The 57,413-nt window shown below is 49.2% G+C and carries 58 protein-coding genes (1 of these 58 only partly in view); 7 read left to right on the top strand and 51 right to left on the bottom strand.

Annotated elements, in window-relative coordinates; genetic code table 11:
* The 7 genes from rplV to rpsJ form a co-directional block, all read right to left on the bottom strand.
* Positions 1-135, bottom strand: the beginning of a protein-coding gene (gene rplV / locus BN162_RS15535; RefSeq protein ID WP_020226052.1) for a 50S ribosomal protein L22. The gene continues 198 nt to the left of window position 1, outside the view; only the first 135 of its 333 coding nucleotides appear in the window; it begins with the start codon at positions 133-135; the stop codon falls past the left edge of the window.
* Between the two features lie 11 nt (positions 136-146).
* Complete coding sequence (gene rpsS / locus BN162_RS15530; protein ID WP_006058569.1) at positions 147-416, bottom strand: 30S ribosomal protein S19; 270 nt, start codon at positions 414-416, stop codon at positions 147-149.
* Between the two features lie 20 nt (positions 417-436).
* Positions 437-1,270, bottom strand: coding sequence for a 50S ribosomal protein L2 (gene rplB, locus BN162_RS15525; RefSeq protein ID WP_020226051.1), 834 nt, complete (start codon positions 1,268-1,270; stop codon positions 437-439).
* Positions 1,271-1,333: 63 nt separating this feature from the next.
* Positions 1,334-1,621: a 50S ribosomal protein L23 gene (gene rplW / locus BN162_RS15520; protein ID WP_020226050.1), complete on the bottom strand. Its 288-nt coding sequence runs from the start codon at positions 1,619-1,621 to the stop codon at positions 1,334-1,336.
* Positions 1,621-2,250 carry a 50S ribosomal protein L4 gene (rplD, locus tag BN162_RS15515; protein WP_020226049.1) on the bottom strand — a complete coding sequence of 210 codons (630 nt, stop codon included), beginning with the start codon at positions 2,248-2,250 and terminating at the stop codon, positions 1,621-1,623. The genes rplW and rplD overlap by 1 nt, the downstream gene beginning before the upstream one ends.
* Positions 2,251-2,253: 3 nt before the next feature.
* Complete coding sequence (gene rplC, locus BN162_RS15510; RefSeq protein ID WP_020226048.1) at positions 2,254-2,946, bottom strand: 50S ribosomal protein L3; 693 nt, start codon at positions 2,944-2,946, stop codon at positions 2,254-2,256.
* 19 nt (positions 2,947-2,965) lie between these two features.
* Positions 2,966-3,277, bottom strand: coding sequence for a 30S ribosomal protein S10 (rpsJ, locus tag BN162_RS15505; RefSeq protein ID WP_020226047.1), 312 nt, complete (start codon positions 3,275-3,277; stop codon positions 2,966-2,968).
* Positions 3,278-3,770: 493 nt separating this feature from the next.
* Here rpsJ and BN162_RS18460 point away from each other — a divergent pair, with 493 nt between their 5' ends.
* Positions 3,771-4,475 (top strand): alpha/beta hydrolase, encoded by a 705-nt coding sequence (locus BN162_RS18460; protein WP_020226046.1) that lies wholly within the window; start codon positions 3,771-3,773, stop codon positions 4,473-4,475.
* A 177-nt stretch (positions 4,476-4,652) separates the two neighbouring features.
* Here the strand turns inward: BN162_RS18460 and BN162_RS15495 are convergent, their stop codons facing one another.
* Positions 4,653-5,846: an MFS transporter gene (locus tag BN162_RS15495; protein WP_020226045.1), complete on the bottom strand. Its 1,194-nt coding sequence runs from the start codon at positions 5,844-5,846 to the stop codon at positions 4,653-4,655.
* A gap of 75 nt (positions 5,847-5,921) precedes the next feature.
* Here BN162_RS15495 and BN162_RS15490 point away from each other — a divergent pair, with 75 nt between their 5' ends.
* A complete protein-coding gene (locus BN162_RS15490) occupies positions 5,922-6,281 on the top strand; it encodes a MerR family transcriptional regulator (protein ID WP_020226044.1) in 360 nt (119 codons plus the stop codon).
* 34 nt (positions 6,282-6,315) lie between these two features.
* On the opposite strand, the gene BN162_RS15485 is transcribed toward BN162_RS15490, so the two are convergent.
* From BN162_RS15485 to BN162_RS15410, 16 genes are all read right to left on the bottom strand, one after another.
* Positions 6,316-6,504, bottom strand: a complete 189-nt coding sequence (locus BN162_RS15485; protein ID WP_020226043.1) for a hypothetical protein — start codon at positions 6,502-6,504, stop codon at positions 6,316-6,318.
* A 224-nt stretch (positions 6,505-6,728) separates the two neighbouring features.
* Complete coding sequence (locus BN162_RS15480; protein ID WP_020226042.1) at positions 6,729-6,956, bottom strand: FeoB-associated Cys-rich membrane protein; 228 nt, start codon at positions 6,954-6,956, stop codon at positions 6,729-6,731.
* Positions 6,957-6,980: 24 nt separating this feature from the next.
* A complete protein-coding gene (gene feoB / locus BN162_RS15475; protein WP_020226041.1) occupies positions 6,981-9,152 on the bottom strand; it encodes a ferrous iron transport protein B in 2,172 nt (723 codons plus the stop codon).
* Positions 9,153-9,218: 66 nt separating this feature from the next.
* Positions 9,219-9,440: a FeoA family protein gene (locus BN162_RS15470; RefSeq protein ID WP_020226040.1), complete on the bottom strand. Its 222-nt coding sequence runs from the start codon at positions 9,438-9,440 to the stop codon at positions 9,219-9,221.
* Between the two features lie 14 nt (positions 9,441-9,454).
* A complete protein-coding gene (locus BN162_RS15465; RefSeq protein ID WP_020226039.1) occupies positions 9,455-9,664 on the bottom strand; it encodes a FeoA family protein in 210 nt (69 codons plus the stop codon).
* Between the two features lie 294 nt (positions 9,665-9,958).
* Positions 9,959-10,621 (bottom strand): HAD family hydrolase, encoded by a 663-nt coding sequence (locus BN162_RS15460; protein ID WP_020226038.1) that lies wholly within the window; start codon positions 10,619-10,621, stop codon positions 9,959-9,961.
* A complete protein-coding gene (locus BN162_RS15455; protein WP_020226037.1) occupies positions 10,605-11,366 on the bottom strand; it encodes a DUF975 family protein in 762 nt (253 codons plus the stop codon). Before BN162_RS15455 ends, BN162_RS15460 begins: the two co-directional genes overlap by 17 nt.
* A gap of 141 nt (positions 11,367-11,507) precedes the next feature.
* Positions 11,508-12,299 (bottom strand): twin-arginine translocase subunit TatC, encoded by a 792-nt coding sequence (tatC, locus tag BN162_RS15450; protein ID WP_020226036.1) that lies wholly within the window; start codon positions 12,297-12,299, stop codon positions 11,508-11,510.
* Positions 12,300-12,304: 5 nt separating this feature from the next.
* Positions 12,305-12,475, bottom strand: a complete 171-nt coding sequence (gene tatA, locus BN162_RS15445) for a twin-arginine translocase TatA/TatE family subunit (protein ID WP_020226035.1) — start codon at positions 12,473-12,475, stop codon at positions 12,305-12,307.
* Between the two features lie 25 nt (positions 12,476-12,500).
* Positions 12,501-12,983, bottom strand: coding sequence for a Sec-independent protein translocase subunit TatA/TatB (locus tag BN162_RS15440; RefSeq protein WP_020226034.1), 483 nt, complete (start codon positions 12,981-12,983; stop codon positions 12,501-12,503).
* Positions 12,984-13,083: 100 nt separating this feature from the next.
* A complete protein-coding gene (locus tag BN162_RS18155; protein WP_020226033.1) occupies positions 13,084-14,412 on the bottom strand; it encodes a helix-turn-helix transcriptional regulator in 1,329 nt (442 codons plus the stop codon).
* Between the two features lie 100 nt (positions 14,413-14,512).
* Positions 14,513-15,697, bottom strand: coding sequence for an elongation factor Tu (tuf, locus tag BN162_RS15430; protein ID WP_020226032.1), 1,185 nt, complete (start codon positions 15,695-15,697; stop codon positions 14,513-14,515).
* A gap of 78 nt (positions 15,698-15,775) precedes the next feature.
* Positions 15,776-17,854 (bottom strand): elongation factor G, encoded by a 2,079-nt coding sequence (gene fusA, locus BN162_RS15425; protein WP_020226031.1) that lies wholly within the window; start codon positions 17,852-17,854, stop codon positions 15,776-15,778.
* Between the two features lie 39 nt (positions 17,855-17,893).
* Positions 17,894-18,364, bottom strand: a complete 471-nt coding sequence (rpsG, locus tag BN162_RS15420; RefSeq protein WP_006058545.1) for a 30S ribosomal protein S7 — start codon at positions 18,362-18,364, stop codon at positions 17,894-17,896.
* Positions 18,365-18,378: 14 nt separating this feature from the next.
* A complete protein-coding gene (gene rpsL, locus BN162_RS15415) occupies positions 18,379-18,798 on the bottom strand; it encodes a 30S ribosomal protein S12 (protein WP_040452285.1) in 420 nt (139 codons plus the stop codon).
* Between the two features lie 374 nt (positions 18,799-19,172).
* Positions 19,173-20,195, bottom strand: coding sequence for a MerR family transcriptional regulator (locus BN162_RS15410; RefSeq protein ID WP_020226029.1), 1,023 nt, complete (start codon positions 20,193-20,195; stop codon positions 19,173-19,175).
* Between the two features lie 229 nt (positions 20,196-20,424).
* On the opposite strand from BN162_RS15410, the gene BN162_RS15405 reads away from it, so the two are divergent.
* Positions 20,425-21,876 (top strand): FAD-dependent oxidoreductase, encoded by a 1,452-nt coding sequence (locus BN162_RS15405; protein WP_020226028.1) that lies wholly within the window; start codon positions 20,425-20,427, stop codon positions 21,874-21,876.
* 177 nt (positions 21,877-22,053) lie between these two features.
* On the opposite strand, the gene BN162_RS15400 is transcribed toward BN162_RS15405, so the two are convergent.
* The 12 genes from BN162_RS15400 to BN162_RS15345 form a co-directional block, all read right to left on the bottom strand.
* On the bottom strand, positions 22,054-22,452 hold the full coding sequence (locus BN162_RS15400) for a metal-dependent transcriptional regulator (protein WP_020226027.1): 399 nt from the start codon (positions 22,450-22,452) through the stop codon (positions 22,054-22,056).
* A 58-nt stretch (positions 22,453-22,510) separates the two neighbouring features.
* Positions 22,511-23,179, bottom strand: a complete 669-nt coding sequence (locus tag BN162_RS18150) for a non-canonical purine NTP pyrophosphatase (protein WP_020226026.1) — start codon at positions 23,177-23,179, stop codon at positions 22,511-22,513.
* Positions 23,180-23,276: 97 nt separating this feature from the next.
* Positions 23,277-25,271, bottom strand: coding sequence for a ferrous iron transport protein B (feoB, locus tag BN162_RS15390; RefSeq protein WP_020226025.1), 1,995 nt, complete (start codon positions 25,269-25,271; stop codon positions 23,277-23,279).
* Positions 25,268-25,498, bottom strand: coding sequence for a FeoA family protein (locus tag BN162_RS15385; RefSeq protein WP_020226024.1), 231 nt, complete (start codon positions 25,496-25,498; stop codon positions 25,268-25,270). Before BN162_RS15385 ends, feoB (BN162_RS15390) begins: the two co-directional genes overlap by 4 nt.
* Before the next feature lie 413 nt (positions 25,499-25,911).
* On the bottom strand, positions 25,912-26,916 hold the full coding sequence (locus tag BN162_RS15380; RefSeq protein WP_020226023.1) for a hypothetical protein: 1,005 nt from the start codon (positions 26,914-26,916) through the stop codon (positions 25,912-25,914).
* A gap of 295 nt (positions 26,917-27,211) precedes the next feature.
* Positions 27,212-33,499, bottom strand: coding sequence for a hypothetical protein (locus tag BN162_RS15375; RefSeq protein ID WP_020226021.1), 6,288 nt, complete (start codon positions 33,497-33,499; stop codon positions 27,212-27,214).
* A gap of 41 nt (positions 33,500-33,540) precedes the next feature.
* Positions 33,541-34,275, bottom strand: coding sequence for a hypothetical protein (locus BN162_RS15370; protein ID WP_020226020.1), 735 nt, complete (start codon positions 34,273-34,275; stop codon positions 33,541-33,543).
* Positions 34,276-34,289: 14 nt separating this feature from the next.
* Complete coding sequence (locus BN162_RS18145) at positions 34,290-34,847, bottom strand: hypothetical protein (RefSeq protein ID WP_020226019.1); 558 nt, start codon at positions 34,845-34,847, stop codon at positions 34,290-34,292.
* A 4-nt stretch (positions 34,848-34,851) separates the two neighbouring features.
* On the bottom strand, positions 34,852-35,349 hold the full coding sequence (locus BN162_RS18140; protein ID WP_020226018.1) for a signal peptidase I: 498 nt from the start codon (positions 35,347-35,349) through the stop codon (positions 34,852-34,854).
* Complete coding sequence (locus BN162_RS15355; protein ID WP_020226017.1) at positions 35,346-36,830, bottom strand: carboxypeptidase-like regulatory domain-containing protein; 1,485 nt, start codon at positions 36,828-36,830, stop codon at positions 35,346-35,348. The genes BN162_RS18140 and BN162_RS15355 overlap by 4 nt, the downstream gene beginning before the upstream one ends.
* Positions 36,831-36,962: 132 nt before the next feature.
* The gene (locus BN162_RS15350; RefSeq protein WP_020226015.1) at positions 36,963-37,589 is read right to left on the bottom strand and encodes a hypothetical protein; all 627 of its coding nucleotides are present in this window, start codon (positions 37,587-37,589) and stop codon (positions 36,963-36,965) included.
* A 137-nt stretch (positions 37,590-37,726) separates the two neighbouring features.
* On the bottom strand, positions 37,727-38,353 hold the full coding sequence (locus tag BN162_RS15345) for a signal peptidase I (protein WP_020226014.1): 627 nt from the start codon (positions 38,351-38,353) through the stop codon (positions 37,727-37,729).
* Positions 38,354-38,737: 384 nt separating this feature from the next.
* Here BN162_RS15345 and BN162_RS15340 point away from each other — a divergent pair, with 384 nt between their 5' ends.
* A complete protein-coding gene (locus BN162_RS15340) occupies positions 38,738-40,237 on the top strand; it encodes a hypothetical protein (protein ID WP_020226013.1) in 1,500 nt (499 codons plus the stop codon).
* Positions 40,238-40,316: 79 nt separating this feature from the next.
* Here BN162_RS15340 and BN162_RS15335 read toward each other — a convergent pair whose 3' ends face one another.
* The 6 genes from BN162_RS15335 to BN162_RS15310 all read right to left on the bottom strand — a co-directional run bounded on the left by BN162_RS15335 (position 40,317) and on the right by BN162_RS15310 (position 46,534).
* The gene (locus BN162_RS15335) at positions 40,317-41,171 is read right to left on the bottom strand and encodes a DMT family transporter (protein WP_020226012.1); all 855 of its coding nucleotides are present in this window, start codon (positions 41,169-41,171) and stop codon (positions 40,317-40,319) included.
* Positions 41,168-41,875 carry a YaaA family protein gene (locus tag BN162_RS15330; RefSeq protein ID WP_020226011.1) on the bottom strand — a complete coding sequence of 236 codons (708 nt, stop codon included), beginning with the start codon at positions 41,873-41,875 and terminating at the stop codon, positions 41,168-41,170. The genes BN162_RS15335 and BN162_RS15330 overlap by 4 nt, the downstream gene beginning before the upstream one ends.
* Complete coding sequence (locus BN162_RS15325; protein ID WP_020226010.1) at positions 41,872-42,219, bottom strand: arsenate reductase family protein; 348 nt, start codon at positions 42,217-42,219, stop codon at positions 41,872-41,874. Before BN162_RS15325 ends, BN162_RS15330 begins: the two co-directional genes overlap by 4 nt.
* 72 nt (positions 42,220-42,291) lie before the next feature.
* Positions 42,292-44,067 carry a flavocytochrome c gene (locus tag BN162_RS15320; RefSeq protein ID WP_020226009.1) on the bottom strand — a complete coding sequence of 592 codons (1,776 nt, stop codon included), beginning with the start codon at positions 44,065-44,067 and terminating at the stop codon, positions 42,292-42,294.
* Positions 44,064-44,816, bottom strand: coding sequence for a response regulator transcription factor (locus BN162_RS15315; RefSeq protein ID WP_020226008.1), 753 nt, complete (start codon positions 44,814-44,816; stop codon positions 44,064-44,066). The genes BN162_RS15320 and BN162_RS15315 overlap by 4 nt, the downstream gene beginning before the upstream one ends.
* Positions 44,813-46,534 (bottom strand): sensor histidine kinase, encoded by a 1,722-nt coding sequence (locus BN162_RS15310; protein ID WP_040452282.1) that lies wholly within the window; start codon positions 46,532-46,534, stop codon positions 44,813-44,815. Before BN162_RS15310 ends, BN162_RS15315 begins: the two co-directional genes overlap by 4 nt.
* A gap of 170 nt (positions 46,535-46,704) precedes the next feature.
* On the opposite strand from BN162_RS15310, the gene BN162_RS15305 reads away from it, so the two are divergent.
* On the top strand, positions 46,705-47,268 hold the full coding sequence (locus BN162_RS15305; protein WP_020226006.1) for a hypothetical protein: 564 nt from the start codon (positions 46,705-46,707) through the stop codon (positions 47,266-47,268).
* A gap of 636 nt (positions 47,269-47,904) precedes the next feature.
* On the opposite strand, the gene BN162_RS15300 is transcribed toward BN162_RS15305, so the two are convergent.
* From BN162_RS15300 to BN162_RS15280, 5 genes are all read right to left on the bottom strand, one after another.
* Positions 47,905-49,146, bottom strand: coding sequence for a M28 family metallopeptidase (locus BN162_RS15300; RefSeq protein ID WP_020226005.1), 1,242 nt, complete (start codon positions 49,144-49,146; stop codon positions 47,905-47,907).
* A complete protein-coding gene (locus BN162_RS15295; RefSeq protein WP_020226004.1) occupies positions 49,143-49,655 on the bottom strand; it encodes a GNAT family N-acetyltransferase in 513 nt (170 codons plus the stop codon). The genes BN162_RS15300 and BN162_RS15295 overlap by 4 nt, the downstream gene beginning before the upstream one ends.
* Before the next feature lie 54 nt (positions 49,656-49,709).
* On the bottom strand, positions 49,710-50,882 hold the full coding sequence (locus BN162_RS15290) for a DNA glycosylase AlkZ-like family protein (protein ID WP_167540029.1): 1,173 nt from the start codon (positions 50,880-50,882) through the stop codon (positions 49,710-49,712).
* Between the two features lie 81 nt (positions 50,883-50,963).
* Positions 50,964-51,392, bottom strand: a complete 429-nt coding sequence (locus tag BN162_RS15285; RefSeq protein ID WP_020226002.1) for a flavodoxin domain-containing protein — start codon at positions 51,390-51,392, stop codon at positions 50,964-50,966.
* A 145-nt stretch (positions 51,393-51,537) separates the two neighbouring features.
* Complete coding sequence (locus tag BN162_RS15280; RefSeq protein WP_006058515.1) at positions 51,538-51,861, bottom strand: cyclic-di-AMP receptor; 324 nt, start codon at positions 51,859-51,861, stop codon at positions 51,538-51,540.
* 214 nt (positions 51,862-52,075) lie between these two features.
* Between BN162_RS15280 and BN162_RS15275 the strand changes: the two genes are divergently transcribed.
* Together BN162_RS15275 and BN162_RS15270 are read left to right on the top strand one after the other, a co-directional pair.
* Positions 52,076-52,984, top strand: a complete 909-nt coding sequence (locus BN162_RS15275; RefSeq protein WP_167540028.1) for an AraC family transcriptional regulator — start codon at positions 52,076-52,078, stop codon at positions 52,982-52,984.
* A 58-nt stretch (positions 52,985-53,042) separates the two neighbouring features.
* Positions 53,043-53,942: an AraC family transcriptional regulator gene (locus BN162_RS15270; protein ID WP_020226000.1), complete on the top strand. Its 900-nt coding sequence runs from the start codon at positions 53,043-53,045 to the stop codon at positions 53,940-53,942.
* Positions 53,943-54,094: 152 nt separating this feature from the next.
* On the opposite strand, the gene BN162_RS15265 is transcribed toward BN162_RS15270, so the two are convergent.
* The 4 genes from BN162_RS15265 to BN162_RS15250 all read right to left on the bottom strand — a co-directional run.
* Complete coding sequence (locus BN162_RS15265; RefSeq protein ID WP_020225999.1) at positions 54,095-55,126, bottom strand: hypothetical protein; 1,032 nt, start codon at positions 55,124-55,126, stop codon at positions 54,095-54,097.
* A gap of 204 nt (positions 55,127-55,330) precedes the next feature.
* Entirely contained in the window at positions 55,331-56,431 is a 1,101-nt protein-coding gene (gene ychF, locus BN162_RS15260; RefSeq protein WP_020225998.1) for a redox-regulated ATPase YchF, read from the bottom strand.
* Positions 56,432-56,517: 86 nt separating this feature from the next.
* A complete protein-coding gene (locus tag BN162_RS15255; RefSeq protein WP_020225997.1) occupies positions 56,518-56,760 on the bottom strand; it encodes a DUF951 domain-containing protein in 243 nt (80 codons plus the stop codon).
* A gap of 3 nt (positions 56,761-56,763) precedes the next feature.
* A partial coding sequence (locus BN162_RS15250) for a bifunctional 5,10-methylenetetrahydrofolate dehydrogenase/5,10-methenyltetrahydrofolate cyclohydrolase (RefSeq protein WP_040452279.1) occupies positions 56,764-57,413 on the bottom strand: 650 nt, incomplete at its 5' end.

The following is a 57,413-nucleotide window of genomic DNA, read 5'->3' as shown; positions in this document are numbered from 1 at the left end:
ATCGGCAGCGTGGTTCGGTGTGAACTTCAGGATTGCTTCCGCTTCTTTTGCATCTTTGCCTCTGACTAAATCCAGAACAAGTCTGACTTTGCGAGGGGCGATGCGGACAGTTTTCGCTGTTGCTTTGACTTCCATTGTGGCACCTCCTACGCTTTCTTGTCGTCGCCATGACCGCCAAATTTGCGGGTTGGGACGAATTCGCCAAGTTTATGGCCGACCATATCTTCTGTGACATAGACAGGGACATGTTCCTTACCGTTGTAAACCGCGAACGTATGTTCAACGAACTGCGGGAAAATAGTGGAACGGCGAGACCATGTTTTGATGACTTCTTTCTTGCCTGACGCGTTCAGCTTTTCCACTTTTTTCATTAAATGGTCATCACAGAACGGTCCTTTTTTCAAACTACGACTCATTTTAGCTTCCTTCCTTTCGTTTACTTACCGTTGCGGCGGCGAGTGATCAATTTAGTAGACGCCTTTTTGGCTTTGCGGGTCTTGACGCCCATCGCTTTCTTGCCCCATGGAGTCATTGGTGACTTACGGCCAACCGGAGTTCTGCCTTCACCACCGCCATGCGGGTGATCATTCGGGTTCATAACAGAACCGCGGACTGTCGGACGAATGCCCAGCCAGCGGGAACGTCCAGCCTTACCTAAATTGACCAGGCTGTGATCTTCATTGCCGACTGTGCCGATGGTTGCGCGGCAGTTGCTCAGAACCTTGCGGACTTCGCCGGAAGCCAAACGCAGGATTGTGTAGCGGCCTTCAGAGCCCAGAATCTGTGCGGAAACACCCGCGGAGCGAGCCAGCTGTCCGCCCTTACCCGGCTTCAGTTCAACGTTGTGAACGAAAGTACCTTCAGGGATGTTGCGCAGTTCCATAGCGTTGCCGACTTTGATATCGACGGCTTCGCCGGAAACGATGGTCTGTCCCACCTGCAGCCCCTTCGGAGCCAGGATGTAGCGCTTTTCACCGTCTGCATAGTTCAGCAGCGCGATGTTGGCGGAACGGTTCGGATCGTACTCGATCGTTGCGACCTTAGCCGGAATGTTGTCTTTATTCCGCTTGAAGTCGATGACACGATACTGACGTTTGTGTCCGCCGCCCTGATGACGGGTTGTGATCCGACCGGTGTTGTTGCGGCCGCCCTTTTTGGACAGCGGTTCAAGCAGCGAGCGTTCTGGAGAAGTCGATGTGATTTCTTCAAAGCTCAGGCTTGACATACCACGACGGCCTGGAGTCGTCGGTTTATATTTCTTAATCGCCATTGGATTTAGTCCTCCTTACGCATTTTTCCGGAAATAGCGTGTTCTTCCGATATGTTTTTCAGCTTATTCAGAGAATAAGTTGATATCCTGTCCTTCCGGCAGCTTGACCACTGCTTTGCGGACAGCGCTCGTCTTGCCGACGTATTTGCCCATTCTCTTTGTCTTCGGCTTGCAGTTCAGGATGTTGACCTGTTCAACCTTAACACCGAAGATTTCTTCAACAGCCAGACGAACCTGTGTCTTGTTTGTGCCTTTAGCAACCTCAAACGTGATCTTGTTGTCGGTGTCCATCAGCTTCATCGTCTTTTCTGTGATGATCGGGCGGATAATGATATCTCTAGCGTTACTCATTATGCGAATACCTCCCCAGCTTTGTTGGCAGCCGCTTCCGTCATAACCAGCTTCGCAGCGTTGGCAATGTCGAAGGCGTTCAGTTCTTCAACTGTCAATAAGGCAGCGTTAGGAATATTGCGCAGCGACATGAAGGCATTGTCGAAGTCCTCGGCGATATCCGCTACAAACAGCGTCTTGCCTTCAAACTTGAATGCGTCCATCACTTTGACAAATTCCTTTGTTTTGATCGCGTCGAACTTCAGCGCATCGACGACAACCAGGTTGTTTTCAATGACCTTTTCAGAAAGCAGCGATCTCAGAGCCAGCCGGCGAACCTTGCGGTTCAGACGGTAAGCATAGCTGCGCGGTGTAGGACCGAAAGCGATGCCGCCGCCTCTCCACTGCGGAGCACGGATGGAACCCTGACGGGCACGGCCTGTGCCCTTCTGACGCCAAGGCTTCTTGCCGCCGCCGCTGACTTCGTGACGGCTCTTGGTGTCATGCGTACCCTGACGCATATTCGCGCGCTGCATGATGAGCGCGTCAAACATGACCTGCTGATTAGGTTCAATGCCGAATACAGCCTCAGCCAGTTCGATTTCACGAATCTCTTTAGCTTCCAGGTTATATACATTTAACTTTGGCATCTGTTATTCCTCCTCTTTTGCTTCTTCGGAATAGCTGATCAGATCTTTGGCCGAAACAGCAGCTGTTCCTTTGACGGATGACTTAACAACAACCAGTCCGCGCTTCGGTCCCGGAACATTGCCCTTGACCAGCATGTAGTTGTTTTCAACATCAACCTTGATGATTTCCAGATTCTGAGTCGTTGTGGTGTAGCCACCTTCCTGACCCGCTCCGGCTGTTCCTTTTTCAATCCGGCCGTTGTTTCGTCCGGTTGTTGCCAGAGAACCGATATGCCGCATATTTTTCGATCCGCCGTGTGTCTTCGGACCCATTGTCGCGTTGTTTCTGACGATCGTACCGTTGTAGCCGCGGCCCTTGCTGGTGCCGGTTACATCGACGATCTCACCCGCTGCGAACAGATCAACCTTGACTTCGTTGCCGACTTCCAGATTCATCATTTCCGCTCCGCGGATTTCGCGGACAAACCGCTTCGCTGCAGTCGATGCCTTGGCAGCATGACCCTTTTCAGCTTTGTTGGAACCCTTTTCGCTCAGATCTTCAAATCCCAGCTGAACAGCTTCGTAGCCATCGTTTTCCAGGGTTTTCTTCTGCAGCACTACGTTCGGCAGTGCTTCAACGACTGTGACAGGGATCAATACGCCATCCGTAGTGAATACCTGCGTCATGCCAAGTTTACGTCCTAAAATACCTTTCATGATGTCACCTCCACTGTCCTTACAGCTTGATCTCGATGTCGACGCCGCTCGGCAGTTCCAGACGGCTCAATGCGTCAATGGTTTCTGCAGTCGGTCCGACGATCTCGATCAAACGCTTATGTGTTCTGATTTCAAACTGTTCACGGGAATCTTTGTACTTGTGGACAGCTCTCAAAATGGTTACCACCTGCTTCTCAGTCGGCAGGGGTACAGGTCCGACGACTTTCTTTGCGCCGTGTTCCTGAGCAGCCTTAACGATCTTTTCGCTGGCTGTATCCAGGATTCTGTGTTCGTAAGCTTTTAAACGAATTCTTACGCTGTTTTTTGCCATGAAATCTTCCTCCTTCATTTCATCCGCCTTTACGGCAGATTCGCTCGGTGTGAATTCCCCGGTCTTCACGCTTAGCTGGCGCTATCGTGACAACGCCGATCAGCGTGCCGGCAACCTCCCACGTCCATGCGAATGCTTCGCTATTATAGCACTCAAAAACAGGCAATGCAACACTTTTTTCAAAAAAGTTAAAAAGTTAGAAAAACGGCTTCAGATCAAGCTCTTTTCCACTTTTGAAAATCATAGATTTCCTTGCTTTCATAGCAACGAAGATCAGCGTGCCAAAGTCCTGTCCTGTTCCGTCCGCAGACTTTATTTCTTACTTTATTGCTTCTATATTTCACTGTTTTTTGCTCATTTTCGCGACATTTCTCGTATGTCAGCGCTTACATTAAGGGGAAATTCGACATTTCATTCCGGTCAGGATCGGATTCCATTCCCCACAAGCCAAAATTTATATTATAATAAGGATACTTTCCAGGAGGATACCGGTATGTTTGAATTTCTGAAATTAAAAAAGCAGGAACAGCACCGCACCGTCGTTGTCGCGCTGCATGGATTTGGCCGGCGCCGGACCGATGAGTTTCTGCCGCTTAAAAATTTTCTTGCGGAAAAGAAGATCGAGCTGATCCTGCCGGAGCTGTTTAATCCGCGCAACCCCCAGGACGTCGATCCGCAGAAATGGATTCAGCGGGCGGAGGAAGTGGTTGACGAGCTGACAGCGCAGAATGCCGACGTCATTCTGATCGGATTTTCCATGGGCGGCGTCATCGCCGCGCATCTGGCGGCTGTCAAACCGGTGAAGAAGCTGATCCTGCTGGCGCCAGCCTTCAATTATATCAATGTCGGCAACGCTGCAGATTTGATTACCGGCTGGTTCAGCAGTCCCAATAAAAAAGAACAGCCCGATGATTATCCGCCACTGCCCTCTGATTTCACTTCTGTCTTTATGAATGTTGTCGATCTGTTGAAACAGGATGCCGTCTTGGTGGAATGTCCGGTCATGATCCTGCATGGCACGGAAGATGAAACGATTACCGTTTCTTCAAGCCGTAAGATTTATAAGAAGATCCCGGCCGCACAGAAAGGCTTAATTCTGCTGGAAGGGGTAGGCCATGCAATTCTGGATGATCCGGCCTATGCCTCCATGGCACTCCATACGATCGCGGCGTTTATTGACGGTCAGATCCATTTTTAAGCAAACCCCTCTATTCTCAGTTTTCGACACTTTCCTGCCCTTAAACGAATTTAACATTGTTTTACCCGACTTTTCATCCCGATCCTAAATAAAGAAAGACTGCAAGGAAATTGGACTTGGCTTCTGCCGGATCCCTTCGTTTCGGTCTTTCTTTTTAATTCCCTTTTTAGCCTGTCTTTAGAGCTGCGGCCGTTTGGCACTGCGCCAGTAGGCCCATGCTGCAGCAGCTGAAAGTGCGAAGGCACCCGCGCTCAGCATAAACGGAAACAACATATTCAGATCATAAACAATTCCCGCAGCCAGCGAGCCGAGAACATTGCCCATCGATTTAATCGCATTGAATAAACCGGTGATGATTCCGACTTCATTATTTTTTCGCCCTTCCACCGACAAAGCCTGCGTAATCGGCTGATATACCGCATTGGCCGTAAAGAACGCCAGATTCATGGCGATAAACAGCGTCAGATTCCCCGGAATCAGCGCTCCGGCTGCCGTCAGCGCGCACAATGCCAGAACTACGATCAGCGACTTCTTGGCATCGGTACGGCGGATAATCCACAGGTTGATTGAGAAATTGGCGATCAGTCCGATGACGCCAATGACCGCTTTGATCAAACCATTATAAATTGGCTTAAAATCCAGCTCGGCCTTTAAGAAATAGTTGAAGGCATTTTCATGACAATTGGTAGCGAAGCCGGTCAGAAACACAACGATCAAAAACAGAATCATGACCGTGCTCATCAGACTGCGGGCACTGGCGAAGGAATTGAACGGATTCACCGTTTTCAGCAGTTCACGGGGCTTGACGGTCTGCGGGTCCACAATGGAATCTTCCACAAAGAACGCTGTTCCCAGCCCCAGCAGAATCATCCAGGCCGCCTGAACATTAAACGCTAACTGAAAATGAATTGTTCCCAACACACCGCCCAACAGATAACCCACAGCCAGCGACACAGACTGCATCGCGGTGTAGACTGCCAGATTGGAGGCCTGTTTGGAAGGTTCGCTGACGTCGATCACATACGCCATGGTCGCAACGATCGCCCCGCCGGAAAAGGCCCCGGCCGCCCCGCGCGAAATCAGCACGGCCAGCTCACTCGCAGAAAAGCCCAGGCTCAGCTGCGCCAGGCCATAACACACGCAGGAAATCGTAAACACTTTGACCCGGCCGATGTGATTGCTGAATTCACCCCAAAAGACTGAAGTTAAAAATGAAAAGAAGCACATGACGGCCATGGATGTTCCGAAAATCCGCGATGGAAGTTCCATTGCCGTATACAATGTCGGCGTCACCGGATGATGAAAATTCATCCCTATCCCCAACAGCACCGTGATCACCATCATCCTGAAAACCGATTTCTTTTTTGTCATCCTTGCATCCCCCTCACGACTTCTCTATAATACAAGTTAAACCCAGGTTGAAGTCAAGATGAAAGAGGGAAAGTTATGAATTATTCGATCAAAGAAATTTCCGCACGGCTCAATATTCCAGCCTCCACGCTGCGCTATTATGAAAAACGTGGGATTATTGGCCCGTTAGCGCGCCGGACCGGTGTTCGCGTGTTTTCCGAAGAGGATCTCAAGCTGCTGCAGATCGTCCAGTGTCTGAAAAAGACCGGAATGCCGATTGAGGAAATCCGCCAGTTTGCCGAGCTGATCCGCCAGGGCGATGCAACGCTCAGTCAGCGCGCCGATTTGTTCGAGCATCACAAGGCACAGATTGAGCATCAGATTGAACAGTTGCAGGAAAACCTCGCTGTGCTGGAGAGGAAAATGAAAATATTCAGCACTCCTTCGGCAAAATAAACAAATCCCGTCTGGCATGATCTACAGGCGGGATTTATTTTTTGATGGATGAATCCGGGAGGGGATGATCTTTGCGGTAATCACACAATGCCTGTTTGGCCTGGCAGCTGCCGGCTTGATAACTGGCGCAGGCCGCGCAGCCCCGGTGTTTTTTCGAGCGCAGCCGAATCAGACAGTACACGGTCCACAAACCGATCACGCCCACGACTAGAAACGTTGCCATAAGATCCCCACCTTTCTTTTCCTTATTATATCCGGATGCGGACAAAGAATAAATAGAAATGCCTGCCAGGGATTACGACATCTGAATCAATGACACATCCGGTTAATCCACGTCTTTATTTCCATCCTCGCTTTTCCCATTCCGCTTCTTTATCCAGGCGGCAAAATCGCTTGCTTCACGAGGACAAAAAATCGAGGGAAGCAAGTCCCCTCGATGAAATGAATTTATCCGTGCCGGACCGGATGGTCCTGGCGGTATGCGCTGACCAAGGGATTCTCGACAGCATCACTATGACAAATTCCGTCCATGCCGCAGCCGCTGCAGCCGCCTTTACAGGACGAACCAGAGCTGCGGTGTTCCCGAATCAGACTGCGGATCGCAAGCAGACAAACGCCCGCGACAAGCATCAGGACCAGACTTTGTCCCAACAGACTTTGAATTTCAGGCTGCATTGTTTCTCCTTTCCGCCCTTCGACTTAGATCTTCGCGGTTTCCTTAAGCTCCACCTGCAGCGTCCTGCTTTCCTTATAGGGACGGATTAAGAGGTAAATCAGACCCGCCAGCAGGACGGCCGCGATGACCGTAAACAGGGTAAGCGGCACCTCGCCGGTGATGAAGCCGCCGATCTGGTAGACGATCATCGCCGCAGCATAAGCGAAGCCGCACATGTAGCCGATCGCTCCGACGGTCCACTTCGGATTGTTCATTTCGCGTTTGATCGCCCCCATCGCAGCGAAGCACGGCGCGCATAGCAGATTGAAAATCATAAAGCTGTACGCCGACAGCGCGGTAAAGTCCGCAGCGACGAAGGTCCAGATTTCATTGCCGGCTTCACTCAATTCACCGCTGTAATGATACAGCACCGCAAACGTATTGACGACTTCCTCCTTGGCGATCAGACCGGTCATCGTCGCCACGGTCGCTTTCCAGCCCATATCGCCGATCCAGCCCAGCGGATAGAAGATCCAGGATACCGTATTGCCGATCAGTGCCAACAAGGATTGATTGTTATCCTCTACCGCCTGAAATACGCCGTTGACAAAGCCATATCCCTGTAAGAACCACAAGACGATGGAGCTCAGCAGAATGATTGTACCTGCCCGCTTGATAAACGACCAGCCGCGCTCCCAAGTGCCCCGCAGCACATTCGACGCGGATGGAATGTGATAAGCCGGCAGTTCCATGACAAACGGTGCCGGATCGCCTGCGAAAAGCTTAAATTTTTTCAGCAGGATGCCGGACAGGATCACCGCCGCAACACCGATAAAGTAAGCGGATGTCGCTACCCAAGCGGAATTGTTGAACAGCGCGCCGGCGAACAGACCGATGATCGGCATCTTGGCCCCGCAGGGAATAAAGCCAGTCGTCATAATCGTCATCTTGCGGTCGCGGTCCTGTTCAATCGTTCGGGAAGCCATAATTCCCGGGACACCGCAGCCTGTCGCCACCAGCATTGGAATAAAGCTTTTGCCGCTGAGGCCAAAGCGCCGGAAGATCCGGTCCATGATGAACGCGATCCGAGCCATATAACCGATATCCTCAAGAATACACAGCAGGAAGAACAGCACAAGCATCTGCGGTACAAAGCCTAAGACCGCGCCGACTCCGGCGACAATGCCGTCCTGAATCAAACTGGCCAGCCATCCGCCAACCCCCATCGTATTCAAGAACGTTCCGACCATGCCAGGAACCCATTCGCCAAACAGGACATCGTTAGCCCAATCCGTTCCCAGCGTTCCGATCGAAACCGACCATCCGCCCATCGAAACCGCATAAACTAACGCCATCACCGCAATGAAAATCGGCAGTGCCAGCCAGCGGTTGGTGACGATGGAATCAATTTTATCGGAGACCGACATCCGCGATTGATTTTTCTTTGCATAACATTGATGAATAATCGAGCTGATATAGTTATAGCGTTCATTCGTAATAATACTCTCGGCATCCTCATCCAGTTTATCTTCCGCCTTTTTAATCAAAGCTTCAACATTGACCGCCGCGCTCATCATCGAAGCGATTTTATCATCGCGCTCAAACAGCTTGATCGCATAGAAACGCTGCATGGCAGAGGGAATATCGGAAGGCAGCTGTGGGATGATCTGATCCAGGACCTGTTCCACATTGGAGCTGAATCGATGCACCGGCGGCAACGCTTTTTGATTCTGCGCCAACTTGACCGCCAGCGCGGCGGCTTCCTTGATTCCGGTTTGCTTCAAGGCTGAAATCGCCACAACCTCGCAGCCCAAGGCTTCCGCCAGCGGCTGCAGGCGGATCTGATCGCCGTTTTTCTTAACGACGTCGATCATGTTGACCGCAACGACCACCGGAATTCCTAACTCCAGCAGCTGCGTAGTTAAATATAGATTGCGTTCAAGATTGGTACCGTCAACGATATTCAAAATCGCTTCCGGCCGCTCGTGAATCAGATAATTCCGGGCGACGACTTCCTCCAGCGTATAGGGAGAAAGGGAGTAAATTCCCGGCAAATCCGTAATCGTAACGTCTTTCTGATCCTTGAGCCGGCCTTCCTTCTTTTCAACCGTCACGCCCGGCCAGTTGCCCACAAACTGATTTGAACCGGTCAACGCGTTAAAAAGTGTTGTTTTTCCGCTGTTCGGATTGCCGGCCAGCGCTATTTTAATTCCCATGTTCTGTTCCTCCTCGAAATTAGTCAAAGCTAACTTTTGTTCCAAAAAAGACAGGCGTTTTCGCCTTTATTCCACTTCTATCATCTGCGCGTCTGCCTTGCGCAGTGATAATTCATAACCGCGGACATTGACCTCAATCGGATCGCCCAGCGGAGCAACCTTACGCACGTACACCTGCGTGCCTTTGGTGATTCCCATATCCATAATCCGCCGTCTGACAGCGCCCTCGCCATGCAGCTTCTTGACGGAAACCGTTTCTCTGACCGGAATGTCTTTTAACGTTTTCATTCTGTTCTCCTTTTTTATATCATGATCTTATTGGCCATTTCCCTGCTGATGGCAACCCGGGATTCTTTCACCTTAACGATGACGTTGCCCTGATTCTGGGAAACAAGCATAACTTCACTGCCTTCGATCAACCCCAATGAATTTAAGAAACGGCGCACCTCTTCCTTCCCGCCGATTCGTTTAACGGCGTTGATCTGTCCTGTCTGCGCCAATGTTAACGGCATCAACCTCACTCCTTTTCAAATGAAAGATCACAATCATTAGCCTAAGCTAACTTACGCATTAATGTTACCTCTATCTAACTGCTATGTCAATCTCTTTTTGCATAATTTTCCTTTTTTTCAGTCATTTTGCTTGACAGTTAGGATGCTGTTCCAACAATTTAGTGAAACCTGCCGGACACATCCGAATTGATTGTGCTTAACAATCCCCTCACTATGAAAAAGCAGGATTTCCGCTTTACCCTCAAGGCTTCCGGTTCCTGCTTTCGATCTTTTTTTCTATATTTCACTCATGATTTACAACAGATCAAGCAGTTCCTCAATCCGATAAATCCGCGGCAGATCCGCCTGACATTGCTGGCCAGGGTTGGAAAAAATCCAAATCGGCTGCATTCCGGCACGATACGCACCGATGATATCCGTAAAAAACGTATCTCCGACAAATGCAATTTCCCGCGGCGGCAGCTGTAACTGACGCGCGCCTTCCAGAAAGATTTCAACATCCGGCTTATGGGCCTGAAACTCACCGGAAATGACGATCACCTCAAACAGATCCGCGAGTCCGCAAAGTTCCAGCTTGCGCCGCTGCATTTTAGAGCTGCCGTTGGTCACAATCCCAACTTTATATTTCTTTTTCAGCTGTTCAATGACGGCGCGGGCCTGCGGGAAAACGACGGTATAATCGCCGAAGGTTTCTCCCCAGTCCTGACATAAGGCCTCTCTCTGTTCCTCACTTAAGCCGTATTCCTTTGCCAACATCGAATACATATGGATCTTGGGAATGGACCCATATTCATCCCAGGTCAACAGCTTCTGAACAATATTTTCAAACTCCACCGGATCCTGCACCTGCGGAAACAGCTCAGCCACCAGTTTTCTGACCTTGGCGTCCGCGGCGGCCTGCCGATCGATCAGCGTATTATCCAAGTCAAATAAAATTCCCTTAATCCCAGTTCTCATGCATTCCTCCATAGTATTGACTGCGAACCTCCAGATAGCACTCCGCATCCGTCTGATAAATATAAGGATGGATGAAATAAGTGCCGATATTGAACGTGATCGCCCCTAATACATACCATAAAAAGAAGGAAAGATCCAGCACAAACAAATCTAGCTTAATCCCCTGCGTCATTTCCTGGGAAAGCGCAAGGATCTGTTGGGGATCGAGATCCGGTTCATCTTCCGTCAAGTAGGGCACAAAACGATAGCTGTACGATTTGACAATACCCGGAATAATAAATAATAAGGAATACAGAAAAACCTTAAGATCACGCCAGAAGCCCGTCAGCGCAGCACGTTTCAGTTCTTCCCATTGATTAAAGCTGCGGAAGACATCGTTGACATTTTCCTCATCCGTTGCGGCGCGTTTAAAGTAATTCATGACGCCAAATCCCAGCGGATTGAAAACGACCAGCCGCAGTAAAACCGCGACAGCCGCACTCAGCAGCGTATACATCAAAACCAGCGGACCAAACAGCCCCCATAGCGAAGACAAGCCCACATACGTTTTGCCCAGCAGCGTAATCGTCATGGCGTCCAGCCATTGTGATGTCGGAACTCCAAAATTAAAATTCACTGAAAAAATCTTGAAGTTTGGTATTCCATCCGTCAGCCAGTACAAAATCAACGCGGCCAGAAACAATTTTAAATATTTCCGGCTCAGCACCTCTTTGGCTCGGCGCTTTAATTCAGCACGTACAAACATAACCATCCCCTCCTCTGCTTTTATTTTACACGAAGATCCCTCAAAATCCTAGGATTGCGGCAGAGTTTGTCCATTTTCGAACAAAAAAGATCAGGAATTTCACCTGATCAGAATGGAAACGGTATTGAATGACTGTTTCGGCTATTCTTTTGTTTCTTCCTCTTCATCCTCATCTTCACTGTTCGCCACTTTGCGCTTCCTGAAAATGCGGCACAGTCCAATGCTCAGCTGATACAACAGAAGCATCGGCACCGCAATCATAACCTGCGACACAACATCCGGCGGCGTGATAACAGCCGCGACAATAAAGATCACAACGATGACCACAGAGCGGCCTTTTACCATCCATTCCGGACGCATTAATCCCAGCTGTGTCAGGATGACCGTAGCGACCGGCATTTCAAACACTGTGCCAAAAGTAATGAAAATCGTCATGATGAAGCTGAGATAGCTTTCGATCGAAATGGACGCGACAATGGTAGTTGAGGCGTTGACATTAATGAAAAAATACAACATAAACGGCAGCGCAATCTTATAAGCAAAAACCGCGCCGAGAATGAAGAAAAACAAACCGGCGACCATCGCGAAGAAAAAGACAAAGTTTTCCCTGCGTTCCAGCCCGGGACGGATAAACGCCCAGATTTCATACAGAATGACCGGTGAACCAAGACATACCGCCCCGATCAGCGCAACCTTGATATACTGCATGAACAAAGCCTGCGGTGAAAGGTACACAAACTGATACCCCAGTTCTGTCCCTTGTTCCGTCAGCAGGTTAACGATAGGCCCCGCGTAATTGAAACAGATCAGTAAGCCAGCGAACAGAACCGCGATCACAATCAGAACTCGATTGCGCAGTTCCTTCAGATGACCGGTCAGCGACATGACCGCTTCTTCATTCTCTTGTTCCTGTTTCTGTTTATGCTTCGCCATAGTGCTTATTCTTCGTCGTCAGACTTGTCGGAATCCTTTTCGGACATGCCTTCCTTAAAGTTCTTAATTGTCTTGCCAAACATTTTGCTTAACTTCGGCAGCTGCTTCGGACCAAAAACGATGATAACAATGACCAAGATGACTAATAATTCAGTCGTACCAAATCTTCCAAACATAAGTTTTCCCTCCTGATTTTATTCATTACGCATTATGCGTGCGGCGTCCTGTAGTTTTTGCCGTTGGACGTGAACGGCGCGGCGCCTTGCGGCCCGTGTAGGTTTCCGCCAGCGACGGTGTTTCTGTTTCCTCTGTCTGCGCCAAAACTTCCGTTTCTGCTTCTACCGCAGCTTCACTGACTTCCGCCTCAATCACTTCCGGCTTCGGTTCTTCCTTCTTTGCCGGCTTGCCAATTGACTTAAACGACTTGGTGACGTCGTCAATCGACTTATTGACGTCCTCTTTCAGTGAAACGATTGGTTCAATCGCTTCTTTCAGCGGCGCACTGGCTTCGTCGAGCGGCTCGACGATATTCTCGCGGATGTCCTTGGACAGATCGCCCGTCACTTTTTTGACTTCTTTCAGCGATGCACCCAGCTTTTTAGCGTAGATCGGAAGCTTCTCCGGTCCCAGAACCACCAACGCGATCACACAGATCACAATGATCTCGGTAATTCCTATCTTCATACCCCGTTTCTCCTTTGTGAGATTATTATAACAAGTCATTCCGCATTTGTATAGCGAATATTTATATTTTAATCATTTTATTTTTTGATATATTGACTACTTAAGCAAGCACGCAAATCACTTTGCAGGCAGGCAGCTTCTTCCGCAGCCACCCGCATAACTTTTCCGCTTCCCTAAGCTCCTGCGGCTGGCGGCTATGCAGCTCAAATTTCCAGTTTTTCGTGACACGGGTTCCCAGACGAGCATAAACCTGAGCGATGAGTTCTTCAAATTCCTGTTGATCCTGCTCTTCCTGCAGGCAATCCATCCGAATCTGCAGCGTTACGCTCAGCTGCCGCTGACGAACCAGATTCATTAACAGATCAAAGCCGTACCAGGTTAATACTCGCTGCTGCCCCAGCATCAGCACGTTGTCCGGATGATACAAATCCAGCTTGAGTTCGAGCGAGGACGAAGCTTTTAAAGCAGGCTGATCCCGCAGCCACAGATATTGCTGATAAAGGCGGGTATCGGTTTTGACATAATCCAGCTGGCACTGCTGCGCCGCAACATAGCGCTGCCCCTCTGCCGGAGGCAGGATCCGCTCATCCGGGATGCGGGATTTTGTCCACAGACTTTTCCATTGACTCGGCGTCATCCCGAATTCCTGTTGGAAATTGCGGTAAAAGTATTTGGAATCAGAAAACCCGCAGGCCTTGCAGATTTCTCCGTTGCTGGCCGCTGTAAACAACAGCCGCCGTTCCGCTTCCCGCAGCCGGTAACGGCTGACGCATTCCAGAAAAGTCATGTTGTCATTTTGTTTCCACAGCTGGGCAAAATAGCTCTTCTGCATTTTTTCAGCCTCAGCCGCCTGCTGCAGCGTCAGCTTGGCATCCAAATGCGTCTGAATATAATCAATGATCCGATAATAGCGGACGAATTTATCCTCACTGACAGATCGGAACTGACGATTGATTTCATTCTGTACATTATACTCCATCACCAAAGTCAGTCCCAGCTTTTCTTCCATCAGCTGACGCTGACCGGCCAGTCCCTCCTGATTGAACAGCCGATAGCTTTCAAGCACGTCTTTCAAAAAGATACAGTCGCGGTAAACCAGCGAAACTTCCCGGGTTTCTTCCGGATCCACCAGGGAATCCACCAGCTGAATCCGATCCGCGTAAGGATAGCTCACCAGCGGCAGAAGCGCCGTTTCCACATCCACACACAAGGCCACGCAGCCTTCCCGCGATGTCATGGCCCACACCTCACCGGCATTGACAAAAAAAACATCGCCGGCATTCATTTCCGTCAGCCGGCTGAACCGCTTGACCTGAGCCTGCCCCTGAAGTACCGCGACAAGCGTCAGCGCTGTCCCAGAATGACGCAATGCTGTCTGATGAAACTGCAGAACATATGAGCTAATGTAATCGTGTCGGGTTGTATTCATGCCAAATTCTCCTGTTTTTTATTATACCATCGGCGTTTGACAAACGCAAAAAGAGATCCTCACGGATCTCTTTTTCAGGATTTTTAACGAATCACTCAACTTATTTAATGATTTCGATAACGTTTCCAGAACCAACTGTACGGCCGCCTTCACGAATAGAGAACTTTGTTCCCTGTTCAACAGCGATCGGAGCGATCAGTTCAACGGTCATTTCAACGTTGTCGCCAGGCATGCACATTTCAACGCCTTCCGGCAGTTTGATGACGCCCGTTACGTCCGTTGTACGGAAGTAGAACTGAGGACGGTAGTTGGAAACGAACGGTGTATGACGTCCGCCTTCTTCTTTGGTCAGAACGTAAACCTGAGCCTTGAATTCAGTATGCGGATGAACACTTCCCGGCTTCGCCAGAACCTGTCCACGCTGTACTTCATCACGGTTAACACCACGCAGCAGCGCACCGATGTTATCGCCAGCTTCAGCGAAGTCCAGCAGTTTACGGAACATTTCGATACCTGTAACAACCGTTTTCTTGGAATCGTGGATACCAACGATTTCAACTTCTTCGCCCAGCTTCAGGATACCACGTTCAACACGGCCTGTCGCAACAGTACCACGGCCTGTGATTGTGAAGACGTCTTCAACAGCCATCAGGAACGGCTTGTCAGCGTCACGTTCCGGAGTTGGAACATAGCTGTCAACTGCATCCATCAGTTCGTCGATCTTGCCTTCCCAAGCCGGATCGCCTTCCAGAGCCTTCAGAGCGGAACCGCGGATAACCGGAGCGTTTTCGCCATCAAAGCCATATTCGCTCAGCAGTTCGCGAACTTCCATTTCAACCAGGTCGATCAGTTCTTCATCATCGACCATGTCGCACTTGTTCAGGAATACAACGATTGCAGGAACGCCTACCTGGCGAGCCAGCAGGATGTGTTCACGTGTCTGAGGCATCGGTCCGTCAGTTGCCGCAACAACCAAGATCGCGCCGTCCATCTGAGCTGCACCTGTGATCATGTTCTTGATGTAGTCAGCGTGGCCCGGGCAGTCAACGTGAGCATAGTGGCGAGTTGCCGTCTGGTATTCAACGTGTGCAGTGTTGATTGTAATACCGCGCTGCTTCTCTTCCGGCGCACCATCGATCTGGTCGTAAGCCTTAGCTTCAGCCATACCGTTCTTAGCCAGGTGGTTTGTAATAGCGGCTGTCAGTGTAGTTTTACCATGGTCAACGTGACCGATGGTACCGATATTGACATGCTCTTTAGATCTGTCAAATTTTGCTTTTGCCATTTTGCAAATTCCTCCTAATTTTCCATTCAATTAGCCAAGTCTATTTTAAGATAAACGTCCGAAGAAATCAAGGTCAGATTACTCAGCGGAAGCGTTTTTCTTGGCGATTTTTTCAGCAATGCTCTTCGGAACTTCTGAATAGTGGTCCATCTGCATTACATAGTTGCCGCGGCCCTGAGTAAATGAACGCAGGTCCGTGGAATAACCGAACATTTCAGACAGCGGTACAAAAGCCCGGACAACGATAGCGTTAGCCCGTTCTTCCTGATCGCGGATCTGACCGCGGCGCTTGGTGATATCACCCATAACGCTGCCGAGATATTCGTTTGGTGCTGTGACTTCAACCGACATGATCGGTTCCAGCAGAACCGGCTTACATTTCTTAGCCGCTTCTTTTAAGGCCATCGAAGCCGCAATCTTAAACGCCATTTCAGACGAGTCGACTTCATGGTAAGAACCGTCAAACAGTGTAGCCTTGATATCGACTACCGGATAGCCGGCAACCAAACCATTGTTCAGGGCTGCTTCTAAGCCTTCCTGAGTCGGTTTGATGTATTCGCGCGGAACGGTACCGCCGACAACACCGTCGACAAATTCAAAGCCTTTGCCTTCTTCATTTGGTGCAAAGCGGATCCAAACGTGACCATACTGGCCGCGGCCGCCGGACTGACGGACAAACTTACCTTCACATTCAGCTTCCTGACGGATTGTTTCACGGTAAGCAACCTGCGGCGCGCCGACGTTGCAGTCTACCTTGAATTCACGGCGCATCCGGTCAACGATGATATCGAGGTGAAGTTCACCCATACCCGCGATGATCGTCTGGCCGGTTTCTTCATCCGTATACGTTTTGAACGTCGGATCTTCTTCCGCCAGCTTCGCTAACGCTAAGCCCATCTTGTCGGAGTCAGCCTTGGTCTTCGGTTCAACGGACATCTGAATAACCGGTTCCGGGAACACCATGGATTCCAGAATGATCGGCGCTTTTTCATCGCACAGCGTATCGCCGGTCGTCGTGGCTTTTAAGCCAACCGCCGCCGCGATATCGCCCGCATACACTTCCGTGATTTCCGCACGGTGATTGGCATGCATCTGAACGATACGGCCGAAACGTTCACGGGTATCCTTAGTTGCGTTTAAGACATAAGAACCGGCATTGGCCATCCCCGAGTAAACCCGGAAGTAAGTCAGACGGCCGACAAACGGGTCCGTCGCAACTTTGAAGGCCAGCGCTGAGAAGGGTTCTTTATCGTCAGCGTGACGAGCTTCCTGCGTTCCATCTTCCAGATGACCCTGAATCGCCGGAATATCCAGCGGAGAAGGCAGGTAATCAATAACGGCATCCAGCATCAGCTGTACGCCTTTGTTCTTGTACGCGGAACCGCACAGAACCGGGAAGAATTCCGAGGAGCAGACTCCCTTACGGATCGCTGCCTTGATTTCAGGAATCGTCGGCTCTTCGCCTTCCAATACCTTCATCATCAGTTCATCATCGTAATCAGCGGCTTTCTCGATTAATTCAGCCCGCAGCTGCTGCGCCTGATCCAGCATATCAGCCGGGATTTCCTTGATTTCCATCTTGGTTCCCAGATCATCCGCATAGAAGATCGCATGCATTTCCAGCAGGTCGATGATGCCGCGGAATGTGTTTTCCGCGCCGATCGGCAGCTGGATCGCCGCCGCTTTCGCGCCTAAACGATCGCCGATGCTGCGGACAGACATCATGAAGTCTGCGCCGGTCGCATCCATTTTATTACAGAAGACAATACGCGGAACCTTGTAGGTCGTTGCCTGACGCCAAACGGTTTCCGTCTGCGGTTCAACGCCGGCTTTCGCGTCCAGAACTGTAACCGCGCCATCCAGAACACGCAGGGAACGTTCAACTTCAACGGTGAAGTCAACGTGACCCGGAGTATCGATGATGTTGATGCGGTGACCTTTCCAAGAAGCGGTTGTAGCCGCGGAAGTGATCGTGATGCCACGTTCCTGTTCCTGCGCCATCCAGTCCATCTGAGAGGCGCCGTCATGGGTTTCTCCCAATTTATGAGTTTTTCCGGTGTAATAAAGGATACGTTCCGTTGTGGTGGTTTTGCCAGCATCAATGTGAGCCATGATTCCGATATTACGGGTATTTTCTAGCGAAAATTCACGAGCCATAAATTTCTCCTTTCGTAACTCTGCAGATTCTGCAGCCGCTTACCAGCGGTAATGAGCGAAGGCCTTGTTGGCTTCGGCCATCTTGTGGGTATCTTCCTTCTTCTTGACGGAAGCCCCAGTGCCGTTGGCCGCATCCATAATTTCCGCAGCCAGGCGCTGTTCCATGGTCTTTTCATGGCGCAGACGGCTGTAGTTAACCAGCCAACGCAGACCCAGCGTCAGTCTTCTTTCAGAAGAAACTTCGATTGGTACCTGGTAGTTGGCACCGCCGACACGGCGAACTTTCAGTTCCAGCAGCGGCATGATGTTGGACAGAGCCTGTTCAAAAACTTCCATCGGCTGACGGCCTGTCTTCGCTTCGACGATATCGAAAGCGTTATACAGGATATCCTGAGCGACATTTTTCTTGCCGTCCAGCATCAGCTTGTTGATCAGGCGAGTGACCAGTTTAGAATTGTAAATTGGATCGACCAATACATCTCTCTTCGCAATATAACCTTTTCTTGGCATGTGTTATTCCCTCCTTATTTCTTAGCTTTCGGCTTCTTTGCCCCGTACAGAGAACGGCTCTGATTCCGGTTGGCAACGCCGGCGCAGTCCAGAGTTCCGCGGATGATGTGATAACGGACACCTGGGAGGTCCTTAACACGGCCGCCGCGGATCAGAACAACACTGTGCTCCTGCAGGTTGTGACCGATTCCTGGGATATAAGCTGTAACTTCCATTCCGTTGCTGAGACGAACACGCGCGTATTTACGCAGAGCCGAGTTCGGCTTTTTCGGTGTCATGGTTCCGACACGGGTGCAGACGCCTCTCTTCTGTGGCGATGCAATGTTGGTGGCCTGACGCTGCAGGCTGTTGTAACCTCTGTTTAAAGCCGGGGACTTCGATTTCCAAACCTTGTTCTCACGGCCCTTGCGGACTAACTGATTAATCGTTGGCATGGTTTTTCTCCTTTCGATCTTTTCAAGCACACACTTCCAAGCGTGCCATTCCTTGGCATAAATATAAGTTTCCGCATAGGAAACCCTTATTCGTAGCTAAGCGAGGTTAATTCTAGCGGATAAACGAAGAATTGTCAACGAGAAAAGCACAGACTTTTTCGTTTTTTTCCATTTCTTTTTAAATTCAAGGACAATCCACCGTTACAGGCGTTGCATTTTGCGGTTTCCGCAGAAGTTCAGCGCTTTAGGTATGCCCCAAGTTCTATTATTTATTCTTTCAGCCTCCGGATTTTTACCGCTCTGCTCAGACCGCAGCTTTTGCGGTATTCCTTATTTAAATAGCAAATACATTTCTATTATCTTAGAATCACGCTTCAAAAGAGCGGCGGTTTCAGCCAGTCCTGCAGCTGCTGCTGTGCGCAGGAAGAAAACAGGCTGCAGCTAAAGGTATAAACAAGGAATAAATCGGAATTCAAGCCCTGTCCCAGCTGGAATTTTCCCTGCAGCGCTTCTTTCAGCTCCTGAATAAGCGGAAGATGCTCCGGATTGTTCTGAACACGCAGCAGAATTGCTTCCAGACGCTGCATGCAAAGCGTGAAACGATCGCTGAATTCCATCATTAAGCCCAGAATGGCGCTTTGATAAAATTCCAAATTCGGACGCAGGATAAACTCATACAACAAGATCCAGATCGATTGTAGATGCTCGTCATGACTTAAACGGCGGCACTGGTTCAGAAGTTCTGTTTCAAACGGATCCAGAGATTCGCCTTGGGATAAACGAAGAAACAACGCATATTGAGCTTCCGTCGACTGTTGAATTTCCTGAGCGCTGAGGTGGTAAATCAGCCTCTGCAAATACTTCAGGTTCTCTTTGAAGTGCAGCTTGAGTTCAGAAGAAATCCGATCCCAGAGAAACTGCCGGTACGGATCAACTTCAATATCCAAAAACGGCGCCAGCAATAAAATGGCAATCATGCGCGCATCCGAAACCACGTCCATGGAATCAGCCAGTCGGATCTGCGGCAGCGTGTCAAAATGCTGATGCGGCAGTTTCAGCAGAAACTCCGGCGTGGCATTGCAGGGGATGGTTTCCAGCAGATAACGAATTACTTCCAGCTGAGCAGCCATTTCATTGATTTTCTGTTTTCTCTGATAAACATGACGATGAAGAAAGAAATTCAGCGAGATCGGATAGCGAAACGCTTCATGAATGACTTCAATGGGAAGATCCAACTGCCGCAGCCGCTGAATAATTTCCAGCGTTTTCAGATCAGATTCGTTTAAGTCATAGTAGCCATTTTCATTTTTAGCCGGAGAGATCAGACCTTCCTGGATATAAAAATGTACCGCTTTACGGCTTAACCCGGTTTTCTTGCAGACTTCATGAACACGCATCGAAATTCACCTCAGCCAAAGCATACCCTTACAGGACAGATTTTGCAAGATAATTTGTGAAATTAATAATTAAATGTTCAGAAAATCTTTTTTCCGGGGCTAAAAAACAGAAAAAAGGCAAAGAAAAAGCGGGGTTGACTGTCCTTGTGACGGATGTTGTATTCTGAAATCAAGAAGAAAGGCTCATTGCGCCGTAAGGTGCGGCATGAGCGAAGAGAGGAAAAAAGAGATGAAAATGAAACGGATCTTCTTACCCCTTCTGGCAGCGCTGCTGTTAGGCGGATGTACGGCAGCCCCTGCGCCCCAGACAACAACCACCACGAATTTTGATGCAGAGGTCGATTATCTGATCGTCGGCGGAGGGGCCGCGGGCATTGCCAGCGCGGTTGAAGCGGCTGATCAGGGAATTGAAAAAATCATGATCGTTGAAAAGACCGGTATGCTGGGCGGTGCGGCCGTGTATTCCGGCGGCATCTTCGGCGGCGTTGAAACTGAAATCACCAAAGCTCTGGATCTGCACGTCGATATCGAAGAGGTGATTGCCGAGCAGCAGCGTGAAAAGCATTATATCCTGAACGATGAATTAACCCGTCTGACCATCGAAAGCGCAGGCAAAACGATCGACTGGATGATCGGCACCTTAGGCGTTCAGTTCCAGCCGGAAGTGATCGTCAAAGACGGATATGGAACGCTGCAGACGATTCATTTGGTTGAAGGGGAAGGTTCAGGTCTCAGAGAACCTTTTGAAAAAGCCATTGCGGATCGCTCCATCGAAGTCCGCAAGAATACCAAAGCAACCTCGCTCATCACTGAAAACGGCAAGGTGATCGGCGCTGAATGTGTGGATGAAAACGGAAAAACAATCCGGATCAAAGCCAAGGCAACGCTTTTAGCCACCGGCGGGTACAGCGCAAACGCTGAGCTGATGGCCAGCGCTGCTGAACCAAATCGTTATTTCCAGACTTCCAATCTGAGCTATCAAAGCGGTGACGGCCTGGTCATGGCTTCGGCCATCGGAGCCGGCGTCCAAAATCTGGATCAGATTCAGGTCTATCTGCGCGAAGTGGAAAACAGCACAAGTCAGTTCCCGTACATGTTTACGATTTTTGTCGGACAGGATGGCCGCCGCTTCATGGATGAGAAGAGAACGGCGCAGACCTGGAATCAGGAAATTAAAGATGATGTCGTTGAGCTTTATGGAAGAACCGGTGTGGATTATTTCTGGAGTCTTGCGGATGAAGCTTCTCTGCAGATGATGCAGATCGCAGATGCAGCCAAAGATCACGAAGGAATCGTGGTTGCGGATACCCTGGATGAGCTGGCGCAGAAGACCGGAATGGATGCGGAAGCGTTAAAAGCAACAGTAGACCGCTGGAATTCCTTTGCGGCTAAAATGGAAGATGAAGATTACAACCGGACAGCCCAGTTCTGGTTCCCGATTTCCACAGGTCCGTTCTATGCGTTAAAGACGACCTTCTTCTCCAGCGTTTGTCATGGCGGCATCACCAAAAACGCCAATGCTCAGGCAACACGCATTGACGGCAGCGTTATCGAAGGCTTATATGCCGCCGGTGAAGTGACCACCGTTACCAATTCCAATGGCTACACCATCTCCAACGCGATCACCTTTGGTCGGATCGCTGCTCAGCATGCGGCTTCACAGATTCAATCCGCAAACTAAGTTATAACCGATATAAAAGAATCGCACCCCTGCGATCACGCCGTTTCTGACTAATTGGAGACGGCGTTTTATTATGTCCGCAAACTTCCGGCAACGACTCCAGTCATTCACAAACTGTCAGAACTTTTTTCCAACAGAAAAGCGGCCTATAGCGCCGCCTGACTGGTTCCTGTATTTTTACTTTTGTTTCTGATCACTGCGTTCCAGAGCCTCGGTTAGAAAGATCCGCAGTTTGTCCATCGTGGCATCACTGACACAGTGCTCCATATGGCAGGCATCTTCCTCTGCTGTCTGTTCGTCGATCTCAAGCACCTCCATCAGAAATCGTTTAAACAAGACGTGCCGGCTGTAAACTTTCTGGGCATAATGCCGGCCGGATTCGGTTAAGTGGATCGTACCGTAAACTTCCTGATGAATGTATCCGGCATCCTTCAAGACACCCATGGCCTTATTGACGCTGGGCTTGCTGACATGAAGCATGGCGGCGATATCGCTCATTCTGACGCTCGGGTTGCGCTGTTCCAGAATCAATATGCTTTCCAGATAATTTTCTGATGATTCATTCATTCTTTCCATAATGATCCTGTCCTCGCTTTCTGCAGTTTATTATAACAAATCCTTTGAACTTGGACAACTAAACCGCTTTCTTTCGCCGCAATTTTAAAGATCGGGCAAGAAACTCCACCGTTTGCCGCAGCCCCTCTTTTCGTGCCTGGCTGCGTGTTGAGCTGCTTTGTCTTTCATCAGGCCGTTCCTCGGTAAAGTAAAGATCGGTTTCCGGGTCAAGACTGAGGCTGTCCAAAGGCCAGCCGGGATGACGGACAGGATGAGCGCTCTCACACAGCCAGAATCCGCCGGCTCGAATCAGCTTTGGATCTGTCAGCTGAAACACCGCTTCCTGTCCGGTTTCATCAACAACCGCCCAGCCATCCAGATAAGCCGCCATCAGTCTTCCGCCATGGCGATGGGCAAGGCGCTGATAATGCGTCAGCATTTCATCATCACTCATCTCATGCACGCCGTCTTTCCGCCGAACATACAAACCTGGCTGATCCGGATCCTGAGGATCCAGATCAAGAAACTGAAAGGCCGAATCCTGACCGATGCAGGCCATGTGGGTCTGCGCAAAACCAACGCGTGCTTTCAACAATGCATTGCCGCAGGGACTGTCCGCGGTTTCCTCCACAATCAGCGGGACATTAAACGTATCCGGTCCGACTACCCGCACCGCATAATCCGCCAGCCAGCGCTGCATTTCTTCAATTTTATTCGCATTATGCGTTGCATAACAAATTGTTTTCATCCGAGCTCCTTTTTGATAAAACGGGCAGAATCTTTCCATTTTATCTGTTTGTCCGCTGACTCAGCAGCTGCCAACCCAGCGATCTTTTTTCCCTGTTTTATATCAGCAGGGAAACGACATGATAGACGACAAACGACACGCAGTAGGCCACGCCGATCTGAAACCCCATCGACTTCAGCGTGTATTTCCAGCTTCCCGCTTCGGAGTGAATCGCCGAAATGGCGGCAACGCATGGGGCATAAAGCAGAACAAAGGTCATAAAGGCAATCGCGGAAGCCGGGGTAAAGACTTGGGTCAGCACCGTCGCCAATTGAGAAACGTTGCCGACGTTATACATCACGGCCATCGAGGACACAACGCTTTCCTTCGCGATCAGCCCGGAGATCAAAGCGATTGCCGACTGCCAGTGGCCAAAACCCAGCGGGATGAACAGCGGGGCAATGAACCGGCCGATCAGCCCCAAAATGCTCGCCGTCGGATCATCCACCATCTGCAATGCAAAGCTGAAATTGGTGAGTACCCACAGCAGCACGGTCATGGAGAAGATGATCGTTCCGGCTTTGATCAAAAAGCCCTTGGCTTTCTGCCACATGTGGTTCATCGTGACCTGAAACGAAGGAATCCGATACGGCGGCAGTTCCAGAATAAACGTGGATTCATTGTCTTTAAAAACCGTATGCCGCAGCAGAAAGCCGCAGCCGACCGCAACCAGAATCCCCAGCACGTACATGCTGAAGATCGCGATACCGGAATGCGCGGGAAAGAAGATCCCGGCAAACAGCGCGTAGACCGGCAGCTTGGCGCCGCAGGACATAAACGGAATCAGCAGAATCGTCATTTTACGATCCTGTTCATGCTCCAGAACCCGCGAAGCCATGACCGCCGGCACTGTACAGCCAAAGCCCATCAGCATCGGGATAAACGCCTTGCCGTTCAATCCGATTTTCCGCAGCATGCCATCCATCAGAAAGGCGGCCCGCGACATGTAGCCGCTGTCCTCCAATACCGACAAAAATAAAAACAGAAGCATGATCTGAGGCATGAATGACAGGACGCTGCCAACCCCGCCGATAACGGTATTGACCAGATCCAAAGCCCACGGCGCGACCGCCATGGACGCCAGCGCCGCCAACAGATTCGCAGCCAGCACCTCGTTGATCACCATTTCAACCCAGCCCTTTAGCCCTTCGCCGATCGGTCCGAAGGTCACGATAAACATGCAGAACAAAATCAGAAAGAAGACGGGAATGCCAAGATATTTATGCGTAACAATCATGTCGATCCGATCTGATACCGACGTTTCACTTTCCCGTTTTTTGACGCACTGCTTCATCATCATTTCAATCAGGGAATAGAGCATATCCGCAACAGCCATATCAATTTCCCGCTGGCCGCGCTGATCGCAGAACTGTTTCTGCAGCCCTTCAAGCTGATTGAGCTGCGCCTCAGACATCCGCAGATCCCGGACGATCGCTTCATCATTTTCCAGCATTTTCATCGCATAGAACTTGTCGTGCACATGATCATGCCGACAGGCTTCGCGAATCACGCTGATCTGTCTTATAATCGCTTCGGTTGCCGAATCATATTCCAAAACAGAACTGTGCGTATTGTGGACAAGTTCGTGAATCAGTTCCGCCATGCCGCTGCCGTTTTTCGCGCTAATCGCCACCACCGGCGTATCCAGAAGCGCGGACAATTGTTTTAGATCCAGAGTGATGCCTTTGCCTTTCAGCTCATCCAGCATATTGACCGCGATGACCATCGGAATGCCCAGTTCTTTCAGCTGCAGGCTTAAATACAGATTCCGTTCAATGTTCGTACCATCGACAATGTTCAAAATCAAATCCGGATGTTCTTCCATAATGAAATCCCGGGCGACAATTTCCTCCATACTGTAAACAGACATCGAGTAAATCCCCGGCAGATCCACCAATGTGATCTCATGTTCTTCAATCTGGAAAGAACCTTCTTTTTTTTCAATCGTCACGCCCGGCCAGTTGCCAACATGCTGCTTCGAACCGGTCAATCGGTTGAACAGCGTCGTTTTCCCGGAGTTTGGATTTCCTGCCAGCGCCACTTTAAAGTTCATCGGTCAATCCTCCTGACTTCAATGGTTTTCGCTTCCTCTTTGCGCAGCGACAATTCATAACCGCGGCAGCGAATTTCAATGGGATCGCCCATCGGCGCTACTTTTCGGATAAACAGGACTGTGCCTGTGGTAATTCCCATATCGATCAAACGTTTGCGGATTGCCCGTTCCCCACTGACGCCGAGAACCTCCGCCTTTTCGCCGACCTGACAATCAAATAAGGTCATGCCAACCCCTCTTTCTCACTATACACAGTACAATTTTAGCATTGTACCCCGCCTTGTCAACGTATTTTGTTAAGAATGACTAACTTTATTAGCAGAAGGCAACTTTAACTTTTCATGTTGCCTTGGAAAGACAGATCAAAAACAAAAAAGAACTCTCCGCGGCCAGCGTTAGAGAGTTCTGTTTCGATCATCCGTTTTTTATTTTTGGGGAAATAGTTAGGAAATATAGAGGTTGGGATGATCATTCAGAGTCAACCGCGGATTCTTTATGCTTCATAAAGAACCGGGACCGCAGTTCACTTTGCAGGGATTCGCAGAAAAGAGGAGAATCTGCGATTTAAGTTAGCATTATCTAACTTATGGTTACATGTTACCACAGTCTAACATCTGTGTCAACAAAAATTCAAAACATTTTAATCAGCACGCAGCCAAACCGTTTGATCCTGCCGCAAAAATTGTTCAATTTCCGCTTGATAAAAAGAATCGATTTGACTGAGCCGGCCTTGGCCCCGCACTAGCGAGTCAATCCAGCGAAGCTTGGCAGGAATCTGCAGCCAGTCAGCTTGATTTTCCGGATGCGGATGCCGCCGCACATGATCCCATTGGCAATAAGCCTCCCAGGCGTCAGCCGTCTGCGGATCATTTTTCAGCTTGGCAATCACCTGCGCTTCGCTGCTCATCAGATCCTGCGGGGCAAGAACTTGCAACGTCAGCGCCTGACGGATCAAATTCGCCAGCCGCTGCATGGCATACCGATCCTCATCCGCCACATAAATCCACGAATTAATCAAGGCCAGCCGGGCAAATTCTTTAGCCCGGGCAAAGGATCGAAAGACCAGCTCCGGCTGTCCATGTTCATCTGCGGACACTGCCAGATCATCGACCAGCGCCTGTAATCGGACAAGCGGATAAGCTTGAAACGCAATAGCGTTGCCCAACGTATATTCCAGCCGGTCGGCAGACAGCTGGGGAGAATCATTATCGGCAATGGGGTATTGATGATAATCCGCCACCTGCGATGGATGCAGGCCCCACTTTTTTAACAAACGCTGCAGCTGGGGATCCTTTTCTATGATCTGCCGGGTCGGACCTTCCGTCGATTCCTGCCTGAGATGATCATGATTAAGAAAATCAATCACATGGGCAAAAACAGGCGTGCTGATATCGTGGAACAATCCTGCCGCGCTTTGTGCCAGATCCTGCGTAAAATGCCAGATGATTAAGGCCGTGCCGATGCTGTGTTCATAGCGGGAATACGGCTTTGTCAGATGCCGGTAAATAGGAAACCGGGTGTACTCCAAACCGCAGTTCATTCCAATTCCCTTTAGCCGCTGCATCGCCGGCGTCTGCGCGAACTCGCAAAGCCAGTCCGGAATCGATTCGTTCAGGATCGGAAATAAAATCCCTTCGCGGATCATAAAACAAGCTTCCTCTCATCTCTGCTCTTTTGCTTAGGAAAATCTTCCGACAACCGACCTTTCCCAGCTGGAAGCGGCCGCCCAATCCTTTTCTCCGGCCTTTTTCTTCGATATTGTCCCGCGCTTAATTTCATTCTGATTCCTCTTTTTCTATCATAAATTTTAGCAGGATCATCCGCCAAGTCAACAGCGGGAATCTTCCGCGAGTGCGGCATGCTTGGATCCCAGACAAACAGCGGCTGTTCGCTTTGAACAGCCGCTGTTTTGCATGATAACATAATTTCTCAGACTTGTTTTATTCCGCAATGAGATTGTAAGGCACTTCCTGTCCTGCCGCTTTAAATCTCAGCCGATACGTTCCGGCCGGGATGGATTGCGGAGGTGTTACTGTTATGATTTTAGTTCGGCCATTCTTGTTAGAATCGGCAGAATCTTCTTGCTCAATTTTCCAGTCCGCAGAAAATTCATAGTTTCCCTCCGCTGTCTTGGTTTGCGGTATCACCTCCACCGTTTCACTCGCGTCGCTCAAATAAGTTACGCTGAACTTGAAAGATCTCCCTTCATCCGCCTTGAAAATCCGGCTGCCTTCCGCCAATTCAACGTTCAGCCCGGTTTCCTTCTCTTTTTTCACAGTCATAGCCAGCGAACGCTCTAAACTTTCCCCTTTGCTGTTCACCGCATTTTCACCCATCGGGAAAATTTTTGCATTTAACGAGACCTCACCCTCCGTGAATCCCGCAGACTGAGTTGTATCCAATTCTATAGAATAATCACCCCCTGCGCCTAGGGGAATATAAACCTGATCCTGAGCCGGATAGTAGGCCTTCCCAGCATAAGTAAAGACTGTTCCTTCAGGAAAGCGCTGACCGGCCTCTAAGCCGAACACGGCGCCGACCTCCGTATAACGAGTATCCGACGAAGGCGTTACTTCCAAATTCAGGTTTACTTTATCTTTCGTAAAGACAGGATCGGGTTCTGTTCGACTGAATTCAGCGATATTCGCTGCTTCATTATTCACCGTCAGTGTACACCACTGCGTATCGGCGCCCGTTGAATTCCGCAGACGCAGCGTGTACGCCCCAACCGAGATTTCCGCTTTATCAAAATCGACAATAACCCTGATCGGCTTGCTGACACCGCTTTCGATTGTTGTGTTATCTTCAATGCTGCGGAATTCAGATAACAGAATTTGACCTTTAGCTTCGTTGCCGGTTATTGAATAAACATAATAATCAGATCCGTGAATCAACGTCAACCGGGCTGCTTTGGGCAGTGCTGCATTCCCCTTCTCATCTCTGAATTCCAGCCACAAATCCTTCATCGAAGGACTGCCTGCCAGCTCAAATTCTACGGTCAGTGAACTGTACCGATTGATTTCTAAGTTTGCCGCCGAATTCAATGAAGCAAGATTGTATTTCCGGCCCGGCTGGGCTGTAATCTTTCTTACAATTGATTCCTGCCAATGAATTCTCAGCGTGATCGTAACCGTTTTCCCCGTCCCTTCAGTCAGCTTTAATTCAACCTTATCCGATTCATTTTTCGCTTGGAATTGTCCGTTATTCTCCAACGTGAAATTAATCACCGCTTGATAACGACTATCCGTTTTCCCAATCGTGACCGGTTTCGACACCTCTTTCAAATCACAAGCCTCTGTCATCAATCCAGCGCTCATCCAGCCCTGAGAAGGAGCCGGAACCATCGCGACGGAGAATTGATGCTGAGTATAGTTCGATGCTTTGGGCACCATATTCTCAGGCTTTGATACAACACTTGTCAGACTCAGCTCTCTGTCAGCACCGGCTGGAATGATCAGCTGTCCAGTGTAACTGCCATTGGACGTCGCATACAAGTCCACCGTCTGATCTTCCAGCGAATTTGCCTGGGTTAGAATATCAACGCTGATTTCTATCTTTTCATGATTATTTATTCCATCAACCACCGCTAATAAAATCTCTACTTTTCCTAGATCGGTACTCGCAGTGATTCCTGGGTTATAGTAGGTTAGATAGAAATTCAATTTCGGCCGGGAATTGGCCTGCGCGCTTGGACTCGTTTGCCCCACAATGGAAGAAGAACTCTCTGATTTTATTGAATCTGCGGATATTATTTTACCAACCGTATTGGATGTATCCGTTGTATCAAAACCTTCGCCAATCTCCATAAATAAACCGAAACAAGTCAGTGGATTCATTTGCATTGTATCTTGAGCTAACTTGATCATATTTTCAGAAGTTTCCCCAGAGGACTTATTAATACTTTCATCAATCCACTTGCTTGTCCCATCCATCGCAGCTTGTACCAGCACCAAGCCATTCGGCAATGTGATGCTTTCAATTTTATAGTGTGATTCCTGCAATAATTGCGGCAGTTCAACGACGCCTTCCGCGACTAAAAAACCTTCCTCTCCCTCTATTTTCTGCGCGGTTAATACAGTCTGCCGATCGGCGCTGGCATTTTCTCCAGAAAGCTGCCAATACCGATAATTTGTTTCCACATTCTGATAAGGGATTTCTTTCATAGGTTCGGTTTCCGTGACGGCAACAAATCCGCCGTCATCCTTATTCATTATAGAACTGGCATCAGTAATTTTAGGCCGGGCATAAGCATAAACACTGGCTTTTTCCGCCGCCTGCATATATGCATAGCCAATTACGGCGCCATACAGAGTTTCTTTTAAGCCTTCATACGACACTTGAAACACAGTGCCGGTTTCAAATTTTACTGTATTGGGGGAAGCTTTCAAAGTTTCCTGAGTCAAGGCATTCTTCCCATTAAGATCCATACTTTTAAAATTTGCGGTTTCTATCATTGCGGATTCCAGCACAAGCGTACTTCCGCCTTGAAGCACCAGTCCATTATCATAGTCCTCGGCAACTTTCCCATGATCGCCAATTCGATTCAGGGAATATAACGCTGTTTGGTTGGTATTCGCAATATCGCTTAATCCGGTCAGGCGAACATGCGAGTTGATTAGAGTAACACGGTCAGCCCGCTGAATCGCAGATAAAGTTCTTGACACATCAAGAACACCGTTACTTCCTTCCCCGCGTGTTGCCCCGCCATAATTTTTCAGCGTAACTAACCGCGTAGAACCCGCATCGCAGGAAGCTCCGCTGCCAAAGACGCCGCCGTCAATTTTCATTTCCGGAGCTGTCAATGAATTTCCTGTTTTATATCCGGTCCCGTCGATATACACATGGGAAGTTCCCTGAACGGTAATTTTTGAATAGTCTTTGGCGTCCGCTCCGCCGTAATCACCGCCCGCGTAAACCGAATCCCGCACTTCCAGTTCCGAACAAGTCAGCGCTGGTTTCTCAGCGGAATGATTCTGGTAATACAGACATTCATCCATTGCCCCGGAGCCGATATGCAGATGAGTTGATCCGTTCACGATCCCACGATAACCACCGCCAAAAACTTTTCCGCTGACAGTTCCGCCGACAAGATTGACGAAAACGATATCCGGCCAACCTGCTTCTGGTTTGTTTCCTTCCTTACCATCATTGCTGAGCTCACTGCCGCCATACAGATTCCCTCGAATCCATCCGCCGGTCATGTTCACTGTCGCGCCTCCTAAAAGCATAAATTTTTCGGTTTCACCCAGGGCGCCGCCATAAACAGAACTTTCCATTGTTCCGCCCTGGATTGTGACATTCGCCTTCCCCGTTACCAGGCCCTGTTTACCGCCGCCGTAAACATTCCCAATCACCGTGCCACTTTTAATTTCTACTGACGTTGATCCTAAAACTCCCGCAGTCTGACCGCCGCCAAAGATACTGCCCTGAATCTGGCCGCCGTTTAAAACAACGTTGACGCTTGAATCCTCGCAAATCCGGGCACATTTCTCATATCCATTTTCAGCAACTCCTTTTCCGCCGCCGTAGACGCTGCCTTGGACAACAGCCCCCTTATTGATCAAAATTTCTCCCTGACCCTTAAAGTAAGCATTCTCATTCGTTTCATAAGTAATGGTATTGCCTTTGACGACGCCTGCTCCGCTGCCGTAAATATCCCCTGTGATGAGGGCTCCAGAGCCTGCCTCAATTTTAAATTCTCCGGTAAAACTGCCGAAGTCTTTAGGATCTTTAGTTAAGTCCTTATAGGCGTCCGTTGTTTTAATTGCCGAATCCGCACCTTTTCCCGCAGCATAAATAGTACCCACTGTTGCGTTTTCAACAGTGATCGTTACTTTTGTTTTTTCACCTGACGCTGGGCTTACTGTATATGCCGCAGAGCCGGCGCCATAGATTTCCGCAACACTTCCGCCAGTAATATTCATATTCAAAGCACCCTGAAAAGTAGGAATACTGACAATTCGGCCTGTACCCGCCCCCCAGACCGTACCTACTTTTCCTCCGGATATATTGATATTGGTGCGGCCCACATAAGCTGCCGCGGTATTATTAAAGCCTTGATTACCACCCAGAATGCTGGTGACCGAGCCTCCTTCTACATTGATCTCAACATTTCCGTTGCTTACTCCGCCGCTGGCTACGCCGGCGACAATTGTGCCCACGGAGGCATTATTCTTTACCGTGATCTTGGACAGTTTATTCCCGGCCTCCAAATTGATTCCGCTGAAGCTGCGGACATAACCGACGATTCTCACAATGTTGCCGCTGGAAACGGAAATTTCACCGACAGAATCTTTAATGACAGACCGTCCTCCCCCATAAAGATAAATCGAACTTTTTAATCCTGTATTAGAAACACCCTCGCCCAAGGTGATGTTATGTCCGTTCCCATAAAAGTGATTTAAACATTGAAGCTGAATTGATTCGATTTTTACATCAGCCAGAACTTCAATTCCGCAGTCATTATCATTCCCGCTAGGGTTTGAATCAATGCCGATAAGGGCCGCCTCGGGTGTTGCCCCTTTGATCGTCGCAGGTTTTCCTTCTTCCAAAAGCGAAATCGTTGTTCCAGCAGCAGCATCAACTGAAAAATTATATTTTCCTATGATGATAAGCGTGTTGTTTTCCAGGCTGCCTCCCTCATCCATGGATTTTAAAAAACTTAAGGCTTTTTCAAAGGTGGCTACAGCGTTCTTATCAGACAGACCTGTGTTGTTATCATTTCCATTCGTTTGATCAATATAAATTGCCGTGTTTTCAGTTATGCCTGCTGCCGGATCGGAATACAACGTTTTGAATTCACCCGGTTGAACAGCCCGCATTAAACTGACAGCCTGAATACCGCAGCGAAATTGACGTTTATTGTCCTCAGGCTGAATTTCTCTTTGATACATACTTTGGTCTGCGTTCTCAATATTCCGCCAGACTTCCTCATTGGGATTGCGATACTGCCATTGATACTGCAGACGGAATCCTGAGGGTGCGATAAATTCTTCTCCGGTTCGCGAATCAATTAAGGAATAGATAACAGATGCCGAATTAGAAAATTCCGTATGAACTGAGAGGGTATATTGCGGGACAAGCTTCCATATTGAATAAAGTGATAAACTTTTATCATCACCAAGGTCCAGACTTTCGCCTGGAGTCAAAGCCGTGAGCGCTTCGGCTTGCAAATCATCCGGTTTTGTCTTTGACCAGCCGTGAAAAGAGAGCTTAAACAGCGGATCTTCCCCTGCGGACTGCATAAGCGTTTCCGGACATTCCGGGAGTTGAATCTGTCCTTGTGTCATCGGTAAAGTTATCCGCAAACAATCATCCAGACTGATTTCAGCGAATTCTTCAGCACTTTGATATCCCGCGTCCTCTGCCGCTTTCAGAAAAGTTGTGTTTTGTTGAGAACACACAACATACCCCGACTGACCGGCGTAAAACAGCGTCGATGGATTAGCAATCCGCTGTTCCACAATCGGAATCGATCCGGATTCATTTTCCGCTTCCTGATCAACCGTCAGCTTAACTATGCCCGTCTGACTGCCCGCCGCTTTGACCGGTTCATTGACGGCCGGCCACGGTGTCGGCAGCAAAGGAGTTTCAGTTTCCGCATTGGTTTCTTCATCCTCCATCGCGGGAGCTTCTTCTGAAGCAGAATTGTGATCCAAATCTGAATCCGGCGTTCCTTCTGAATGCTCAGGCCCTTCCGGCGAAGCTGAAGGGGGAGTTTCATTCCCTTTTGATCCTGGAAGTTCCCCGCCTTCCTCCTGCTTGAATTCCTGCTCAATCACACCGCTGACGAAATGATTGCGGATTCCTGTAAACTTTGGAGCATTTTCAAAATTATCGCCTGAAAACGCCGCTTCCCCCATTCCCAAAATTGTCGAAGGCAGTTCAAGAATACCGCTTACCTGACCCAAATTATAGAACAGATAAGCCCCGATATACGTGATTCCTTCTTCAATTCTGATTGACTGAATCTTTTCTCTGTCATGCAGGAAGGGACTGGTCTGTGCTTCATAGTCATAGGTATCTCCGCTGCCGGACACGGTCAAACGGCCATTCTCCAAAATGGCTACCGCCTGATCGCCAATTTGAAATACTGCGGCTGAACTTTCGGCACGGATAACCGAAGACTTACCCTGAATCGTTCCCAAAAGCAGACAGACGGTCACCAGCATCGTTAAAAGACGATGTTCATGATGTTTTAAGTTACTCAACTTTCGTTTTTCTTTCATGATGTTTCCCTCCTTTGCCCAGATGAAATGAATCATCCAATTCACTTCTCATTGATTTCTATTTTATTGGCAAACTCTGTTTCTGGTCGAGTCCAGTCATGGTTCGTGTCATTTTTCAACAAAACAAGTGAATAAATACCTGAACCAGGCGAATTAAAATAAAGCGAAGAATTTGTTTTTTCCAGACGGCTGTCTGTCGGATCCGCGATTATACCCGCTGGCAGAGTTAATTCAATTCTACCGCCGCTGTCTGTGCTGATCATGGTTAAAACCGCCGCTTTATTTCCTATATTATCCGTGATGGAATATTGATTTCCTTTCGCAAAAACAAATTGCGCCTTTAGTGTTTTTTTATAAGGCTCTGCCGCATTGACTGTAACTTTTACGGCTTCTTTGTCTGTTGGGGTAATCTTCAATGTTACTAAACTAGCCTTTTCCCCACTCAAGAATCCCGTTGTTGGGGAAGCCGTTCCCCCTGTCACTTCAATCGAATACTGGATATCCGCAGTCGTATGCCGCAGGCTGTTGTCCGGTTCATAATTATAAAGCTGAATCGCAAACGAGCTTGTCTTCGGATCAATATAATACAGTGCAGAATCTGCCTGAAGCAAGTCGCTGGCGAAAAAGAAATTCTGAGGCTCTGCCGCCTGACTGCTTTGCTTTTGAATCAGATAACGGCCTGCCGTTGTTCGGATCGCCAGCACTCCAAGGATGAGAAGCAGACTAAAAAAAGCAATCCCAAAGCCTTGGATTGGAAACTTTTTCTTCGCTTTCATTTCATCGTCCCCTTTCACTGTGGCTGAACTTGTTTCGCTTCAATGATCAACAAGACTCGGTCGATTTCATCCAGATACTTCTCATAGTCCTCGGACCCGGTCCAGTTGACGCTTAACTGATACGTGTGATTAACTGCATATCCTATTGGCAGCCTGCCGCCAATTCCCATCCACTGCGTCGGATCTGATGGGGAAACCTGAAACGTTTTTATATAATCCGCTGACGTTGATCCAACAGCGCTTAACGTAAAGTTAAGCGGCAGATTTCCCATTGTTTTCACGGTTACCGTATATTCCTGAGCGACCTCGCTGATCTTTTGGCTACCCTCTTCTTGTTTGAAGTTAACCACCGAGAATTCAATTATTACTGGATTCTTTGGTGTTATCCCTTTCAGCTGATCGGTAATTTCCTTGCTGGCGACATCCATCAGAACCTCCGCAGTTTCCCCCCCAGCAGAGCCTGTGATTTCAGTATTAAAGCGGGCATACGTTGCGCCTAAGACTAAAGTGCAAGCGAGCAGAAAATAGCAGCCGTAACTGAAGATTCTCGCCTTTGTCAAATGCTTTTTCATTCGCTTACTCCTTTCTTTTTTTACTCAGCCAGGATAATCCGCACTCAATCAAGAACCCGATAACCAGAAAACACAAAAATCCAACCGGCGTTTTTAAGAAAAGCGCAGCGTGTCCAAGCCACGGTACGGTGAGGATGACTTTGCCTAAAATCTGTTCTGCCGGCACAGGGTTCGCGTCAGCGGCATTGTTGGCATCTCCCTGCAGAATCAAATTCTCATCCACGATTTCCTTAACCCGATGAGTAACCAGAAATCCATCTGCCGGATACGTTACAATCTCTCCCGCCCGATATTCAGATTGAGCCTGAACGATAATCAAATCCCCCGGCGTAAGCACCGGTTCCATACTGCCGGAGGTCACAACGAGAAAAGAATATCCAAATCGTTTTATCCTTGAATGGGACGAATAGGTTTTGATCAACGTCAGACCTGCCGTCAAAAGAAGTATTAGGATGATAACCTTAAACCCTTTTTTCCAGAGGGATGGACATTCCTGATTCATTCATGTACCCCTTCAAGATGAAGGGCTAAATTCAGTTTGTACGTTCCTCCCTGTTTCCCCGCCAAGGTGTCCGCCTCATCCATTCCGCTGTCCCACGGCCATTGCCAGTCCAAGCGATAAATCATGGTAGACTTTGCTTCCATCTCACTCTTTAATGTCAGCGGCTGATCCTGCGTTAACGTTCCGGAAACTGGATTCCCTGTTTTCTGATAAGGCTGCAGCGTAAATACTAACGGCAGATAAGGACTGCCTGCTTCCTTTGTAAAGGTCAACGTGATGATCAGTTTTTCCTGACGCTCATTTTCAAGCTGAAATAAATAATAGCCTTGAGAACCCGGTGCTATCTTTTCATTCCGACCGGTCGTCTGGTTGTAGAATAAGTCAAGCGTGCGGTGCTGGTCCCAGGATGTGAAGCTTCCATCCTTCTGTGAAGCGGAGATTTTGGTTTCCCCAGGATCAATATAAGGCGGCAAAGTCGGCTTAATTTCTTCTTCTGGTTTCTCCGGCTCCTGCACTCCAATCTCTTCAGAGGGTTCTGACAGATCTCCAACTTCTGGTGTTGGCTCAGGTTTTTGAGTTTCTTCTTCGCGGGAAGAACCGATTGGCGTTACTGTCTGTTGACTGACAATAACCCCTGTTTCGCCCGGCCTTTCCTGTATTCCTTCATTGGTTATGATTTGTCCTCCTGGTTTAATCACAGTTCCATCAGGCAGGGTTACAACGCCTTCACGGGTCACGTCATAGGCCTCGCTAGACAATGGACGATCCATGATCACCTGATCATCCGGAAGCAGGATTTTAGTCGGATCCTCCTGTGTTCCTCCGGGAAAAATCACATGGCCGTCTGTCAGATAAATATTTCCCTGCGGCGTAACAATCGTCCCCTGACTGATATTGGCGGTTCCATACGGCGTACTGACCAGTCCCTCTGAAGTGCTGAAAGTCAGATTAGGATCAATAAAGAAACGGTCTTGATCCAATTCAATCGTAATTTCCAGAACTCGAACATCCACGGAAAGTTCAATCACATAACTGCCTGTTTCAGTGAGTTTAACGTTGGCTTGACTGGTTTGATTTTGACGTAAAATCTGGACTTCCCGCTGAGCCAGTACATCACCGGATGCGCTCAGCACCGACATGATATGTTCTCCCTGTTCAACTTTTGGAAACAAAAAGTTCCCGGTGGAATCGGTCTGCGTTTCCATCGGTTCACTATGCAGCTGCATCCTCAATCCGGCTGCCGGAGAGCCATCTGTATATAACGTCTGACCAGATAAATGAAACACCGGCACCTCCGGTTCCAATACAATGGTATCGACGATTTGGCCTAAGGGCATGGATCCTGTTTGTCTGCCCAGAATAAATCCGAGAATACTGGATGTGACTAACGCTATAAAAATCAGCAAAAGAAACCACAGATGTCCGCCTCTTTTGTTCTTTTGTTCATTTTTACCAGTCTTAAACACTGCTTTTGCTTCCATCACGATCCCCTCCCTCTTAGGAACGGACAATCAACGGCAAAAGGCGTGGCTGTTCCACGCCCGATTGCCTGGGCTGAATGCCCTTGATATCAAAGTCTTTGTTTTTGAAGGAATCCTTCATCTTTCCTGCGATCAGCTTGCTGATGCTGGTGTTGGTTTAGGGGCTGCCTGCTTGCCGGTAACAGTGATGTCGATTGACAAATCCTTGTCATTCATAGCAGTATCTTTAGCGTCTTTGTCCGCTCCTCCGTCCAAAGGCCAAGCCCAATAAATTGTGACTGTTTTCTTCATTGCCTCAGCGCCATCTGACTGATCTACAGAACCTTTTATAGCTGTTTTTATGAACTCACTAAAACCCTTTCCAGGCTTTGCTTCAGTAATCGCTTCTGTTGAAAACACCATATCATCAGGGAACGTGGTATCAGTTGCTGCTTCCAACTTAATTTCATAGTCGATTCCAACTTCGCTGTCCGTACCGTCGATGACAATGTTAAACGAACCGGATGTTCCCGGCGCAATCACCCCCGCTTTAATCGTAGTTGAATCGTAAGCAACAGTCTTTCCTAGATCAATGTTAGTAAATGCTGTGCTTCCAGCGCTATCATTGGCCTTAAATGACCACTTAGCCACGGCTGCACTGGCTGAACCGGTTACCTCAGTAACGTAACGTGCTAAGGTAGAACCCATAAGACAGGTTGTGACCAACGTTAGAGCGAGGGCGGTGACGCCCAGGCGTGCTGCATAAACTTTTTTCTTCATACAAGCTCCTCGCTTTCTTTATTGGGAAATTTCCCCTCCAAGTTTGCTTTCAATTGCGCAAAAGCAATTTATATCTCCCCGGAAAATTCCGAGTCTGTACAGCCTGTATCTCGTTTTGGCAGGCTGGCACATATAAACTAAGGCTGATCCTTGGCTGCAGTTTCTTTTTCCGCTTTGAGTGCAGCCAGCTCAGCTTCAAGCTCAGCCGTTCGTTTTGCCTCTGCCTGATCCAGCTGACGCCGGCGCCAGAGATCCCAGATCAAAAACAAGAACAGCGGGCAAAGGATAAACAAAACCATTCCCTGTGTTGACTGCATAAACAGGATGGCCTGACCCAAACCGGAAAACCGCTCACCTTTATAAATCCCCTGAATCTGCTCCGGTCTTACGGCCTGATCATCCCGGACATTATTGGCATCTCCCTGAGTCACATATTGAATCCGGCCTTCAGCATCTTGGGTTATCTCCAGAATTCGGTGTGTAACCGCCTTCCCTGAATATAAGTAGCAAACCACATCGCCTTTCTTCAGCGAAGCGGAATCCACGCTGTGAACCAAAATCAGATCTCCGATTTTAATCGTCGGCTCCATGGAGCCCGATAAGACGACAGCGGGTTTTATCCCAAAGATTCCCGGCAGTTCTTCCGGATGCAGATAGCCACGTAGAATCAAGACTAAATTAATAAGAATAATCGGAATCAAGATAGCGCAAAGAAGAACATTCAGAATACTCCGGAATGAAATTCTTTTTTTCTTCTCATTCATGCCATCCCCCCTGATCAAATCTAGTTGTTGCTTTTTTCTTCATTTAAACCGAACAAAATCACTTAACTAAGAACGAATAACTAGAATTAATTACATAAACATTTAAATCGTCAAAAAAAGTACACTTTTTTAGCCATGGTCTTTCCTAATTTATAGATATAAAAAATTGCCTAAAATGGCAATTTTCAAGCTTATTTAGGTCTGTCATTAATTGTGTAATTTATATGACAATAACGATATAAATACAAATTTAGGATAACCGATTTGTTTTTAACATTCAAGATAATCGCGTTAATTGTCATTGACAAATCATGTCACCATTTGTGACATTATTGTTGTTATTTCTAACATTCGGTTTTATACTAAAAAAAGGAGGAATACGCCATGCAATTTTGGGAAATGCTGGACTTTCTGATGAAAACCACACAAACCTCAAACCGGATGTTAGCCCAGGAGCTCAAGGTTGATCCATCCTTGATCAGCCGGCTCAGAACTGGGGATCGCAATCGCCCCCGTCAGCTTGAACAGCTCAAATCCATGAGTTCCTATTTTGCCAAGCGCTGCTCCTGTTCAGTGCAGCGTCAGGCAATTGCCGACAAGCTGAATGTCAAAGCTTCGTTAACAGCTCAGCCGGAACTGCTGACGGAAATTTTATATACCTGGCTTTGCGAACAGGACCTCTTAACTCGGAATACGAAACTTTTGCCTGAGGAATTAAAAAAAACCACCGGTGTGGGCAGTCTTTCGCCGACTCATGCTAAAAACAAACTATATTACGGCAATGCTGGAAAGCGGACAGCCGCCGCTTTGTTTTTCAACACGGCTTTAACGATCGCGCCTTCGGCTGTTGTCTATCTTTACTCGGATGAATCTGACGCCTGGATTCAGGAGGCGGATCCTTACTCTGCTGACAACCGGGACTGGCTGGCTGCTTTAATCGAAAAAGGCTGTCAGCTCGTACATATTGCACCGCCACCGCTGTCGGCAGAGATGGCTTATCAATCCTTAACACGCTGGCTGAATGCTTATGCCACCGGAAAAATCAAAGCCTATTACTATCCAGGGCTTCGGGACCGGGTTCACCGGCGCACATTATTCATTATTCCCGGAAAACTAGTCCTTTCTTCTCACTCTATCGCCCACCGCACAGACAGCTGTGTTACCATTCTCGCTACCGATGAGCCCTTGATTCAGACCTATATGACGGAATTTCATGATTATCTGTCACTTTGCCGGCCGCTGCTTCACAATCATGAATCACCCGATTCGCAGATGCGACTCTTTACCCATTTTTTCAGTTCTCAGGGAAACCGCATCCAGAAAACACCCGCCTTGTCTATGAATACGGCTCCCAGCGCCTTAACTGAATATTGCACTCAAATCTTAGAACAAAACGGCCACAAGAAAATCAGCCGGTATTTTGCTCAGGCAATTCAATTAATGCAGGCATGCCGGAACGAAGAATTGATTGATCTTGGTTATCTGGCTCAGCCAGAGGATGTTCTGGCAGGACAGGTCACTGTAACTTTGGCATGCGGGCCGATTTTTCTGCCCGTCACCTATACGGTTTCCTTATATCTGGCCCATTTGAAAAATATTCTGAACCTGCTGGAACAGGTTCAGAATTATCACTTTGTTCCGCTGAATCGCAGTCAGCGTTCGGATTATACGTTTATGGTTGAAGAGGATCAGCATGCGGTTATCCTCCAAAATAAAAAAACGCCGAACGTCATTGAACTTGCCGAACGTCAGCGAATTTTACTTTGTTGGGAATACTTAAATCGAACTGCAGATGAAATCGGATACCGGGGTTTTCGGCGGTCTGAGATCAAAGCCCAGCTTCATAGTCTGATTGCCCGGCTGGAAGCTTCCGAGACTCGATAAGAACTGAAATCATCGTGACGGAATCTGATTTTTCGGATTTCCGTTCTTTTTTTATTCTCAAATGTTGAATTATCGAAGTTCAGCTGGATACCTTCCGATTATGCCGATAAAGCATCACGGCGACCGCAATGATCACCGCGTAGCCGACAAATGACAGGGTATCGGGAATCTGACCAAATACAATCCAGCCCAGCAAAGCTGAAAATACAACCTGAGAATAATCAAAGACGGAAATTTCCTTCGCCGGCGCATAGCTGTAAGCCGCCGTCACGCTGAACTGCGCGCAGGCTGCCGCAACACCCGCTAATAATAACGATCCCAGCTGAAATCCCGTCATCGGTGCGAAGCTGAACATCAAATACGGCAGGGTTGCCAGACAGGAAAAAGCGGAAAAGAAAAACACGATCAGCGGGCCGCGTTCCCCACGCTGACTCAGCCCCCGCACACAGGTATAGGCACTGCCGGCAGCCATCGCTCCGGCAAAGCCAATCAAAGACGGAACGATCTGATCGATCCGCAGCCCCGGTTTGATGATGAACAGACTGCCGACAAAGGCCGCAACAACGCTGAGCTTCTGCACCGGATCGGCTTTTTCTTTGAGAAAAACAGCCGAAAAAATAATGACGAAAAACGGTGAAAGCTTGCTTAACATCGAGGCGTCGGACATTACCAGATGATCAACGGCGTAGAAATTGCACAGAATGCCAATCGTACCCAGCGTTGAGCGCAGGATCAATAGCGGCAGATTCTTTTTCTGAAAGCGGAATCCCTGGCCGCCGCGGATCAGAATAACCGCCGCGACGCCGGCCGCGACCAAATTGCGGAAGAAGCTTTTCTGAATGGACGGCAGATCGCCGGATAATTTCACGAACAAATTCATGACCGCAAAGAAAAATGCGGATAACAGAATAAACTGAACCCCTTTGTTTTTCATTCTTGTTCCCCTTCCTCAAACACCCAGAGCTTCGCTTGGGATTGTTCTGGGTTATACCGATAGTTTCCAACCTGGAGCTGACGAACTGCATTCCGCTGCTCCAGCTTGAGATCGACAATCTGCCGCGCCATCGTTCCGCGCAGCTTTTTAGCCTCCATCGACGGTGCTTTCCGGCCGTTCTTCATAAACTGCACGAAAACCGCATCCGCCGCTTCAACCATCCGGGCGTATTCCTGCGAAGCCAAGATCAGCACCTCTTCTTCAGCCAGCGCCCGCGTCAGGATCGGCTTCCACAAGTTTAATGGAAGCAAACCTCCGATTTTATCCCCCGGGTCTAAACGATAGGGCACAATCGCGTCGAGCGGCCGAAGCAGCCCATAGTAAGCCGATAAAATCCGCAGATGTTCCTCGCAATACCGCCAGTCTTCCGCTTTCAGCGTTTCAGCATGAAAGCTGCGGAACGCCTCTCCATGAAAAGCCGCCAGCGCGGCGGTGAGCGGCTGCGCTGAATTCATACGCGCGGCGTTTTCCCGCGCCGCCTTCTCGGACAGTTTGAATTGTTTCTGCCACTGCGCCGCCGTCAGCTTTTTCAATTCCTCATGAAGCTGTTCTGTCATTTCTGGAAACCGCGGCGCTTGGATGGAAGGGACGCTGCTCAGCGCTTCTTTGCGGAACGTTTTTGCAGGAGATAACAGGATCTTCATACGAGCTGTTCGTACGCCTCGGCCCGATAGCCGACCAGCACCCGATCCTGATCAATCAACAGCGGACGTTTGACAAGCATGCCGTCGCTCGCCAACAGCTCGATCATGTCCGCTTCACTCATCTGCAAAAGTCGGTCTTTCAGCTGCAGCGACTGATACAGCTTGCCGGACGTATTAAAGAATTTCTTAACCGGAAGGCCGCTGCGGACGATCCACTGCTTCAGCTCCGCGGCCGTCGGATTTTCCCGGGAAATATCGCGCTCATCAAACACCACACCCAGCTGATTCAAATGTTTTTTTGCTTTCATGCATGTACTGCACTTCGGATAACAAAGTAATAACATGATTTTCCTCCTGATTTCAATTCAATGTCTTTATTGTAACGGAAGTCCGGGTTCTTTTTCAACGGCGACGATCTATTTCATCGCCAGAGCGCTGCGCGCGGCAATCCGGCCGAAGGTCACAGTATCGGGGATCGAACAGGAACCCAGACGGTTCGCACCGTGAATCCCGCCGGTCACTTCTCCTGCCGCATACAGGCCGGGGATCGGCTCACCCTGTGAGTCGAGGACACGGGCCTCCGTGTCAATCTGAACTCCGCCCATCGTATGATGAACGGAAACCACTGCGGAAAACATCATATATGGGCCTTCACCTAACGGCTGCAGCTGGTCCTTGCGGCCGAAATCCGGATCTGATCCTTTCGCGGCATATTGATTATAACGATTCACCGCCGCTTCCAGTCCGGCTGGGGGAATATCGAAAAACGCGGCGCATTCCTGCAGCGTTCCCATCGCCAGAACTCCCTGATCATAACAGCGCTGAACCTCCGCTTCAATCGTTTCATCCAGCTGCATTTCATCAACGACGGATTGTTCGATCAGCTCGTAGATCATCGCTCCGGTTTGATTCAGCGCAGCTTCCGACAAATTATCCCGGGTTTCCTTCTCATCGACAAACCGCCGGCCTTCCTTGTTCACCAATAAAGCGTTGGCTGTCAGGCGCGCATAGTCGAGAAAGTAATAGTTGCCGGTCGCCGGATTGTTGACCGGATAGAGCTGGATATATTCCATCCCGATCAGTTGAGCGCCAATCGCTTGGGCCATCCGCAAACCGTCGCCGGTGATTGCCGGGGAATTGGTTGTCGGGATCTTCTCATCCAGCTTGTTCCAATGCGTATCATACTGCATCCGCATTTCTACGTTGGCGCCGAATCCGCCGGTCGTTAAGATCACGCCTTTGCGGGCATAGAAACGCAGCGGGCGTCCGCCGCGGGTGGCTTCAATGCCGATTACCCGGCCGCTTTCATCCTGCAGAAAGCGTTCGGCACGGGTGTTGTATTCAACCTGCACGCCCAGAGATTCTGCTTTTTTGATCAAGGTATCCACATATTGCGGGCCATCGCCGATCGGCCACAGTGTTCTTGCCACGGTATGGCCGCCGTACCAGGATTGGTAATCGCGATATTGGACCCCGACAAAATCCCGCAGCCACTGCGCGTTGGGCAGCGCGTTCTGCGCTAAAATCCGCACCAATTCGGGATTGCCTAATTGCTTGCCGCCCTTCATTAAATCATCATAAAACAAATCCGGACTGTCCTTGTCGATTCCCTCCTGCCGCTGCACCCAGTTTAGCGGAGCGGCAAATTCACCTCCGGACATCCGCGTATTGCCGCCGCCGAAGGACATTTTTTCCACGATCAGAACTTCGTCCTCACTTTGCGAAAGCGCCTCGATCGCCGCGGCAAACCCGGCGCCGCCGCCGCCGACAATCAGTACGTCGCATTCCGTTGCCTGTTCGTTTTTTTCCTCATCGCTCCAGCCCAGCTGCTGCTCGCTGAGCCCAGCCTGATCCAGCGCGTTGTGAACCGCCTGCAAAAAACCCTGAGAGGTATACGTCGCGCCGCTGACCGGCTCCACCTGCAGGGAGTTCTTGGACAAGATCTCATCGCTCATCTGCACCATCGCTGTATCAAAACCGGGAATTTCATTATGCGAAAGGATCTCAATGTGCTGAATTTGATTGCGGTCGATCATCACATCCACCTGAATTTCTCCCTGCTTGCCCTGGCCGGTTCCCGTAAAAGTTCCGCTGATCCGGCCTTGATCATCGACTTCTTTCACCACACGGGCAGAAGGCGCGCAGCCGGAAAGAACCAGACAGAGAACCAGGATCCTCCACCCCCGCTTCATCGTCCTTCTCCCTGATCAGCGGCATTGCGGTATTCCTTGGGGGAAAGACCGGTTTGTTTCTTAAAGATCCGCGAGAAATAGAACTGATCGCTGTAACCGCACCGTCCGGCAACTTCCTTCACCGGCAGCTCTTTCTGCCTCAGCAGCCGCTGCGCCAGATCCATCCGCAAATCCGTGATCAGTTCCACCAGCGTTTTTCCGGTAGCCGTTTTCACCAGCTTGAACAAGGTTGAATGACTGATTGAAAACTGTTCCTGCAGCTTTTCGGCATTGAGATCCGGATCGGTAAAATGTTCATATAAATAGCGGATCAGCGAAGCGGGTTCAGGTTCTTTTTCCTTCACTAGGCGAAGCAGCTTGCGCTGTTCCATGCGGCTTTGAAATCGCTGCGCCGACTGACGCAGCGCGTCTTCCAATTCCTCATCCTCCACCGGCTTCAACAAATAGAAGTCCACATGATGCTGGATCGCTTTCTGGGCATAACTGAAAGAATCATAGCCGGACAGGATCAGAATCACGCAGTCCTGATCCTGAGCGCGGATCTGCTCGATGCATTCCAGCCCGTTCATCAGCGGCATGTTGATATCCAGCACCAACAGATCCGGCGTCATTTTTTCATAGCAGTCCATGACCTGACGGCCGTTTTCCGCCGCCGCGACGACCTGAATTCCCAGATTCAGCGATTCGATCTGGCGAATTAAACCATTGCGGATATTTTCTTCATCATCGCCGACTAAAGCGCGGATCATACCGATTCCTCCTTTTTATCGATAGGCAGAATGAGCGTGATGCAGGTACCCTGCCCCAATGTGCTCTCGATGTTCAGCTGGGCCTTTTCGCCATATTCAATCCGACAGCGGCGCAGCACATTCTGTAATCCATAGTGACCTTCCATCTGTTGATTCTGCAGCGCCTGACGCAGTGTCTGCAGCGTCCCTTCATCCATGCCCACGCCATCATCCGTCACCTGAATCTGCAGCGTATCGTCCAGCAAGCTGGCGCTGACACGAATTGTTCCGCCGTTTTCCTTCGGTTTTAAGCCATGGTTAATCGCATTTTCAACCAACGGCTGAATCAGGATTTTCAGCATCGGCAGATCGCGCGCCGCCTCATCCAGCTCCAATGTATAATTTAGTTTCTGACCGTAACGGATTTTCTGCATCGTCAGATAGGCTTCCGTATGCTTAAATTCCTGCGCCAGCGTAATCTTTTCCTGACCGTTGCTCAAAAAGATCCGAAAGTAGGTTGACAGCGATGTAATCGCTTTGGCGACTTCATCCGCCCCCTGCGCTTTAGCCATCCATTTGAGGTTGTCCAGCGTATTGTAAAGGAAATGCGGCTTGATCTGAGCCTGCAGCACTTTCAACTCAGCCTGACGTTTTTCCGCCTGTTCCTCATAAATCCGGTCGATCAGCGAAATGATTTCATCGAGCATCGCATTGTAGGAACGGCCCAGCGAATCAATTTCATCGCGCGTTCCCGGCAGCGTATAATAGGCGTCCAGCGTTCCTTCCTCCACCCGCTTCATCTGTCCCTGCAGCGCCCGGATCGGCTTAAGCACCCACTGCACCAGCGAAGCGCCCATGACGATGTTGATCACAAGCAAAACGCAGAACAAAATCAGAACGCCGATCAGGATCTGGTTGGTCGAACGGCCGATCACGGAATCCTGCACCAGCGTACAGAATACCCAGTCGTCGTATTCCGTCACCGGCGACACAAACAGCGTTGCCCACTGCCCCCGTGCATCGCGCACGCGGAATTGATCGGAACTGATAATGGCCTGCATATCCAGCTGATCCAAAGCAGGGCGGGAGAGGACGTTTTCCACAAAGTATTCCTCATCCGTCGTGATCAGATCCTTATTCCGGGTCATGACCCAGCTGCGGCCTTCATAAATCTGAACGGGATTGACAATTTCCTTTAACCGCACCGTCGGAATCGCTGCGCAGAGCAGCGCTTCTTTGATGCCGGTCCCGCCCAGAACCGGGTAGTAGAAAAGCATCACCTGCCGATGCTCCGGATTGACAACCGGCAGGGAGAGAATAAATTCGCGGTCATCCTGATAAGCCAGCTGATAATCGTTGTGATCCATCAGGTTCTCCACAGCGCTGGAATTAATCCAGCAGAACCCATTTTTTCCGATGTAGGAGAAGGTTTCCATCGTTTCTCCGTTCTTTTTATACAGCTCGGTAAAACGGTCGATCAGCGGCGTAATTTCCCGCACGTCCATCGAACTGAAAGCGGGAATCGCCGCGATCGTGCGGTATTCCACAGCCATGCGCTTCACCCACATGCTGACCTCATTGGCTTTGGATTCAACCATCTGACTGATCGCAAACCGGGTCTGTGTCATCGTCCGGGGACGGACAGAAAAGCCGATATACGCGCCCAACGCGGAAAAGACCAGCAGGCTGGCCAGCGAAAAGAAGAATATAATTTTATGCCGGATGCTGAACTTCATCATACTTCCCCTTTTTCTGTTCTTATTTTATCATACTTCTTTCTTACAGCGTCAGCGATTGCTGGAATCTTATGTCACACTAGCAAGGATATTATAATGAAATATCAAAGAAAGACTAAAAAAATTTCTATAGATTTTAATCAAATGATATAGTTATGTTAGGAGGCAAAACAATGTATAGAAAAATTCTTTGTATCTGTGTTTTTGTTTTATTTGCTTTATGCGCCTGTGATTCAAATGATAAATCTGCTGTACCGGATTCTGATCCTGCCACCTCTAACAATCCAGAGTTAATATCAACTCCTATTTCTACCTTAGATAGCTCATCAAGTAATGATTCTATTAATATTTTTTCTAATGAAATGACTAAATTCACATGTCCATCTTTAGAGTATTATGGTCTTACCGAAGAAAAACTAGGGTCTGGTTTCTATCTTGTTTTTTATAGTGACGGCACTTTTAGAATTGGTTATAGTGAAACTGGAGGAGATTATTATTATGGAAGATTTGAAGAAATAGAAGAGAATTTGTTCTATTACTATGGGGAAGTACTCGATTATACTAAATTGACAAGTTGTGAGGGCGAGGGTTGTTTTATTATGCCTGAAATAACAGATAAAACTATTGATGGTTATACAAGACTGGACGGAAACACTATGTATTTTATACCCCATGAAATTTCCAAAGATGATCTTAGAACATATTCTGATGATAAGGGCTGTATTTATAACAAATAGAGAATAAGTCTTTTTTATATCTTAGACTACTTCAACAATAAAAAAACACTTTTGAATTGAACCTCAGCCTCATAAATATCAAGTATCATGGCTATTACTATCCTATATCTTTAATTTTCCTGCGCAAATCTTGACTTAAAGAGAGTAGCGATTAAAATTAAAGTAATCAGAACATGCTTTATGCTTCAGTATTATGAAGAATAAAACAGACCCGATATCAAGGTCGGCGCAAAAGTGCAAATTGTACCAAAGGCTAATCAGCGCACGGAATTGACAAATAAGCTTCATCTACTTTTTAGATTTTATATCGACACTTAAATTATTAGACTTCACAACTACGATCAATTCTTCGTCCAATTAAAACTCGGCCTTAAAATTACTACATTTTTTAAATAGCTAAAAGCTTCAGGATGCCTTTATTAAAGGTGTTTCCTGAGGCTTAACTTTGTCTAACTGTCAAAGATGGGATTGAGTGTCAGCAATTGCCATAATCTCATGCCCAGGAAACAGGATCAAGACCATTCTGCAGGACTCACGAGTAACCTAAATGAATCAAAATCAAAAGTTCCCTGCACTCACAATACAAAAAGCGGCAGTTCTGCGCATCCTTTAACGCCGCTGCCGCTTTCTTTCCTGTTATTTTTTCTCGGTTTTATTCAAATATTCGTCGATCTTCTTTTTCTGATCTTCCGGAATCTTCCGCTCAATCGGGAACACGACGCTTTGATCGAGCTGCTTGAGGAAATTCAGCACAATTTGGGTCGTCTTTGCAAGACTGTCGGCACTCAGATAATCCAGCACGTCATGCCGGTTGTGAATGTAGTTGGCGCCTCTTTCCCCGAAACGCATGAAGCTGACGGAAGGAATGCCCTGATCAGAGAACGGGACTTCATCGCTGGAATAAACCTCGCTTTTTACCTCGAGCTGAATCCCAGCCTGCGCCGCATAGGTTTTTACCATCGCTTCCAGTTCAATCGGGCCTAAGCACCAGGCGCTGTCATGCCCCAAAACAGCACCGGCCACATCCACATTCACGTTAAAACGGATCGCCTTGAGATCGTCTTCATGCGTATCCACATAGGCATGGGAGCCCAATAAGCCCCGTTCCTCACTGCCGCACCAGATAAAACGCAGCGTGCGGTTAGGCTGATGATCGTGGAAATGTTGCAGCAGCTCCATCAAAATGACGCTGCCTGCGCCGTTGTCATACACACCGGTGCTGTATTCAACGGAATCATAATGCGCGGTCAGCACGATGACCTCTTCCGGTCGGGTTAAGCCCTGAATTTCAGCGATGACGTTCTGCGAAACCGCCTTCAGCGGCTTCTGTTGGACCACCAGCGTGATCATCTTCGGGTTTTCCTGCACCAGCCGCATCGCATCCTGAATCGTCATGTTGACGCCCGGAAGACGGCCTAATTCCGCCAGTTTGTCGCGCAGTTCGCGATGGGCGATATCCGTGGTTTCCGCACTGTCCCGCGCTTCGCCATTGTAGGTAATAAAGCCGACAGCGCCGCTTTCAACTAAAGCCTTATACAATTTATAATTCAGATAGCCGTTGACCAGGACGATCTTGCCGCTGGCCTGTTGCTGACTGACGGCGCCGGGATATTCCATATAATAGAACGGTGCGGTGATGCCGCTGTCTTCGGTTTCCCCACAGCCGCCGTAAGCCGTGACCGTGTAGCTGGTTTTCTCCGTGGCACAGCTGACCTTTTCGATGCTCTGATCGGCAACCTCAAACATTTCCAGACGCGCCTTTTCCCCGCAAGCTTCTACGGCTTCCCGCAAAAGCTCTGCCGCCTGTTTTTCCTGTTGGGTGCCGCTGACGCGGACAAAGCCGATTTTCTGCAGTAATTCCCATTGTGTTGTTTTCATTCTTCTAACCTCTTTTCATAAGCAACCCGTAAACTCAGGTCACGATGCAGCTGAATGACGCCGCATAACTGATAGTTGTGTTTTTCCAGCAAACGCCGCATCGAAGCATTGTCCTGATGCGTGTCAATTTTGATGCTCAGCACGCCGCGCTGAGAGCACATCTGTTCTGCCTGTGCCAGAATCCAGCCGGCAATCCCCTGACCTTTCAGCTGCTCATCGACAGCGATGCGGTGAATCACGGCATAGGGCCGATCCGTCAGCCATTGGCCGCTGACCATCGTCGTGTAGTTTTCATCCGGTGTAAACGCCACCGTCGCGCAGCCCGCGATCATCTTATCCTGCTCCGCAACGTAAGCAGTGCCGTTTTGAATATCCTGAAGCAGGGTTGCTTCATCCGGATAGCCATCCTGCCACTGATCAATTCCCTGGGCTTTGAAGTATGCCTGCGCCTGATGCAGAATCGCCATCACAGCCGGCAGATCATGGGTTTCCATTCTTCTGAGTTCCATTCCGATTCCCCCTTTTCTTCTTTTTCTGATCCTCTGAGTTCCTTTCTTTCTGGCTTATTCCAAAAAATCGCAGGTTCCCATAGGGCGTTGGAGAAAGCCCTGCAGCTGGATCATTTCAGCACAAACCTGGTCCCGTTGTGCAGGAGTCAGCGCTTTGAACAAGGTGATGCGGGCCTGAGCCTTCCCCTTTTGTACCGGGGCGTTCCAGATCCCAACAATCTGTGACTTGTGAAGCACAACGCCGGGACTTCCGACAAGCCGCCAGACTTTTTTCTGTGCGGCCGGATCCGTCAGAATCCAGCTGCGCTGAGGCAAATCCAGAAACGGATCATGTGTGCCCAGCAGCTGCATCGCGGAAGTTTCCTGCGGCAGCCTGTCCAGCTCTTCCAGATCCGCTTTCAGCATCCATCCACGCTGGCCCTGCACGTCAACCTCAATCCGCTCAGCCTCACTCAACGCCCACAGCCGTTGCGCCTGCATCCGGCTGCAGCCCGTCCAGCGGGCAAAATCCTGAACCGAGGCTGGACCGTAGCAGTGCAGAAATTGATCGACGATCCGTTGCGGCTGCTGCTGATTATCAAGCGCGCTTCCAAACCAGGCGGAGGGACTGAGAAAGACGGGTTCCTGCTTCTGTCTTTCTCCCATCATCACGCGCCCTTCCAGCGAACACTGCCGAAGCAGATACGACACCGCCGCTTCCAGCAGCGTTTGATTTTTGGCAACCAGCGAAGGTTCATCCGCCTGGCTGCGCACGGATGGAGGCAAATAAGATTTCATCGCTTCCGCCAGAACATGATCCAGCTGTGCTTTGCCGACAACCACGCTGTCGTCTAAAATGCGGCAGGCCTGCCGCAATGCTTCCAGCAAGACCTTTTGATCTGCCTTTAACGCTTGGGCAGTGTAGCTCAGCGGTTGGGCATAGATCGGAACTTCATCCTCCTGCGCGGCCAGTGCGCCTAAAAAAGTCCCGGCTTCGGCCGTTGGAAAAATCGTCGGTGCCCCGCGCAGACTCCACGCCTGCATTAAGCGTTTGGTTTCGATCAGCTCGCAATGCAGATCATTCCGGCTGACGGCTTCAACCCGCGCCCTGACAGCCAGTTCCCAGCTTCCCGGCGGACTGTTGACAAAACCGCAGGCTGAAGCCGCTTCCAGAATTTGATCTCGGGGCAGCTTTCTGTCCAGATGATGAGCATGCCGCATCCGGCAGACCGCTTGTTCTTTCGTCATGCTGCGCATATCTGACTCCTTTTGTCCATGCTTTCAGTGTATCACAAAACAAGCTTCCCTCACCATAAGAAAAGCGAAGATTTACTGCGCCAGCAGTGTCTTCGCCCGTTGTCTTCCTTCTTCAACCGCCGCTTCCGCCGGTGCGCCTTCAAACACGAAACCTTCGCCGCACAGAATCCCGCCGATCAGCCGCGTCCGTTCCTCCCACGGCTTCATATACGCACCCGCACCCCAGCCATAGGAGCCAAACAACAGCACCGGTTTTCCACGCAGATACGGCTCAATCTGTTCCAAAGCAGGCATAAACTCCGCTTCATCCAATTCCTCAACGCCATGGGCTGAACAGCCCAAAGCCCAATGGGTAATGGTTGGCAGCTCGGCCGCAGGCAGTGTGGACGCTGTGCACAGCACCACCTCTGCGCCTTCTTTCCGCGCCTGTTCCACAATTGCCATCGCCATCTGTTCTGTATTGCCGGTCGATGAAGCATACATAACCATACATTTTTTCATTGTTAACGATCCTCCTGATTTCAGGATGGTTCAATGACCTCAGTTTTAAACTGAAAATGATCAAAACGGCCTGCTTATCTAAACATTTTCCCGGCTTTCTTTCGCATAAGAAAAACGGAAGTTTCCCTCCGTTTTTGACCTTGGATTACAGTTTCAGGAATTTCTCGACATCCAGAACGAAGATGGTTGCTCCTCCGACCTGAACTTCTACCGGGAATGAAGCATACCGGCCGATATCGTAAGAAGCCGTCGAAGGAACGATTTCCGTTCTGCGCTTACTTTCATTGCCGATAATTTCAATAGCCTGATCCACCTTGTCGTCATCTGTGCCGACGATCATCGTTGTATTGCCTGCCCGCAGGAATCCGCCGGTAGTCGCCAGCCGCGTTACCTGGAAATTGGCTTTGGTTAAAGCAGAAGAAACACTGGAACTATCATCATTAGATACAATGGCTAAGATCAGTTTCATAATCAAGGCCTCCTTTTATGTATTTCTATTTTACCATATTTTGCCCGCCTTGAAATCCCTTTCCATGCATTTTCATACAAATTTCATTTCTTCTTACATTGATAATTTTTTTCTTTTCCTCTCCTTTTTCTTTGTTTATTCACGGATCTTCAGTCATATTTACAATCTTTTTGTTGGATTCTGCTATACTGAATTCATGAGAAGGGATACGGTCATGCAAAACGAAGTCTTTCAATATACGATTCAGCCGGACGCCCTGGGCCAGCGCTTATATCACTATCGGCTTAAGGCTTTCCGTATCGGGCGGATTTTAGCCAAGGCTGAGGAAAATCCTCAGTCCTACATTCATTTATTCCGCGTCAATTATATTCTTCGAGGCAAAGCGATGTTAATCATCGACGATCAGGCTTTTCCGGTCTGTTCAGGCCATGCCGTTATCATTCCGCCGCGAGGAATTTTAACTCAAGCTGATCCCACAGCGGAAGTCGAAGCTTACTTCATCAATTTTGACGTCAGCAATCTGACCCTGCGCGATGAGTTTTTAACCCGGCTGCTGGAGTGGTTTCCATTCTATCAGGTCCATGACAACAATCGGGAAATCCTGCTTTATTTCTTTGAACAGATTTTTAAGGAAGCCTCCCACTCCAATTTAGGTTCCTGTCTGATAGTGCAGAATCTGTTTTGTTCCCTGCTTATTAAAATGGTGCGCCTGGCTTGTGAGGGCGAAGCCGTTTTCAATCTGCAGCCTACTGCCATCAATTCAACGCATTATCTGATCAGCCGGGCGGTCAGCTACATTTATCAGCATATCGGCAATCCAGTCAGCGTCAAAGCGGTAGCGGACCATCTGAATATCAGTGAGATCTATCTTTATAAGCTGTTCAAGGAACACACTCAGCAATCGCCGCAGACCTTTATTCTTGAATATCGAATGCAGCTGGCCTGCGAATATCTCAGCAACCCGGAATATTCGATGAAGGAGATCGCGCAGCAGCTGGGCTTTGCGAGCGCGGATTATTTTTCAGCCAGCTTTCATAAATATGCCGGCTGTTCACCTTCAGCCTACCGTCAAAAGCAGCTCCCTGCCAATCTAATTCCAATCCAAAGCAAGAAGCATCCCTGATCAAAAATCCAACCCTTTAATCCGTTGGCTTATTCAGCAAATAAAATGAGGAATCGTTATGGAAAACACAATTTTTCAATATGATATTCATCCGGATGAATTAGGCAGGCGCCTTTATCAATACCGGATCAAGGCGTTTCATGCCGGCTATCTCAAAGCCGCTGCCGAGGAAAACCCGCAGTCGTATATTCATTTATTCCGCATCGACTATATCGTAAGAGGCCACGGATTAATTCTGGCGGATCAGCAGGTTTATCCGGTGGAAGCCGGCTCTGCGGTCTTTCTTCCGCCCAGCGCTTTATTGATCCCCACCGAAGAACAGGAAGAACTAGAGGTTTATTTTGTCAACTTTGAGATCAGCAATCTGCCGATGCGGCAGGAATTTTTAAGACGCATGAGCAGTCTGATACCCCAGTTTCAGGTCCGGGATACGGAAGATCAGGCGATGAAATTTATGTTGGAAAACATCTTTGCGGAAGCTTCTAACCATCAGCCCGGCGGCTGTCTGATCATTCAGAACTTGTTTTCTTCCCTGCTGATCTTCATGGTACGGCAGGCGCAGAAAGGTCTGGCACCTCACTCCCTGGCTCCGGTTCCCGTCAAAAACACCAACTATCTGATCAGCCGGGCGGTCAGCTATATTCAGCTTCATCTTCAGGAAAACCTGAGTGTGAAAGGATTAGCTCAGCATTTGGGAATCAGCGAAATCTATCTCTACAAACTGTTTAAGGCGCATACCGGTCAATCTGTTCAGCTGTTTATCCTCAATTATCGGCTGCTGATCGCCAAAGACTATCTGAGCAATCCTGACTATACCGTTAAGATGATCGCGGATGAATTGGGATTTGCAAGTCCGCATCATTTCTCCTCGATCTTCCGCAAGCATGTCGGCATTTCGCCTACGGGCTACCGCCGTCAGCTTCAGGAACAGAATGAAATGCTGCTGAATCCAGAATAACCGCGGATTCGCAGATAAAGAAAAAACTCCGATTCCAAAGCCGTCCGTTTCCTTGATTCAGAAAAGGTGAGGCTATGTGTTCAGAGTTTTTTATATTTCAGATTCCGGCACGGCGGTTCCTCAGCCGTTTCATCGAAATTTGAATTGTTGAATTAATCTGCCAGAGCTTTCGCAGCCAACGCTTTGAAGCCATCAACGCCGATCGTGCAGGAAGTCATCAGATCCGGATCCGTCGTCTTGCCTGCTTCATCCACCGGCAGCGCTTCAATCTCAGCTGCGGATTTCCCCTCCATCCAATGGGTCAGGCCTTCAATCTGCTGATACCATTCCTTGCCGATAGAGCTGGCTTTGACCATGCCGTAGCCGTCTTTCAGTTCGCCTTTGGTCAGGGACGACTGACTCTTTTCCATGTCGACTTTGCCTTCGGCTGAGAACTGTCCCTGATTCTGGGCGGTATCCAGCAGTGTAAAGAGAACCGTTCCCTGCTCGTCAGTCCCCATCAAAATGTAGCTTGTATTGACCTGAACGCTGCCTAAAGCGTCAGCGGCCGCATCCTTGACGGTCAGTTCGGATTCACTGGCACTGTGCATCGCTGCTGCGTTAGCAACCGGCTGCAGCGATTGCGAGGCTTTTTCCACAGCAGCCAGGAAATCACTGACGCCGATCGTGCAGGAAGTCATCACATCCGCTTCGGTCGTCTTTCCATCTTCGCCTACCGGCAAATTCATGATTTCTTCCATCGTCTTTCCTGTCATCCAGGCCTCCAGAGCTTCTGCCTGCTGATGCCATTCCTTGCCGATGGAGCTGGCTTTGATCATGCCGTAACCTTCGCCCTGTTCCTTTTTTGTCGGACGGGCTGCATTCTTCTCGGCATCTCCCAGTCCTTCGTTGCTGAAGGCACCGCTGTTTTGAGCGGTATCCAGAGAAACATAGACTACCTTGCCCATGTCATCCAAAACAAGGGAAGCGATTGTCGTATTGATTTCAATCGAGCCTTCCTTATCTGCCTGGGCATCGTTCGTTTTCAAACTCGTGACACTAGCAATACCAGCCTGCCAAGTTCCCGTCGTTTCCGGGGCAGCAGAAGGTTCTGTGGTTGGAGTCATGGTCGGTTCTGGTTTATTCTGGGCAGCACAGCCGGCAAGCAGCGCCAGCGAAGCCGCGATCGCAAACAGTTTTTTCATCGTGTATTTCCTTCTTTCCGGGCTTAATTATAGGCACTCTTGGAAAGAAACAGAATAAGCTGATCCATACTCTTGATCCTCTTATCCATACTCTCTGTAAAGACACAAAGGGAAACGGGCTGACCGGATGAAGATTAAAACCAAAAGAAAACTCTGTGGATCAACAAGATCCGCAGAGCATTTCAGATCCTTCTTTGGAAAGAATCAGACGTTAAAACGGAAATGCATGACGTCGCCGTCCTGAACGATATAGTCCTTGCCTTCCAGACGCAGCCGGCCTGCTTCCTTCAACGCCGCTTCGCTCTTGTACGTCATCAGATCCTCATAACTGTAAGTTTCCGCCCGAATGAAACCGCGCTGGAAATCCGTGTGGATAATGCCCGCGCATTCCGGAGCTGTCATGCCTTCGCGGAACGTCCAGGCCCGCACTTCCGGTTCCCCGGCCGTGAAGTAGGTTTTTAAGCCCAGCAAATGATAAGCCGATTTGATCACCCGATCCAGACCCGATTCCGGAATTCCCAATTCTTCCAGAAACGTCCGCTTTTCTTCTTTTTCCAGCGATGACAGTTCTTCTTCAATCTGGGCGCAGATGGCGATCACATCGTTATTCTCCGCCTCGGCGTAGGCTTTCACCTTTTGATAATAGCCATTGTTTTCAGGATCGGCAATATCATCCTCCGACATATTCGCGACATAAATCATCGGTTTAGCCGTCAGCAGCTGATATCCCTTGGCGATCAGGGCTTCTTCTTTAGTCAGCTCAACGCCGCGGGCAGCCTTGCCCTCGCGCAGCGCTTCCACCAGTTTGCTTAACACGGCATATTCTGCCGCGGCTTCCTTATCTTTCGCCTGGGCTTTGCGCTCGACCTTTGTAATGCGGTTTTCCACCGTCTGCAAGTCGGCCAGCGCCAGCTCCAGATTGATAATCTCAATATCGCGGATCGGATCGACAGAGCCTTCAACATGGGTGATATCCGGATTGTCAAAGCAGCGCACGACATGGCAGACCGCGTCAACCTGACGGATATGACTCAGAAACTGATTCCCCAGCCCTTCCCCCTGGGAAGCCCCTTTGACTAACCCGGCGATGTCTGTAAATTCAAAAGTCGTGCGGATAATTTTCTTCGGCCTGAACAACGCCGAAATGTTGTCGATCCGCTCATCCGGCACCTCGACAACGCCGACATTGGGCTGAATCGTTGCGAACGGATAGTTCGCCGCCTCGACCTGACTTTGGGTGATGGCGTTAAACAGGGTGGACTTGCCGACATTCGGCAGTCCTACGATACCTGCGGTTAATGACATAAGTTTTTCATCCTTTCACTGTGCGGTCTTCTTCTGATTCAGACCGCTCGAATCCTTTATTAGTTTACCTTTTTTCAGGCTGATTCTCAAGATGCAGCATGCGGTAAAAACAGAAAAGACGGTTTTACTCCGCCTTGTCCGCTTTCTCGATGAGTTTTTTTGCATTTCCGCTCAAATTCCGAACGGGGAAACATGATCGCCGCGCCGCAGCCCAAACATTTAATTTTAATGTCGGCGCCCATGCGGATGATCTTCCAGTATTTTGATTTGTGGCAGGGATGTTCCTTCTTCATTTCAACAATATCGTTTAAATCATAATCTGTAATCATAAGCTATTCCCCTTCATGTTGGCGATAGGCCTTCAAGGTATTTTTCAGCAGCATCGTGATTGTCATCGGGCCTACGCCTTTGGGAACCGGGGTAATGAACCCGGCCTTCGGTTCAACCGACGCGAAATCCACGTCGCCGACCAGCTTGCCCTGTTCATTGCGGTTAATCCCCACGTCGATGACAGCCGCGCCTTCCTTGACATACTCCGCTGTGACCATTTTTGCCCGGCCGACCGCCGCGATCAGAATATCCGCTTCAGCGCACACCTGCGGCAGATTTTCCGTTTTGGAATGGCAGATCGTAACCGTCGCGTTTTCATTGAGAAGCAGCCGGGCTACCGGCGCGCCGACCAGATTGCTTCGGCCCAGCACCACCGCCCGCTTGCCCGACGGATTGACGCCCATGCGGTGCAGCAGCTCCATGCAGCCCAGCGGTGTGCATGGTACAAATCCGTCTTCCTTTAAGTGCAGCTTTCCGACGTTGATCGGATGGAATCCATCGACGTCCTTATCCGGCCGGATTTCACGAATAACCTGGGCGCTGTCCAGCCCCCGCGGCAGCGGCAGCTGACAAAGAATTCCATCGACGGCCGGATCTTCGTTCAGGCGGCGGACAACCGCCATCAATTCGTCCTGGGTCGTTGCTTCCGGCA

The sequence above is a fragment of the Holdemania massiliensis AP2 genome (assembly GCF_000327285.1).
In the GTDB taxonomy this organism is placed as follows: domain Bacteria; phylum Bacillota_I; class Bacilli_A; order Erysipelotrichales; family Erysipelotrichaceae; genus Holdemania; species Holdemania massiliensis.
This window is presented reverse-complemented; position numbering and strand designations above follow the sequence as displayed.

Bases quoted from the DNA above. Each gene is read 5' to 3' on its own strand.
- rpsS (WP_006058569.1), bottom strand. From the start codon at position 416: ATGAGTCGTAGTTTGAAAAAAGGACCGTTCTGTGATGACCATTTAATG.
- rplB (WP_020226051.1), bottom strand. From the start codon at position 1,270: ATGGCGATTAAGAAATATAAACCGACGACTCCAGGCCGTCGTGGTATG.
- rplW (WP_020226050.1), bottom strand. From the start codon at position 1,621: ATGAGTAACGCTAGAGATATCATTATCCGCCCGATCATCACAGAAAAG.
- rplD (WP_020226049.1), bottom strand. From the start codon at position 2,250: ATGCCAAAGTTAAATGTATATAACCTGGAAGCTAAAGAGATTCGTGAA.
- rplC (WP_020226048.1), bottom strand. From the start codon at position 2,946: ATGAAAGGTATTTTAGGACGTAAACTTGGCATGACGCAGGTATTCACT.
- rpsJ (WP_020226047.1), bottom strand. From the start codon at position 3,277: ATGGCAAAAAACAGCGTAAGAATTCGTTTAAAAGCTTACGAACACAGA.
- BN162_RS18460 (WP_020226046.1), top strand. From the start codon at position 3,771: ATGTTTGAATTTCTGAAATTAAAAAAGCAGGAACAGCACCGCACCGTC.
- BN162_RS15495 (WP_020226045.1), bottom strand. From the start codon at position 5,846: ATGACAAAAAAGAAATCGGTTTTCAGGATGATGGTGATCACGGTGCTG.
- BN162_RS15490 (WP_020226044.1), top strand. From the start codon at position 5,922: ATGAATTATTCGATCAAAGAAATTTCCGCACGGCTCAATATTCCAGCC.
- BN162_RS15485 (WP_020226043.1), bottom strand. From the start codon at position 6,504: ATGGCAACGTTTCTAGTCGTGGGCGTGATCGGTTTGTGGACCGTGTAC.
- BN162_RS15480 (WP_020226042.1), bottom strand. From the start codon at position 6,956: ATGCAGCCTGAAATTCAAAGTCTGTTGGGACAAAGTCTGGTCCTGATG.
- feoB (WP_020226041.1), bottom strand. From the start codon at position 9,152: ATGGGAATTAAAATAGCGCTGGCCGGCAATCCGAACAGCGGAAAAACA.
- BN162_RS15470 (WP_020226040.1), bottom strand. From the start codon at position 9,440: ATGAAAACGTTAAAAGACATTCCGGTCAGAGAAACGGTTTCCGTCAAG.
- BN162_RS15465 (WP_020226039.1), bottom strand. From the start codon at position 9,664: ATGCCGTTAACATTGGCGCAGACAGGACAGATCAACGCCGTTAAACGA.
- BN162_RS15460 (WP_020226038.1), bottom strand. From the start codon at position 10,621: ATGAGAACTGGGATTAAGGGAATTTTATTTGACTTGGATAATACGCTG.
- BN162_RS15455 (WP_020226037.1), bottom strand. From the start codon at position 11,366: ATGTTTGTACGTGCTGAATTAAAGCGCCGAGCCAAAGAGGTGCTGAGC.
- tatC (WP_020226036.1), bottom strand. From the start codon at position 12,299: ATGGCGAAGCATAAACAGAAACAGGAACAAGAGAATGAAGAAGCGGTC.
- tatA (WP_020226035.1), bottom strand. From the start codon at position 12,475: ATGTTTGGAAGATTTGGTACGACTGAATTATTAGTCATCTTGGTCATT.
- BN162_RS15440 (WP_020226034.1), bottom strand. From the start codon at position 12,983: ATGAAGATAGGAATTACCGAGATCATTGTGATCTGTGTGATCGCGTTG.
- BN162_RS18155 (WP_020226033.1), bottom strand. From the start codon at position 14,412: ATGAATACAACCCGACACGATTACATTAGCTCATATGTTCTGCAGTTT.
- tuf (WP_020226032.1), bottom strand. From the start codon at position 15,697: ATGGCAAAAGCAAAATTTGACAGATCTAAAGAGCATGTCAATATCGGT.
- fusA (WP_020226031.1), bottom strand. From the start codon at position 17,854: ATGGCTCGTGAATTTTCGCTAGAAAATACCCGTAATATCGGAATCATG.
- rpsG (WP_006058545.1), bottom strand. From the start codon at position 18,364: ATGCCAAGAAAAGGTTATATTGCGAAGAGAGATGTATTGGTCGATCCA.
- rpsL (WP_040452285.1), bottom strand. From the start codon at position 18,798: ATGCCAACGATTAATCAGTTAGTCCGCAAGGGCCGTGAGAACAAGGTT.
- BN162_RS15410 (WP_020226029.1), bottom strand. From the start codon at position 20,195: ATGCGTGTTCATGAAGTCTGCAAGAAAACCGGGTTAAGCCGTAAAGCG.
- BN162_RS15405 (WP_020226028.1), top strand. From the start codon at position 20,425: ATGAAAATGAAACGGATCTTCTTACCCCTTCTGGCAGCGCTGCTGTTA.
- BN162_RS15400 (WP_020226027.1), bottom strand. From the start codon at position 22,452: ATGGAAAGAATGAATGAATCATCAGAAAATTATCTGGAAAGCATATTG.
- BN162_RS18150 (WP_020226026.1), bottom strand. From the start codon at position 23,179: ATGAAAACAATTTGTTATGCAACGCATAATGCGAATAAAATTGAAGAA.
- feoB (WP_020226025.1), bottom strand. From the start codon at position 25,271: ATGAACTTTAAAGTGGCGCTGGCAGGAAATCCAAACTCCGGGAAAACG.
- BN162_RS15385 (WP_020226024.1), bottom strand. From the start codon at position 25,498: ATGACCTTATTTGATTGTCAGGTCGGCGAAAAGGCGGAGGTTCTCGGC.
- BN162_RS15380 (WP_020226023.1), bottom strand. From the start codon at position 26,916: ATGATCCGCGAAGGGATTTTATTTCCGATCCTGAACGAATCGATTCCG.
- BN162_RS15375 (WP_020226021.1), bottom strand. From the start codon at position 33,499: ATGAAAGAAAAACGAAAGTTGAGTAACTTAAAACATCATGAACATCGT.
- BN162_RS15370 (WP_020226020.1), bottom strand. From the start codon at position 34,275: ATGAAAGCGAAGAAAAAGTTTCCAATCCAAGGCTTTGGGATTGCTTTT.
- BN162_RS18145 (WP_020226019.1), bottom strand. From the start codon at position 34,847: ATGAAAAAGCATTTGACAAAGGCGAGAATCTTCAGTTACGGCTGCTAT.
- BN162_RS18140 (WP_020226018.1), bottom strand. From the start codon at position 35,349: ATGAATCAGGAATGTCCATCCCTCTGGAAAAAAGGGTTTAAGGTTATC.
- BN162_RS15355 (WP_020226017.1), bottom strand. From the start codon at position 36,830: ATGGAAGCAAAAGCAGTGTTTAAGACTGGTAAAAATGAACAAAAGAAC.
- BN162_RS15350 (WP_020226015.1), bottom strand. From the start codon at position 37,589: ATGAAGAAAAAAGTTTATGCAGCACGCCTGGGCGTCACCGCCCTCGCT.
- BN162_RS15345 (WP_020226014.1), bottom strand. From the start codon at position 38,353: ATGAATGAGAAGAAAAAAAGAATTTCATTCCGGAGTATTCTGAATGTT.
- BN162_RS15340 (WP_020226013.1), top strand. From the start codon at position 38,738: ATGCAATTTTGGGAAATGCTGGACTTTCTGATGAAAACCACACAAACC.
- BN162_RS15335 (WP_020226012.1), bottom strand. From the start codon at position 41,171: ATGAAAAACAAAGGGGTTCAGTTTATTCTGTTATCCGCATTTTTCTTT.
- BN162_RS15330 (WP_020226011.1), bottom strand. From the start codon at position 41,875: ATGAAGATCCTGTTATCTCCTGCAAAAACGTTCCGCAAAGAAGCGCTG.
- BN162_RS15325 (WP_020226010.1), bottom strand. From the start codon at position 42,219: ATGTTATTACTTTGTTATCCGAAGTGCAGTACATGCATGAAAGCAAAA.
- BN162_RS15320 (WP_020226009.1), bottom strand. From the start codon at position 44,067: ATGAAGCGGGGGTGGAGGATCCTGGTTCTCTGTCTGGTTCTTTCCGGC.
- BN162_RS15315 (WP_020226008.1), bottom strand. From the start codon at position 44,816: ATGATCCGCGCTTTAGTCGGCGATGATGAAGAAAATATCCGCAATGGT.
- BN162_RS15310 (WP_040452282.1), bottom strand. From the start codon at position 46,534: ATGATGAAGTTCAGCATCCGGCATAAAATTATATTCTTCTTTTCGCTG.
- BN162_RS15305 (WP_020226006.1), top strand. From the start codon at position 46,705: ATGTATAGAAAAATTCTTTGTATCTGTGTTTTTGTTTTATTTGCTTTA.
- BN162_RS15300 (WP_020226005.1), bottom strand. From the start codon at position 49,146: ATGAAAACAACACAATGGGAATTACTGCAGAAAATCGGCTTTGTCCGC.
- BN162_RS15295 (WP_020226004.1), bottom strand. From the start codon at position 49,655: ATGGAACTCAGAAGAATGGAAACCCATGATCTGCCGGCTGTGATGGCG.
- BN162_RS15290 (WP_167540029.1), bottom strand. From the start codon at position 50,882: ATGACGAAAGAACAAGCGGTCTGCCGGATGCGGCATGCTCATCATCTG.
- BN162_RS15285 (WP_020226002.1), bottom strand. From the start codon at position 51,392: ATGAAAAAATGTATGGTTATGTATGCTTCATCGACCGGCAATACAGAA.
- BN162_RS15280 (WP_006058515.1), bottom strand. From the start codon at position 51,861: ATGAAACTGATCTTAGCCATTGTATCTAATGATGATAGTTCCAGTGTT.
- BN162_RS15275 (WP_167540028.1), top strand. From the start codon at position 52,076: ATGCAAAACGAAGTCTTTCAATATACGATTCAGCCGGACGCCCTGGGC.
- BN162_RS15270 (WP_020226000.1), top strand. From the start codon at position 53,043: ATGGAAAACACAATTTTTCAATATGATATTCATCCGGATGAATTAGGC.
- BN162_RS15265 (WP_020225999.1), bottom strand. From the start codon at position 55,126: ATGAAAAAACTGTTTGCGATCGCGGCTTCGCTGGCGCTGCTTGCCGGC.
- ychF (WP_020225998.1), bottom strand. From the start codon at position 56,431: ATGTCATTAACCGCAGGTATCGTAGGACTGCCGAATGTCGGCAAGTCC.
- BN162_RS15255 (WP_020225997.1), bottom strand. From the start codon at position 56,760: ATGATTACAGATTATGATTTAAACGATATTGTTGAAATGAAGAAGGAA.